The following is a 57,671-nucleotide window of genomic DNA, read 5'->3' as shown; positions in this document are numbered from 1 at the left end:
CGGTCCGGATCATGAAGCAGTGCTGCGAGCGTCTCAGCGCTCAAGCCGGGCCGGTGCATAGCCGCGACGGCAAGGTGGTGCCGCCGACCCGCGGCGAGATGAAGCGCTCCATGGAAGCGCTCATCCATCACTTCAAGCTCTACACCGAAGGCTTCCATGTGCCGGAGGGCGAGGTCTACGCCGCCGTCGAAGCGCCGAAGGGCGAATTCGGCGTCTATCTCGTCTCCGACGGAAGCAACAAACCCTATCGCTGCAAGATTCGCGCGCCGGGGTTTGCGCATCTGCAGGCGATGGATCTCGTCTGCTCCGGACATCTGCTCGCCGACGTGTCGGCGGTGCTCGGTTCGCTCGACATCGTGTTCGGCGAAGTCGACCGCTAACAGGGCAGGGTGTCCGCCCTTTCGTTTCGCGTCGGGCCGCCGGTCCGGCGATGAGTGCAGCAAGTCGTTTCGTGCGCGCAATCCCGCGCACCCGCATTGCGGAGGTTACCGACTAGTCATGGCCGTCCGCCGTCTCGCCGAAGAGCAGCCCGAAAGCTTCGAGTTCACATCAGAGAATCTCGAGTGGGCAAAGAAGACGATCGCGAAATATCCGGACGGCCGGCAGGCCTCCGCGGTGATTCCGCTTCTGTGGCGCGCGCAGGAGCAATATGGCTGGCTCCCGGAACCGGCGATCCGCCTCGTCGCCGAGATGCTCGACATGCCGTATATCCGCGTGTTCGAGGTGGCGACCTTCTACACGATGTTCCTGTTGAAGCCGGTCGGCACCAAAGCGCACATTCAGGTGTGCGGTACCACGCCTTGCCAACTTCGTGGTGCGGAAGATCTGGTGAAGATCTGCAAGCGGCGCATTGCCCAACATGCCTTCGACGTGTCGGAGGATGGCGCCTTTTCGTGGGAAGAGGTGGAATGCCTGGGGGCCTGCGTGAATGCCCCGATGGTGCAGATCGGACCCGATACCTACGAGGATCTGACGCCGGAGAGCTTCGAGGCGCTGATCGATGGGTTTGCCGCCGGCAAGCCGCCGGAGCCGGGGCCGCTGAGTGTGCGCAAGTCGTCGGAGCCGACGACCGGTGCGACCACGCTGACCGATCCCTCATTGTACGACGGCAGCCGCAACCGCGGGACCACGACCGGCGCCGCCGGCGATCCGGCGGCCGATGCCTCGGTGGATCCGGCAACGCCGGCCGCCGCGCGCCAGACAAACGGCAAGCCGCAGACGAGCGATCGCCCGGAAAGCGAGGCGGCGCGCGGCTCCGGCACGACTAGCGGCAAAGACAAGGGTGCGCCGTCGTCGTCGACCGAACATGCCGCCAACACTGGCTCAGCCGACCCGGGGACACCGCCCAAGGTCGAAGCGGGGGCAGACGATGACAGGGCTGCGGCCGACGCGGCCGGTGTTCGGCCGGCGACCCATGCGCCCGGCGAGGGCAAGAAGGACGACCTGCAGCGGGTTTCGGGCATCGGTCCCAAGATCGAGCAGACGCTGAATGAGCTCGGCGTGAGCGAATTCGCGCAGATCGCCGCTTGGACGCCTGAGAACGTCGCCTGGGTGGACACCTACTTGAAGTTCCGCGGTCGCATCGAGCGCGAGAACTGGATCGCGCAGGCCAAGGAGCTCGCTTCCCAAGGCGAGCCGGCTGGCGACACGAGCAAGGAGAGCTGAGCATGCTCGCCGATCAGGATCGCATCTTCACCAATCTCTACGGCTTCCATGACTGGACGCTTGAAGGCGCGAAGAAGCGCGGTCAATGGCATCGCACGAAGGAATTCGTCGACAATGGCCGCGAATGGATCGTCGAACAGGTCAAGGCTTCGGGGTTGCGCGGCCGTGGCGGGGCGGGTTTTCCGACCGGTTTGAAATGGTCGTTCATGCCGAAAGAAGTCGATCCGGCCCGGCCGCACTATGTGGTGGTCAATGCCGACGAGTCGGAGCCGGGCACCTGCAAGGACCGGGAGATCATGCGGCATGATCCGCATCTCCTGGTCGAAGGCTGCCTGATCGCGGGCGTCGGGATGGGTGCCCATCACGCCTACATCTACGTGCGCGGCGAGTTCATTCGCGAGCGCGAACGGCTGCAGGCGGCTGTTGATCAGGCCTACGAGGCGCGCCTGATCGGCAAGGACAACATCCATGGCTGGGACATGGACATTATCGTCCACCACGGTGCCGGCGCCTATATCTGCGGCGAAGAGACCGCGCTCCTGGAAAGCCTGGAAGGCAAAAAGGGCCAGCCGCGTCTGAAGCCACCGTTCCCGGCGAACATGGGCCTCTACGGCAACCCGACCACGGTCAATAACGTGGAATCGATCGCGGTGACGCCGGAAATCCTGCGCCGGGGCCCGTCCTGGTTCTCCGGTCTCGGCCGGCCGAACAATGTCGGCACCAAGCTCTTCTGCATCTCCGGTCACGTCGAAAAACCGTGCACCGTGGAAGAGGAAATGGGCATCCCGTTCCGCGAGCTGGTGGAAAAGCATTGCGGCGGCATCCGCGGCGGCTGGGACAACTTGCTTGCCATCATTCCTGGCGGATCGTCGGTTCCCTGCCTCCCTGCGACGGAGTGCCAGGACTTGCCGATGGACTTCGACACCTTGCGCGACAAGAAGTCCGGCCTCGGCACGGCGGCCGTGATCGTGATGGATCGCTCCACCGATATCATCAAGGCGATCGCTCGGCTGGCGCACTTCTACAAGCACGAATCCTGCGGACAGTGTACGCCGTGCCGCGAGGGCACCGGTTGGATGTGGCGGGTGATGGAGCGCCTGGTCGAGGGGCGGGCCGATCCTGCGGAGATCGACATGCTGCTGGAAGTCACCAAGCAGGTCGAGGGCCATACCATTTGTGCGCTCGGCGATGCGGCGGCTTGGCCGATCCAGGGCCTGATCCGCCATTTCCGGCCCGAAATCGAAGCGCGGATCGCCACGCGCCGGGCTGCGGACATGAGCCGTCCCGCGGTTGCGGCGGAGTAGGGGGCGGTAATGCAGGTCTCAAGCGCGGGCATTGCACTGATCATGCCGGTTTGCGAGCGCCGTTTCCGGCCGCTTGCGTCGACGAACGAAGGATAGTGATCGATGGCCAAACTGATCGTCGACGGATCCGAAGTCGAGGTGGATGACCACCTCACCCTGTTGCAGGCCTGCGAAGAGGCCGGCGCGGAAATTCCGCGCTTTTGCTTCCACGACCGGCTCTCTATCGCGGGCAACTGCCGCATGTGCCTGGTCGAGGTCGTGGGCTCGCCGAAGCCGGTCGCGTCCTGCGCCATGGGCGTGCGGGACCTCCGGCCCGGAAAAGACGGCACGCCGCCTCAGGTCAACACCCGGACGCCCTTCGTGAAGAAGGCGCGGGAAGGGGTGATGGAGTTCCTCCTCATCAACCACCCGCTGGATTGCCCGATCTGCGACCAGGGCGGGGAGTGCGACCTGCAGGACCAGGCGATGGCCTATGGCGTCTCCGGCTCGCGGTTCCACGAAAACAAGCGGGCGGTCGAGGACAAATATATCGGCCCGCTGGTCAAGACGATCATGACCCGGTGCATCCACTGCACCCGTTGCGTGCGCTTCACCACTGAGGTGGCGGGGGTTTCCGACCTTGGCGCCATCGGTCGCGGCGAGGATATGGAGATCACCACCTATCTCGAGCACGCCATGGGCTCGGAGCTTCAGGGCAACGTGATCGACTTGTGCCCGGTGGGCGCGCTGACGTCGCGGCCCTACGCGTTCAAGGCGCGGCCTTGGGAGCTTTCCAAGACGGAATCCGTCGACGTGATGGACGCGGTCGGCTCCGCGATCCGGGTGGATTGCCGCGGCCGCGAGGTGATGCGCGTCATGCCGCGCCTCAACGAGGCGGTGAACGAGGAGTGGATCTCCGATAAGACCCGCTTCATCTGGGACGGGCTCCGGACCCAGCGTCTGGACCGGCCCTATGTGAAGAAGGGCGGTCGCCTGACGCCGGCAAGCTGGAGCGAAGCCTTCGCGGCTATCGCGGAGAAGGCGGCCGCGACGGCACCGGAGAAGACGGCGGCGATCGGCGGCGATCTGGCCTCGACCGAGGAGCTGTTCGCGCTCAAGTCGCTGATGGATGCGATGGGGGTGGTGAGCGTCGATAGCCGCCAGGACGGCACCAAGCTCGATCCGACGCTGGGCCGTGCGAGCTATCTGTTCAATTCGACGATCGAGGGCATCGAGGATTGCGACGCGCTTCTAATCGTCGGGTCCAATCCGCGCTATGAAGCGAGCGTGCTCAACGCGCGCATCCGCAAACGCTGGCGGTTGGCGCCGCTGTCCGTCGGCGTGATCGGCGAGCGCTCGGATTTGACTTACGACTACGCGTATCTGGGCGCCGGTCCCGATACGCTGAGCGAGATCGTAAACGGCAGCCATTCCTTCGCCGAGGTGCTGAAAAGTGCCGAGCGGCCGATGATCCTGATCGGGCAGGGCGCCCTGACCCGGGCCGACGGAGCAGCGGTGCTCTCGCTGGCTGCCAAGGCGGCCAAGGCCGTCGGCGCGGTCAAGGACGGCTGGAACGGCTTTTCGGTTCTGCATACCGCCGCCGGCCGGGTCGGCGGCCTGGACGTCGGCTGCGTGCCGGGCGAGGGCGGTCGCGACGTCGCCGGCATCCTGGAGGGTGCCGAAAGCGGTGCGCTGGACCTGGTGTTCCTGCTCGGCGCCGATGAGATCGACACGCGCCGGCTTGGCGATGCTTTCGTGGTCTATATCGGCACCCATGGCGATATCGGCGCTCACCGGGCGGACGTGATCCTGCCGTCGGCGGCCTATACGGAAAAGCCGGGCACCTGGGTCAACACCGAAGGTCGTCCGCAGCGTACCAACCGGGCGGCCTTTCCGCCCGGCGAGGCGCGTGAGGACTGGGCCGTTCTGCGCGCGCTCTCGCCGCACCTGGGCCATCAGCTTCCCTTCGATTCACTTGCGGCCCTGCGCGCGGCGATGATCGAGGCGCATCCGCATCTGGGCGACGTCAACCATATCGAGCCGGCCGATCCGGCCGCGGTCGATCGCTTGGCGGAACTCGGGGGCGAGACGGACTCGGCGCCATTCGTGTCGGCGGTTCACGATTTCTACCTGACCAACCCGATCGCGCGAGCATCGGCGGTCATGGCGGAGTGCTCCGCGCTTGCACGCGAGCGCACCACGGTCGAGGCGGCGGAGTAGGACCGGATATGACCATCCGCGCCCAGACGAGCATGGTTCCGATCGGCCTCATCGGTGGGATGAGTGCTGCATCGACGGCGCTCTATTATGAGCGGCTGAACGCGCTCGCGCGGACGCGATTCGGTGGTCTGCATTCGGCGGAAATCGTGATGTGGTCTGTGGACTTTGCACCGATCGCGGAGTTGCAGACGGCGGGCGCGTGGGACATCGCCGGCACCCGCCTGGCCGATACCGCACGGCGGCTGGAAGGCGCAGGCGCCGGACTGATCGTGCTTGCTACCAACACGATGCACAAAGTGGCCGCCGACATCGAGGCGGCCGTGTCGGTGCCATTCGTCCATATCGCCGACGCCACCGGTACTGCGGTGCGTCGGGCGGGGTTGCGCCGGCCGGGTCTGATGGCAACGCGCTTCACGATGGAAGAGGACTTCTATATCTCCCGGCTCGCCGAGCGCTTCGGGCTCGAGGTGATCGTGCCCGACGCGGCCGATCGCGCCGAAACCCATCGCATCATCTACGACGAGCTGTGCCGGGGCGATGTGCGCGCGCAGTCCCGTGAGACCTATCGCGAGATCGCGGAGCGGCTGGTCGCGCGCGGTGCCGATTCGCTCATCCTCGGCTGCACCGAGGTGGGGCTTCTGATCGACGGGGCGAGCGCCCCGGTCCCGGTGTTCGATACGACGGCGATCCACGCTGAGCAGGCGTTCGAGATCGCATGCGGAGCAATGGCCACGGCATGATGAACGAGGATACCGACAGGTCATGAGCGATTTCTGGTCGACCTATTTCTTTCCCTTTCTGATCATGCTCGGCCAGAGCCTGCTGCTTCTGGTCGTCCTTTTGGTGATCATCGCCTACATTCTGCTTGCCGACCGTAAGATCTGGGCGGCGGTCCAGATGCGCCGTGGTCCGAACGTGGTGGGCCCGTTCGGCCTGCTGCAGTCGTTCGCCGATCTCGGAAAGTTCGTGCTGAAAGAGCCGGTGATTCCGGCCGGTGCCGACAAGACGGTGTTCCTGCTTGCGCCGCTGGTTTCGGTGATCCTGGCCATGGCGGCGTGGGCCGTGGTTCCGGTGGCCCAGGGTTGGGTGATCGCCGATATCAATGTCGGCGTTCTCTACATCTTCGCGATCTCGTCGCTGGGCGTTTACGGCGTCATCATGGGCGGCTGGGCGTCGAACTCGAAATATCCGTTCCTGGGCGCGTTGCGTTCGGCGGCGCAGATGGTCTCCTACGAAGTCTCCATCGGCTTCGTGATCATCACCGTGCTTCTGTGCGTCGGCTCGCTGAACCTGACCGACATCGTGGCCTCCCAGGAGACAGGGCTCGCCACCATGCTCGGCCTGCCGTGGCTGACGATCCTGAACTGGTACTGGCTGCCGCTGTTCCCGATGTTTGTCGTGTTTTTCATTTCCGCACTTGCGGAAACGAACCGGCCGCCGTTCGATTTGCCGGAAGCCGAATCGGAGCTCGTTGCCGGTTTCATGGTCGAGTACGGCTCGGTTCCGTACATGATGTTCATGCTCGGCGAGTACGTCTCCATCGGCCTGATGTGCGCGCTGATGACCATCCTGTTCATGGGGGGCTGGCTGCCGCCGGTCGATGTGGCGCCGTTCACCTGGATTCCCGGCATCATCTGGTTCGCGCTGAAGTGCCTCTTGGTGTTCTTCATGTTCGCGATGGTGAAGGCGATGGTGCCCCGGTACCGCTACGACCAGCTCATGCGGTTGGGTTGGAAGGTGTTCCTGCCCTTGTCGCTGGTTTCCGTCGTGGTGGTTGCCTTCGTGCTGAAGCTGACGGGTTGGTATGCCTGAGATGGAATTGACGGCGGACCATAAAGGCGGCTGTGCCTGCGGGGCGATCCGGTTTTCCGCCGAAGGCGAGCCGGTCTGGGCGGCTTATTGTCACTGCTCCGACTGTCGGCAGGCAACGGGAGCACCCGTAACGCTTTGGGTCGGGTTCCGCGCCGCAGCGATCGTCTGGACGGGGACGCCTGAATCGCGTTCCGGATCGTCGGGCGACGCAAAGCGCCAATGGTGCGGTCGGTGCGGATCGCCGATCGGCTATCTGGATGCGTCGATTCCCGACAATGAGATCTATCTTGCGATCGGCGCCTTCGATGAGCCGCAGCGGATCGCACCCAAGGGGCACGCCTTCTGGAGTGCGAAGCTTCCGTTCGTGACCTTTGATGACGGCCTGCCGCGCTACGAGACGTTCTCTCGCGCGCGCAAAGCCGCCACGAACTGACAAACCGAGCCCGTCCGGACCGCAATGTGCCGGGTGGGATGGAATTGACGACACCGCGCGCGACCGGCGCCCCTGCCGGAGCGCGCAGAGATTGGACCTACGAGGACACGCGTCATGGCAGCCTTGGATCGTGCAGCCAAATCGATGCTCTTGTCGGAGTTCGTATCGGCTTTTTTCCTGTCGATGCGCTATTTCTTCAAGCCGAAGTCGACCTTGAACTACCCCTTCGAAAAAGGGCCGATTTCACCCCGTTTCCGCGGCGAGCACGCGCTTCGCCGCTATCCCAACGGCCAGGAACGCTGCATCGCCTGCAAGCTCTGCGAGGCGATCTGCCCGGCCCAGGCCATCACGATCGAAGCGGGGCCGCGTCGCAACGACGGTACCCGGCGCACCACCCGCTACGACATCGACATGGTGAAGTGCATCTACTGCGGCTTCTGCCAGGAGGCATGCCCGGTGGAGGCGATCGTCGAGGGTCCGAACTTCGAGTTCGCGACCGAGACGCGCGAGGAGCTCTACTACGACAAGGAGAGGCTGCTTGCGAACGGCGATCGCTGGGAGCGTGAGATCGCGCGCAATATCGCGCAAGACGCGCCGTTCCGGTGAGGCATGTGGACGCTGAATGAGGGCTCGGCTATGAGACGACGCGGGCAGACGACCATTGCGGCCACGGGGCGGGCCTGGCGATGATTGTACAGACGCTATTTTTCTATCTTTTCGCCGCGGTGACGGTGGCGTCGGCCTTCATGGTCATTTCGTCGCGCAACCCGGTCCATTCGGTCCTGTTCTTGATCCTCGCCTTTTTCAATTCCGCCGGGCTGTTTCTGCTGCTGGGCGCGGAGTTCCTGGCGATGATCCTGGTCGTCGTCTATGTCGGCGCGGTGGCCGTTCTGTTCCTGTTCGTGGTGATGATGCTCGATGTCGACTTCGCCGAGCTGCGTCACGGGGCGCTGCAATATCTCCCGGTTGGCGGCCTGATCGGCTTTGTCCTCCTGATCGAGCTTTTGCTGGTGCTGGGGAGCTGGGTGATCGCGCCCGAGGTGGCGGCGGACGCGACGGCGCCGATCCCACCGGTCTCCGAGACGACCAATATTGCGGCGCTCGGAGAGCTGCTCTACACCCGCTACGTATACTTCTTCCAAGCTGCGGGCCTGATCCTGCTCGTTGCCATGGTTGGAGCCATCGTTCTGACGCTGCGCCACAAGGAAGGCGTCAAGCGGCAGGACATCTCCCAGCAGGTTGCACGCACGCCCGAACAGTCGGTCGAGGTTCGAAAGGTTCCCTCTCGCAAGGGAATCTGACTCAACCTCGTTCGACCGAACAGTTCATTTCCAAGAAGAGGCAGAACCGAAAATGGCGGTCGGTCTGGCGCACTATCTCACGGTGGCGGCGATCCTGTTCACCCTCGGGGTGTTCGGCATCTTCCTCAACCGCAGGAACGTCATCGTCATCTTGATGGCGATCGAGCTCATCCTGTTGTCCGTCAACCTGAACTTTGTGGCGTTCTCGGCCTTTCTCGGCGATCTGGTGGGGCAGGTGTTCGCCCTGTTCGTCCTGACCGTCGCGGCCGCCGAAGCGGCGATCGGGCTCGCCATTCTGGTCGTCTTCTTCCGCAACCGCGGCTCGATCGCGGTGCAAGACATCAATTCGATGAAGGGCTGAGGGCGCGATGTACGCTGCAATCGTCTTCCTCCCGCTTCTCGGATTTCTGATCGCCGGCATCTTCGGCCGGTTGATCGGATCCCGGGCGAGCGAGGTGGTGACAACGAGCCTCCTGATGGTGTCCGCGGCGTTGTCGTGGGTCGCCTTCTTCCACGTCGGCTTCTCCGACGTGGAACCCGTCAAGGTGCCGTTGTCGGACTGGATCGTCTCCGGTGCGCTCGAGATCCACTGGGCGCTCAGGATCGACACGCTCACCGTGGTCATGATGATCGTGGTGACTTCGGTGTCGGCGCTCGTCCACCTCTATTCGATCGGGTACATGTCCCACGATCCCGATCGCCCGCGCTTCTTCGCCTATCTGTCGCTGTTCACCTTCGCCATGCTGATGCTGATCACGGCCGACAACATCGTGCAGATGTTCTTCGGCTGGGAAGGCGTCGGCCTCGCCTCCTACCTTCTGATCGGCTTCTGGTACACGCGCCCCTCGGCGGTGGCCGCGGCCATCAAGGCCTTCGTCGTCAACCGCGTCGGCGATTTCGGCTTCATGCTCGGCATCTTCGCGCTGTTCGCGCTGGTGGGGTCGGTCGACCTCGACACGATCTTCAGTGAGGCCGGCTCGCTATCGACCACCACCATGACCTTCCTGGGCTACCAGGTGAACGCGGTGGAGACGATCTGCTTCCTCCTGTTCATCGGAGCAATGGGTAAGTCGGCGCAGATCGGCCTGCACACGTGGCTGCCGGACGCAATGGAAGGCCCGACCCCGGTTTCCGCACTAATCCACGCCGCGACCATGGTGACGGCGGGCGTGTTCATGGTTGCGCGGATGTCGCCGCTGTTCGAATACGCGCCGACGGCGCTGACCTTCGTCACGTTCATCGGTGCCACGACGGCCTTCTTTGCCGCTACGATCGGTTGCGTGCAGAACGACATTAAGAGGGTGATCGCCTATTCGACCTGTTCCCAGCTCGGCTACATGTTCGCCGCGCTAGGGGTGGGTGCCTATTCGGCCGGCATCTTCCATCTGATGACTCACGGCTTCTTCAAGGCGCTCCTGTTCCTCGGTGCCGGCTCCGTCATCCACGCGATGCACGACGAGCAGGACATGCGGAAGATGGGCGGGCTTGCCAAGAAGATCCCGTGGACTTACGCCGCGATGGTGATTGGCGGCCTGGCGCTGACCGGCTTCCCGTTCACCTCGGGCTACTTCTCCAAGGACGCCATCATCGAGGCGACCTTCGCGGCGGAGAATCCGTTCTCCGCCTACGCCTTCTGGCTCACCCTGTTCGCCGCGCTCCTGACGGCTTTCTACACTTGGCGACTGATTTTCATGACGTTCCACGGCAAGACGCGGGCGACGGCCGACGTCTTCAAGCATGCCCACGAAAGCCCGCCGGTGATGCTGATCCCGCTTGCGGCGCTGTCCTTCGGCGCGCTGTTCGCGGGCTTCCTGCTTCACAACGAGTTCATCGGCCACGGCTACGAGCACTTCTGGCGGACGTCGCTCTATCTCGGCGAGGAGAACCATGTGCTTGAGGAAATGCACCACCTGCCGGGATGGGTGCCGATCGCGCCGTCGATCATGATGGTAATCGGTGTGGCCTGGGCCTATTGGTGGTACATGGCAGCGCCGAAGACGCCGGTGACGCTCGCCCGCGAACATCCGGCGCTGTATCAGTTCCTTCTCAACAAGTGGTACTTCGACGAGCTCTACGACACGATCTTCGTGCGCCCGGCGAAGTGGCTTGGCCGCTTCCTCTGGAAGAAGGGTGATGGCTGGCTGATTGACGGGTTCGGTCCCGACGGCGTGTCGCACCGGGTGCTCGATGTCACCCAACGGGTCGTGCGACTTCAGACCGGCTACATCTATCACTATGCGTTCGCGATGCTGATCGGCGTGGCGGCGCTTGTTACCTGGGCAATGCTGTCGGGCGTGGGGGCTCCGTGATGAGCGATTGGCCGCTGATTACGATCGTCACCTTTCTCCCGCTCGTCGGGGTCCTGTTCATCCTGCTCGTCCGGGGGGACGACGAGGCGGCGCTGACGAACATTCGTCGCGTCGGGTTGATCACCACGGTGTTCACCTTCCTCGTCTCGCTCTTGATCATCGTCCAATTCGATCCGACGAACCCGGGCTTCCAGCTCGTGGAACGTTATGAGTGGATCGGCGGGCCCTTCACCTACCATGTCGGTATCGACGGCATCTCGATCCTGTTCGTCATCCTGACGACGCTGCTGATGCCGTTCTGTATCCTGGCCTCCTGGCAAGCGATCAGCTACCGGGTGAAGGAGTACATGATCGCCTTCCTGGTGCTGGAAACCCTGATGATCGGCGTGTTCACCGCGCTCGACATCGTGGTCTTCTACGTCTTCTTCGAAGGCGGTCTGATCCCGATGTTCCTGATCATCGGCATCTGGGGGCACGACCGGCGCGTCTACGCGAGCTTCAAGTTCTTCCTCTACACACTGCTCGGCTCGCTGTTCATGCTCCTGTCGATCATGGCGATCTACTGGGAGACCGGGACCACCAGCGTGCCGGAGCTCTTGCAACACGATTTCCCGACGTCGATGGAGTACTGGCTGTTCCTGGGCTTCTTCGCTTCGTTCGCGGTGAAGATGCCGATGTGGCCGGTGCACACCTGGCTTCCCGATGCCCACGTGGAGGCGCCGACTGCGGCCTCCAGCGTGCTGGCCGGCATCCTGTTGAAGATGGGTGGCTTCGGCGTGCTGCGCTACTCGCTGCCGATGTTCCCGGTCGCGTCCGACTTCTTCGCCCCGCTGGTGTTCGCGCTGTCCGTGATCGCGATCATCTACGCCTCACTGGTGGCGTTGATGCAGGACAACGTGAAGAAGCTGATCGCCTATTCGTCGGTCGCCCATATGGGCTTCGTGACCATGGGCATGTTCACGGCGACCACCCAGGGCATCGAAGGCGCGATCTTCCTGATGCTGTCCCACGGCATCGTGTCGGCCGCGCTGTTCCTGTGTGTTGGCGTGATCTACGACCGGACCCATTCGCTGGCGATCGCCTCCTATGGCGGTCTCGCAAGCCGGATGCCGTGGTATGCCATGGTGTTCATGGTGTTCACGATGGCCAATGTCGGCCTGCCGGGCACCTCGGGCTTCGTCGGCGAGTTCCTGACCATGGTCGGTGCGTTCCAGGTCAACACATGGGTGGCCTTCCTGGCGGCGACGGGCATCATTCTTTCTGCTGGCTACGCGCTTTGGCTCTATCGCCGGGTCGTGTTCGGGCCCTTGGAGAAGGAGAGCTTGAAGTCGATGACGGACCTGAACCTGCGCGAGAAGTTCGTGCTGGTGCCGTTGATCGTCATCACGATCTTCTTCGGTATCTGGCCGACGCCGGTTCTGCACATGACCTCCGCATCGGTCGACGCGCTGCTGCAGCAGTATCATTCGGCGCTGGAAGTGGCGCACCAGTCGGCGCAGGTGCTGCATTGATGACGATCGTGAAATCACCGTTCCCCGCGAGGCTTAAGGGATGACGACGTTGCCCGACCTCATGCCCCTTCTTCCCGAGCTCGTCCTTGCGGTCGGCGCGTTGGCGCTGCTCATGATCGGCGTGTTCGGGGGCGAGCAGTCCACGGGGACGGTAACGATCGGTGCGATCGTTCTCGTCGCCGTCGCGGGCCTCCTTCTGCTCTTCGCTCCCTCCTACGGCACCGAGTTTCAGGGTGCCTTCGTGCTGGATGCGTACGGGCGGTTCTTCAAGATCCTCAGCCTGATCGGTTCCGGCTTCGCGATCGTCATGACGACGGCCTATGCGAAGGCTGCCAAGTTCGAGCGCTTCGAGTATCCCGTGCTCGTCGTGCTGGCGACGCTCGGGATGATGGTCATGATTTCCGCCGGCGACATGCTGGCGCTTTATCTCGGTCTCGAGCTGCAGTCGCTGGCGCTCTATGTGGTCGCCTCGATCAACCGGGATTCGGTGCGTTCCACCGAGGCGGGTCTGAAATATTTCGTTCTCGGCGCGCTCTCGTCCGGCATGCTGCTTTACGGCGTCTCGCTGACCTACGGCTTCGCGGGTTCGATCAACTTCGACACCATCTCGTCCGTGATCAGCCAGGATGGCGCGAGCCTCGGGATCATCTTCGGCATCGTGTTCGTGATCGCGGGCCTCGCCTTCAAGATCTCCGCCGTGCCGTTCCATATGTGGACGCCGGACGTCTACGAAGGAGCGCCGACACCGGTGACGGCCTTCTTCGCGGCGGCGCCCAAGGTGGCAGCGATGGCGCTCCTGGTGCGGATCGTGATCGAGGCATTCGGTCCCGCGGCGTTCGAATGGCAGCAGATCGTCGTTTTCGTCTCGATCCTGTCGATGGCGCTTGGCTCGTTCGCGGCAATCGGACAGCGCAACATCAAGCGGCTGATGGCCTATTCTTCGATTGGTCATATGGGCTACGCGCTGGTCGGTCTGGCACCGGGCACAGCGCAGGGCGTCCAGGGCGTGATCCTCTATATGACGATCTACGTCGCCATGACGCTCGGCGTCTTCGCCTGCATCCTCGCCATGCGGCGCAAGGACGGTATGACCTACGATATCGATCAGCTCGCCGGTCTCGCCCGGTCGCGGCCGGTGATGGCGTTCATCCTGTCGATGCTGATGTTCTCGCTTGCGGGCATCCCACCGCTCGCCGGGTTCTTTGGCAAGTTCTACGTCTTCCTGGCGGCGATCGAAGGCGGGCTCTACACGCTGGCGGTCATCGGCGTGCTGACCTCGGTCGTGGGCGCGTTCTACTATCTCCGGATCGTCAAGCTGATGTATTTCGACGAGCCGGCGGAACAGTTCGAGCCGATGCCGGGTGAACTGCGGGTCGTGCTCGGGCTCTCCGGTATCTTCGTTCTGTTCTTCGTGTTCGTCGCCGCACCGCTACAGGCGGCAGCGACGACGGCGGCCCAGAGCCTGTTCTAACCCGGACCGCCGGTGTTCCAGGCGCCGGTCCGACCGTCCGATCCCGTCTTGGTGGCGCGAACTGGGTGATGGATTTTCAGCTCGCTTCCGATGCGGTTTCGGTTGGCTACCGTCTGGAGAGTTTCGCCGAGATCGGATCGACCAACGCGGAGGCTCTGGCGCGCGCGGAAGCCGGCGACAAGGGTCCGCTCTGGCTGGTCACGCGGAACCAGACCGCCGGGCGCGGTCGCCGCGGCCGCAGCTGGGCGTCGACGGACGGCAATCTTGCAGCCACGCTGCTTCTCAGCGTTCCCGTGCGTGCGGACGTGGCAGCGACGCTAGGCTTTGCCGCAGGGCTCGCCGCGTTGGATGCGTTGGAGGCGAGCGTCGGTGTTCGCGAAGGCGGGCCAGGCTCGGAAAGGACAAGCTTCGCCCTCAAATGGCCCAACGACGTCTTATGGTCCGGCGCGAAGATCGCGGGGATCCTCTTGGAGGCCCGGCCTGGGATGGACGCAACCGTGGTTGCGATCGGGATCGGGATCAACGTAACTGCGGCTCCTGCCGGTACCGCCTATCAGGTCGCCTCTCTCGCCGAGATCCGTCCAGCCGCGAAAGCTGCGGATCTGTTCAAAGCGCTTTCGAGAGCATGGGTGGCACGCTTTTCGGCCTGGCAGGCGGGTGGTCCCGGCTTCGTCGGACTTCGCTCTGCCTGGATGGCGCGCGCAGCGGGCCTTGGCGGATCGATAGCGGTCGACCGGGGCGACGGCACGCTCGTCCGGGGGATTTACGAGACCGTCGATCCTAGCGGCCATCTTGTGGTGCGCTCGGACGACGGATCGATGGAAACGATCGCGGCCGGCGACGTCCATTTCGGGGCGGCCGCGACAGTCAGGAGTTGAGAATGGCCGCTCGCGACGAGCTCGTTTTTCTGCCGCTCGGGGGCGTCGGCGAAATCGGAATGAATCTCGGCCTGTACGGCCTCGGTCCGGCTCATGATCGGACCTGGTTGATGGTGGACCTCGGCGTCACCTTTGGTGACCAGACCACGCCGGGCGTGGATCTGATCTATCCGGACATCCGCTTCATCGAAGAGGAATGCGACAACCTTGCCGGGATCGTGATCACCCACGCCCACGAGGACCACTATGGCGCGGTCCTGGACCTCTGGCCGCGCTTGCGGGTGCCGATCTATGCGACCGCCTTCACCGCGGGGTTGTTAGAGGCGAAGGCGATCGAGAATCGCGGCTCGGAACCGGTTCCGGTCACGCCGATAGAGCAGGGCGGACGGGTGCAGATCGGGCCGTTCGACGTCGAGCTGGTCCCCATGAGCCATTCGATCCCGGAGCCGAATGCGCTGGTGATCCGCACGGCGCACGGAACGATCGTTCATTCCGGCGACTGGAAGATCGATATGACGCCGGGGATCGGGCTTCCGATCGACGTGGCGCGGCTTCAGGCAGTTGGCGAGGAGGGCGTGCGGGCGCTGATCTGCGATTCGACCAATGCGGTCCGCGAGGGGCGGTCTCCGTCGGAGGCCGATGTCGCGGCGCGGTTGGCCGAGATCGTCAAGCAGGCGCCGAACCGGGTCGCCGTGACCACCTTCGCGTCCAATGTCGCGCGCCTTCGGGCGGTCGCTTTGGCGGCCCAGGCCGCGGGCCGCGACGTGGTGGTGATCGGGCGAGCCATGAAGCGGGTGATCGAGGTCGCCCGCGAACTCGGCTATCTTGACGGCTTGCCGAAATTCCTCGACGAGGAGGCCTATGGCTACCTGCCGCGCGAGAAGGTCGTGGCGCTTCTGACCGGGAGCCAGGGGGAACCGCGTGCCGCCCTTGCGCGAATTGCGGCGGACGATCATCCGCGTGTGGCGCTGTCGCCGGGCGATCTCGTGATCTTCTCTTCCCGCACGATCCCGGGCAATGAGTCTTCTGTCATCTCGGTCGTGAACGCGCTTGCCGAGCGTGGCATCGAGATCCTGACCGACCGGGACGATCTGGTGCACGTCTCCGGCCATCCGCGCCGTGACGAGCTTGCCGACCTCTATCGCTGGCTGAAGCCGCAGGTGCTCGTGCCAGTGCACGGCGAGCCCTACCATCTCGCCCAGCATGCGCGTTTCGCGAAGGCGCAAGGCATTCCGGAGGTGGTGAAGGGACGCAACGGCGACGTTTTCCGTCTTGCGCCAGGGCCGGCCGAGATCATCGACGAGGCGCCCGTCGGCGTTCTCTACAAGGACGGCAACCTGATCACCGAGCCGGCGATGAGCGGAACCCAGGAGCGCCGTAAGCTGTCTTTTGCCGGCTGCGTCGTGGGACATGTCGTGCTGGACGATCGCGGCGATCTCGCGGTCGATCCGACGGTGACCCTGTTCGGACTGCCGACGGTTGATGCCGAGGGCGACACGTTCGTGGAGCTTCTCCAGGACGCCGCGATTGAGGCGCTTGACGGAATTCCGCGGCCGCGGCGGCGCGACCGGGAGCTTGTCGCAAAGGCGGTCCGTCGGGCGTTACGCTCGCTCACGGCGCAACGGTGGGGCAAGAAGCCCCTTTGCCGGGTGGACGTCACAGTCCTATGAATAGGGCGCCGGGCGAAAATGGCGGCTTCGCTTTTTCGCAACAATCGGCGGGACCAGGACGAAAGCCGAGAGCACTTTCAGGATAAAGGCGCCTTCCCGCGCATTTCGGTCAAATGGGGAGGCGCAAGCCGGCGCGGGAGGATTGCGATGCTTGGACGGTTGAACCACGTGGCGATTGCGGTGCCGGATATCGAGGTGGCAAGTGCGGTCTACCGCGACACGCTTGGTGCCGTTGTCTCCGATCCGCTGCCTCAGCCGGATCACGGCGTGACGACCGTGTTCATCGAACTCCCCAACACCAAGATCGAGCTCCTGGAGCCGCTTGGCGAGGACTCGCCGATCGCCGGCTTTCTGGCGAAGAACCCGACCGGCGGCATGCACCATGTCTGTTACGAGGTGACCGACATCATGGAGGCGCGCGACAAGCTGGTCGCGGCCGGCGCGCGAGTGCTGGGAACCGGCGAACCGAAGATCGGCGCACACGGCAAGCGGGTCCTGTTCCTGCATCCGAAGGACTTTTGCGGCACGCTCACCGAGCTGGAAGAAGCATAGGTAGTCCGCGACCATGTCGACGACCGGCCTCGTCGCCATTTATTTCATCGTTTGGTGGCTCGTCTTTTTCGTGATCCTGCCATGGGGCAACCGCTCTCAGGCGGACCAGGAGGCGGAAATCACGCCAGGAACGATGCCGAGTGCGCCCGCGCGCCCGCGGCTTTTGATCAAGGCGGCGATTACGTCGGTTCTTGCGGGCGTGGTGCTCGCGGGCATCTATGCGGTTATGACCTCCAATCTGACCCTCGACGATATTCCGCTGCCGAACCCGCTCGAGCACACGGTCGAGACGGACGGATAGCGGCTCCAGGGTATGCGGTCCGGTGCCCGGAGCCAGCTAAAAACTGAAGAAAATTGGGGCCCGACCCATCGTCCGAGCCTTGCCCCACAAAGGAGCGCAACCATGTGCACCCGCGTTTTCTACGAGACTGGCCGAGGAAGCTACATCACCGGCCGCTCCATGGACTGGAGCGACGTGGAGATGGCGACCGATCTATGGGCCTTTCCGCGCGGGATGGAACGCAACGGCGGCACGGGCGAGGGGACGGTCCGCTGGACGTCGGCCTACGGGTCGGTCGTGCTGGCGATCTATAGCCTTGCCACCTCCGACGGTCTGAACGAGGCCGGGCTCGCCGGAAACCTGCTCTATCTGGCCGAATCGGATTTCGGAGATCCGCAGGCACGCGCCAAGCCGACGATCTCGGTCGGTGCATGGCTGCAGTTCCTGCTCGACACCTGCGCGAACGTGGCCGAAGTGGTCGCCACGATGCGCGACGATCCCATGACAATCATCACGGCCGAAGCCCCGAACGGCAAGCCGGCCACCGTTCATCTGGCATTTTCCGACGCGAGCGGCGATTCGGCGATCCTGGAGTTCGTTGGCGGTGAGTTGAAGATCCATCACGGCCGCGACTATCGGGTGATGACCAATTCCCCGGTCTATGACCAGCAGCTCGCCATCAACGCCTATTGGGATTTGATCGGCGGACAACATTTCCTGCCGGGAACGATCAATGCGGCCGACCGATTTGCTCGCGCGAGCTACAATCTCAAATCCACGCCGAAATTTGCCGATCGCCGCGCCGCTCTCGCGGCGGTGTTCTCCCAGATGCGGGCGATCAGCACACCGCTTGGCATGAACGATCCGGAAAAGCCGAACATCTCGTCGACGCTCTGGCGCACCGTGATCGAGCATGACGCGAAACGCTATTATTTCGACTCCGTCATCAATCCGGCGGTGCTTTGGGTCGATCTGGAGAGCCTCGACCTCAGCCCTACAGGCGCGCCTTTGAAGCTGCACCTGAATGATCCCTCGGATCAGGGCGGTGAGGTCAGCGGCCGGATGGCCCCGAGCGAGCCGTTCGAATTCCTGGTGCCGTAGAGCGTTTTCAGGCGAAGCGCGGGATTCGGTTCGCCATGCCGAAACACGTCGAAACAATGATTTCGACGCGCTCTGGAATTTCGAGCAAAGCGGAACGGCTCCGGAGCATCTCCGGGTGAAAGTCCGTAGCGATTAATCGGCTGAGATGAACCGGTAGCCGACGCCTCCGGCGTGCTCAGGGGCGACCACGATAGCCCCTTCCCACGTCTCGAAAGGGACGCCGCTCGCCGTCAAGGTTGACGCCGCCGTCTCAAGCGAATCGACTTCGATCGTCATTGCAGCAAACCGGGCCAGCACCTTGTCGGAAAAGGCATTCGAGCCGAATCGGCGTTCGAAGGTCGCGGCATCTACAATGTCGAGAGTGCTTCCATCGGGAAGCGTGATCTCGACCCTGCCGGCGGTTTTTGATGGCGCAATCCCCGTAATCGAGGCGAAAATCTCGGCCGTTCGCTCGATATGAGGCGACACCAGGGTGATACCCCGCATGGCGCGGGCGGTGTTCGGATGGGCCTGATAGGCGGCGTGCCAGAAATTCTCCGGCGGATGGCGGTGGACGAGGGCAAACACGCCCGCGCGCACCAATTCCGGATGGGTTGCGAACACCAGCGTGAATGCCACCGGCAACTCGCGTCCTTCGGGAGACAGCGCCGTGCGTTCGAAGGAGAAGGTTGGTCCTCGGGTGAGGCCGTCCGCCGCCAGCCGCTCCCTGAGCGCTTCGGGATCGTCGGTCTTGAGGGCAACGAGCGACAGGCCGGCCCCTTCGCCGATCAGGAAATCGCGATTGAAGCTCGGAAACGAGAACCGGTCCGGAGTCTCTTCCGGAAACAGGCTTTCGTCCAAAATCGCCAGGAACTCCAGATAGCCGCCCTGGAGTTGAACCAGCACGTTGGCGGTCCCGAACGGATGCGCTGCCGGCGGCGTGGTCCTGAACCCGAGGCGGTGCGCCGTCAGCGTCGCCTCTTCCAGACTTTCCGCCATGACCACTGTGTGGTCGATCCCCCCGATCGTGCCCATAGCTGGCCCTTTCGCGTCAGACGAGACGGCTTTGCTCCATCGCCGCGTGGATGAAGGAGGCAAACAGCGGGTGCGGATCGAACGGGCGCGATTTCAGCTCGGGATGATACTGCACGCCGATGAACCAGGGATGGTCGACGAGCTCCATCGTCTCCGGTAGCAGCCCGTCCGGCGACATACCGGCAAAGCGCATGCCCTTGTCCGCCAGCCGGTCGATATAGGCGCGGTTGACCTCGTAACGGTGGCGGTGGCGCTCGGAGATGTCGGTCGAGCCATAGATCGCCGCAATCTGGCTGCCTTCGGCCAGATGCGCGGGATAGGCACCCAGCCGCATGGTGCCGCCAAGATCGCCTTCCGCGAAGCGGCGCTCCAGCTCGTTGCCGCGCATCCATTCCGTCAGAAGGCCGACGACCGGCTCCGGCGTGGGGCCGAACTCCGTGGATCCCGCCTCGCTGATGCTCGCCAGGTTCCGGGCAGCCTCGATCACGGCCATCTGCATGCCGAAGCAAATGCCGAAATAAGGTACCTGATGGCGCCGCGCGAAGCTGGCTGCCTGGATTTTGCCTTCCGCACCGCGCTCGCCGAACCCGCCCGGCACCAGGATCCCGTTCACATTTTCCAGCCAGGGGGCGGGATCTTCCTTTTCGAAGATCTCCGATTCGATCCACTCGATGTCGACATGGACGTTATTGGCGATGCCGCCGTGGACCAGCGCCTCGATCAGCGACTTGTAGGCATCCTTCAGGCCCGTGTACTTGCCCACGATCGCGATCTTGACCGTGCCCTCGGGCGAGGAGACGCGGCGCGAAATCTCGCTCCAGCGGGTCAGGTCCGGCGGTGGCGCCCCGGTAATTCCGAAGGCTTCCAGCACCTCCAGATCGAGCCCTTGCTCGTGATAGGCGATCGGCACGTCGTAAATCGACGCGACGTCGAGGGCCGGAATCACCGCCTGTTCGCGCACGTTGCAGAACAGCGACAGCTTGCGGCGTTCGCCCGGCGGGATCTCGCGGTCGCAGCGTACCAGGAGAATGTCGGGCTGGATGCCGATCGAGCGCAGCTCCTTCACCGAGTGCTGGGTCGGCTTGGTCTTCAGTTCGCCCGCCGATGGAATAAACGGCATCAAGGTGAGGTGGATGAAGATCGCGTCGTTGCGCGGCAGGTCGTTGGCGAGCTGCCGAATCGCCTCGAAGAAGGGCAGGCCTTCGATGTCGCCGACGGTGCCGCCGATTTCAACCAGCACGAAGTCGAAGTCCTCGTTGCCGGTCAGCACGAACTCCTTGATGGCATCCGTGACGTGCGGGATCACCTGAACGGTGGCACCGAGATAGTCGCCCCGGCGCTCCTTGGCGATGATGTCCTGATAGATCCGGCCGGTGGTGATGTTGTCCATCTGGTTGCATGGCCGACCGGTAAAGCGCTCGTAGTGGCCGAGATCCAGATCCGTCTCCGCCCCGTCGTCGGTCACGAAGACCTCGCCGTGCTGGTAGGGCGACATGGTGCCGGGGTCGACGTTCAAATACGGGTCCAGCTTGCGGAGCCGGACCCGGTAGCCGCGCGCTTGCAGGAGCGCGCCAAGGGCTGCGGAGGCCAGTCCCTTGCCGAGCGAAGAGACCACGCCGCCGGTTATGAAGACGTAGCGAGCCATCGGGCCGTTATCCTAACAATTCCTCGACGTGACGAGGCCATCTGTTCGGAGACAACCTGAGTTGTCCCCGGCTTTTAGACGCGCGAGGGGCGGGGCCGCCCCCGGATCACTCGGACGTCGGAACCTGCGGTCCGCCCGGGGCTGCCGGTGCACTGGGCGCGGCGGGCTGCTGCGTGGCCGGCTGGCTCGTCGGTGCCGTCGGAGCGCTTGCGCCGTTCGACGACTGGTCGCCCCCGGTGCCGAGCCCCTTCAGCGTGTCCAGAATGCCTTCGCCGGAGCCACGCGTGGCCGCATCGCGCGGCACGCCCTGCTGCTGTTCGCCGCCGGGTTGGTTCAGATCGTCCAGGATGGAAGACGGCGTCTCCTGCTGGCGGGCAAGGATGGTGAGTCCGATCGAGGTCGCGAAGAAGACGAACGCGAACACCGCCGTCGCCTTGGTCAACGCGTTGCCGGTGCCGCGCGCGGACATGAAGCCGCCGCCGCCGCCGATCCCGAGCGCGCCGCCCTCGGAGCGCTGCAGGAGAATGACCGCGACCAGCGCGATGACCACCATGAGGTGAATGACGATGAGAACGGTTTCCATCGCGTCCTTCGATGTCTTGTTGCAAAGGTCGGCGGCTCCGCCGTTCCATGGACGGCGTCGACGAACCGTCGACCGGGTCCGCATCGCATGCGGACCGAAAACGGGAAAAAGGCGCCACCTCGGATCAGAAGGGCGCCCCGCGTTGCCATATCAGCACGCGACCGCGCGGTCATACACGATCGAATGCCGATCCGCCAAGTCTCGCGTCGGCGTTGCGAGAGCCATGACCTTCGGATTTTATGAGTCCCGGCTCTCATGCTGAAGTGGGCGATCGCGCTTGCCTTGACAAGACACGGCCCGCGTGTCCTGTCTCGCCGCGCTTCTTGAAACAAGACAGAAGGGGCCGCGCGCACGCGCTCGAGACCCCGATCCCTAAGACATCGAGGCGAGTTGATGCACCGGTACCGAAGCCACACCTGCGGCGCGCTGACTGAGGGCGACGTCGGAACCTCCGTCCGCCTTTCGGGCTGGGTCCATCGGGTGCGCGATCACGGCGGCCTGCTGTTCATCGACCTGCGCGACCACTATGGCATCACCCAGGTGGTGGCGGACCCGGATTCGCCGGCCTTCAAAGCCGCCGAGACCGTGCGCGCCGAATGGGTGATTCGCATCGATGGCGAAGTGAAGGCGAGGACGCCGGAGACCATCAACGATCGGCTGCCGACCGGCCGCATCGAGGTTTTCGCACGCGAGATCGAGGTGTTGTCCACCGCGGGCGAGCTGCCTCTGCCGGTGTTCGGCGAGCCGGACTATCCGGAAGACACGCGGCTGAAATACCGTTTCCTGGATCTCCGCCGCGAGACCATGCACGCCAACATCATCAAGCGGTCCCAGATCATCGCCTCGATCCGCCGGCGGATGACGGACGCCGGCTTCATGGAATTCCAGACGCCGATCCTGACGGCCTCCTCGCCGGAGGGTGCGCGCGACTTCCTCGTCCCCTCCCGCCTGCACCCGGGCAAGTTCTACGCGCTGCCCCAGGCGCCGCAGCAGTTCAAGCAGCTGATCATGGTGGCGGGCTTCGACCGCTACTTCCAGATCGCGCCCTGCTTCCGCGACGAGGACGCCCGCGCCGACCGCTCGCCCGGCGAGTTCTACCAGCTCGATATCGAAATGAGTTTCGTGGAGCAGGAGGACGTGTTCTCGGCTGTCGAGCCGGTGCTGCGCGACCTGTTCGTCGAGTTCGGTGGCGACCGGCCGGTGACCGAAAAATTCCCCATGATCCCCTATGCCGACGCCATGCGGCTTTACGGCTCCGACAAGCCGGACCTGCGCAACCCGATCCAGATGGCCGACGTGACGGAGCACTTCGCCGGCTCTGGCTTCAAGGTGTTCGCCCGCCAGATCGAGGCTGACGAGCGCGTCCAGGTCTGGGCGATCCCGGCCAGGACTGGAGGCAGCCGCGCTTTTTGCGACCGCATGAACTCCTGGGCCCAAGGCGAAGGCCAGCCGGGGCTCGGCTACATCTTCTTCCGCGAAGGGGAAGAGGAAGGCGCTGGCCCGATCGCCAAGAACATCGGTCCGGAGCGCACCGCCGCCATCCGTGACCAACTCGGGCTCGAGGCCGGCGACGCCGTCTTCTTCGTCTGTGGCGTGCCGAAGACCTTCGTCGACTTCGCTGGCCGCGCCCGCCAGAAGGTCGGCTTCGACCTCGGCCTGGTCGACGAGGAGCGCTACGAGTTCTGCTGGATCGTCGATTTCCCGATGTACGAGTGGGACGAGGAGAACAAGAAGATCGAGTTCTCCCACAACCCGTTCTCCATGCCCCAGGGCGGGCTGGAGGCGCTGGAGACGATGGACCCGCTCGACATCAAGGCGTTCCAGTACGACATCGTCTGCAACGGCGTGGAGCTGTCGTCGGGCGCGATCCGGAACCATAAGCCGGAGATCATGCGCAAGGCGTTCGACATCGCCGGCTACGGCGAGGCGATCCTGCAGGAGAAGTTCGGCGGCATGATCCGGGCTCTGGAGATGGGCGCCCCGCCGCACGGCGGCATCGCGCCGGGCATCGACCGCATTGTCATGCTTCTATGCGAGGCGGAGAACCTTCGCGACGTGACGCTGTTCCCGATGAACCAGCGCGCCGAAGACCTGATGATGGGCGCCCCTTCGGAGGTGACTCCGAAACAGCTCCGCGAACTGCATGTCCGGCTGAACCTGCCGGAGTAGGGTTCTTACCCTGCTCACGCGAGCCTACTCCGTTCGCGGCCGCGCACGCGCGGCTTGCGGCCGATATGCGGTCGCATGCAGGTCGGTGCGATTCGATAGGGATGGCCTCTGAGGACGGTCTCTACCGTCCTTGCTCCCGCCAGCGGCGGACCGTGCCGACATCGATATCGAACAGGTCGAGCACGCGCCCGACGGTGTGGTCGATCATGTCGGTAAGCGAGTCGGGCTTGGCGTAAAAAGCTGGTACCGGAGGGGCCACGATCGCGCCCATCTCCGTAACCGCCGCCATGGTGCGTAGATGTCCCGCATGGAGCGGGGTTTCGCGCACCATCAAAACCAGTCGGCGGCGCTCCTTCAGCACCACGTCGGCGGCGCGGGTGAGCAGCGTCGAGGTGACCCCCGTGGTGATCTCCGACAGGGTCCGCATCGAGCAGGGCGCCACGATCATCCCCCGGGTCTTGAACGAGCCGCTGGAGATCGAGGCCGCTACGTCCTCGATACCGTGGCAGACATCGGCGAGTGCCTTCACCTCGGCGATCTTGTAGCGGGTCTCATGGGCGAGCGTGATCTCGGCTGAGCGTGAGAGGATCAGGTGGGTCTCGATTTCCGTCTCGCGCAGAAGCTCCAGCAGCCGTACGCCGTAAATCACCCCGGACGCCCCCGAAATCCCGACGATCAGGCGATTGGGTGCGGTCGCTGCGAAAGAGGGTGCGAAGTGTGGCACGGTGGCGGTCTCACGTTCCGGTAAGTTTGCTTGTCACGTAGCCGGCGTCGAGATCGGCGGCGATCTGGTCGGGATCGCGCTCGGAGGCTGGACCGTAGCCGCCTCCGCCCGGCACGTCGATGCGCACGCCGTCACCGGCCGGAATCGGCTGTAGACCTTTGGCCTTCAGCGGAGTGCCGGAGAGCGTTTCCACCTTGCCCGGAGCGCCGGGTTCTCCGCCGTTGCGGCCGCGGGCGGAATTGTCGACCCGGTCGAACACCGCGAACAGCTGGAACGCGCTGTCGTCGATGGTGCCGACTTCGATGCGCTGGCCGAGGCCGCCGCGCCATTTGCCGGCGCCTCCGGTGTTTGGCAGCAGCTCCTTGCGGTGGATCACGATCGGGGCGGCCGTTTCGCAGATCTCAACCGGGATCGAACGAATGCCGCTTGGGAAGCTGGTTGCGGACAGCCCGTCTCGGGTCGGCCGGGCGCCGACACCGCCGGCATTGAAGAACAGGATCTCGAACGGCCGCTCTTCCGCCTTGCCGCGCAACTGCAGACCCCAGTTGCAGGCCGCTCCTTCGGCGGGCACCAGGTCCGGCAGCACTTCCGCCAGGCAGCCGAGCACCACTTCGGGCAGAAACTGACCGATGATGTGCCGCGCGCAGACCGGCGCCGTTCGCTCCACGTTGAGGATCGATCCGACCGGAGCCGTCACTTCGATCGGAGCCAGCGAACCGGCATTGTTGGGTACGTCGGTGGCGATTGCTGCACGGGCGCCATAGCTCGCATAGGCGCGCGTGTAATTGAGTACGAGGTTGATGCCGCGATCGCTGGCATCCGAGGTGCCCTCGAAGTCGATCGAAATGGTTTCGCCCTCGATCGTGAGCGCCGCCACTAGGTCGACCGGCTTGTCGTAGCCGTCGATGCGCATGGCGTTGCGATAGGTGCCGTCGGGAAGCGCCGCGATTGCCGCGCGCATGCCGGCTTCGGAGACCGACAGGATCTCGTCGGAGAGCGCGTCGATGTCGGCGAGGCCGAATTCGTCCAGGGTCGCGTTGAGCCGGCGCGCGCTCACCTCGTTGGCCGTCACGTAGCCGAGGATATCGCCCTCCACTTCGTCGGGGGTACGGACGTTGGCACGGATCAGCTTGATCAGGTTGCGATCGATCTCGCCGCGCTTGGCAAGCGGCAGGATCGGAAGCTGCAGACCCTCCTCGAAGATCGAGCGGCCGTCCGGGCCCATGCCGAGGCCGCCGATATCCACCTGGTGGCAGGTGCAGCCGAAAAAGGCCACGACGCGTCCCCCGCGAAACACCGGCGAGAACACCGTCACATCGTGGAGGTGGCCTGAAACCAGCCAGGGATCGTTGGTGATGTAGTGGTCGCCGTCTTCCATCTCGTCGGCGGGATACTCCGCCAGGAAATGGGCGGCGGCGATCGCCATGGCGTTGACGTGGCCGGGTGTGCCGGTGACGGCCTGGGCAACCATTCGCCCGTGTGCGTCGAACAGGCCGGCGGAGAGATCGCCGGCTTCGCGCACCGTCGGCGAGAAGGCCACCTTCATCAGCGTCTTCGCCTGTTCCTCGACGACGGCGATCATTCGGCTCCAGACGATCTGGCGTGTGAGGGGATCGAGCGTAGCGGTCATGCGTCGGCTCCTTTCGCGGCGGAGCGTTCCAGAATGAGATGGCCGGCGCCGATCACCCGGGCGGTGAAGCCGGTCGGCACCAGGATGGTGGTGCCGGTGTCGACCACGAGGAGCGGGCCTTCGGTGGTTTCCTCGGCGCCAAGGGCGGTGCGGTCGAGCACGCGCGCGGTCACAGTCCTCCCGCTCTGCTCCACGATCTCCCAGCTTTGCTCGGAGATGGACGCGTCGGCTTCGGCGGAGGTGGCGGATGATGCGGCTTCGATCGGAAGTTCCGAGCGAACGGTCCAGGCCAGGATTTCAATGTCCTTGCCCGCGATTGTGCGTCCGTAAAGCTCGTCGTAGCTCGCCGCGAAGGTCGTGCGGAGATAGGTCGCCCCTTCGATCCCGAGACGCTCATGGTCGACCGGCACGGTGATTTCGTGTCCCTGGCCGCGATAGCGCATTTGCGCGGAGACACTGACGCGCGGCGCTTCATGCTCTGCTGCGTTTGCAATCTCTGCGGCGGTGTCGGCTGCGAGCACGTCGATCACGGACAAAGCGGATTTGGCGTCGAAGCGGGTGAGGATCTGGTGCTGCGATCGCGCCTTTTCGAAGGCGACCGGCGCGCGCAGAAAGCCCACCGCCGAGCCGACGCCCGCCGACTGCGGCACGACCACCGCCGCCATATCGAGCTTGGCGGCAAGATCGGCGGCGTGCAGCGCGGCCGCTCCGCCGATCGCGATCAGAGTGCGCCCGGCCGTGCCGTGGCCGACCTCGATGGCGTGTTCGCGGGCGGCATTCGCCATGTTCTCGTTGGCGATTTCGATAACACCGACGGCGGCCTTGTCGGTCGCGAGCCCCATCTTGTCGCCGACGCTCGCCGACAGCGCGCGCTCCGCCTTGTCCCGGGTAAGTTTGACGGTGCCGGCGGCGAACCGGTCGGGATCGAGCCGGCCGAGCGCCAGATGGGCATCTGTTACCGTCGCCTCGCTGCCGCCGCGCCCATAGCAGGCCGGGCCGGGGGTGGAGCCGGCGCTCTGAGGCCCGACGGCGAGGCGTCCAAGCCGGTCGATGCGGGCGATAGATCCGCCGCCGGCGCCCATTTCGCAGAGCTCGACCACGGGGAAGCGCAGCGGCAGGCCGCTGCCCGGCTTGAATCGGTCGATGCGGGCGACCTCCATACCGCGCGCGGTCTGCGGCTTGCCGTCGTCGATGAAGCAGAGCTTGGCGGTGGTGCCGCCGATGTCGAGGAGCAGCGCCTTGTCGATTTTGAGCTCGTTCGCGAGCGAGGCGGCGAAGATGGCGCCGCCGGCCGGCCCGCTTTCCAGAAGCCGGACCGGAAAGCGCGAAGCGGTGGCGATGTCGCACAGCCCGCCGTTCGACTGGATGAGATAGATCGGCGCCGCAATGCCGAGATCCCGCAACCCGGTGTCCAGCCGGCCGAGATAGCGGCTCATCAGCGGTTGAACGTAAGCGTTGGCCGTCACCGTGGTGAAGCGTTCGTATTCGCGGATTTCCGGCGAGACGTCGCTGGAGACGCTCACCGGGACCCCCGGCAGCATCTCGCGCAGGATGTCCGCGGCGCGCTCCTCATGGGCATGGTTGGCGAAGGACTGCAGGAAGCCGATCGCGACAGCCTCCACACCTTCGTTGCGAAGGCTTTCGCCGACGGCACGCACGGCAGCTTCGTCGAGCGGCTTCAGCACCCGTCCGTCGACGCCAATGCGTTCGGTGACGGGAAAGCGCAGTTGGCGCGGCACCAGCGGCAGCGGCTTGTCGACGAGCAGGTCGTACTGGTCGTAGCGGTGCTCGTAGGCCATCTCGAGGGTATCGCGGAAGCCTTCGGTGGTGACGAAGCCGACCTTGGCGCCCTTACGCTCGATCACGGCGTTGGTGGCGAGCGTGGTGCCGTGGACGATCGCAGTGACGGACGTTGCCGGCACTTCAGCGATGGCAAGGATCTCCCGCACCCCTTCGATCACGGCGCGCTCCGGCGCGTCGGTGGTGGTCAGGAGTTTCAAGGAAAATTGGCGCGCGCCATCTTCCAAAACGAAGTCGGTGAAGGTGCCGCCGATGTCGACGCCGATACGAACCTGTTTCTGCATGCCATTTCGTCTGAGGTCGGCGGCCGGGACGTGGCCCGACCGGAATAAGGGGGCGATCGGGCGACCGCCGGTGGAGGCTACTGCCTACGTGCGGGTCAGATACTTGGAGAGATCGATGTCGTCCTCGCCCGGCACGCGCTTGCGCGCGAATTCGGCCTCGCGGCCCCAGGGCATGGTCGCGTCGATCGCGAGTCGTCCCCAGTGGTCCTTGTGGGGGTCGCGGTAGAAGCCGGGGATATCGTTCAGGATCATCGCCCGGGTGTCGGCGCGCCCTCGGGTCAGATAGGCCCACATCACGTCGTCGAGATCGTAGATATCAACGTCCTCATCGACCGCGATGACGACCTTGTTGTAGTCGAGATACGAGCCCATCGCGGCTAAAAGCGCGTGCTTGGCGTGGCCCTCATACTGGGTCTTCAGCTTAATGATGGTGATCATCACGTTGGGCTTGCAGGAAACGTCGAGAACGCCAGGCACTTGGCCCGCCACGTGACGATAGATGCGCGCTGCGGTGACCGCCTCTAGCGGCCGCAGGTCCTCCGGCGAGCCGCACAGGAGCCCGTGGAATACCGCGCCGGGGCGCCAGCTCACATGGGTGACCTCGAAGACGTGGTTGTCGCCGACCTCGACATAGTTGCCCATGAACTCGCCGAACGGGCCTTCCGGACGCCGCTCGTTGGGCAGGATCCGGCCTTCCACCACGATGTCGGCGGAGGCGGGGACCGAAAGGTCGATGGTTCGGCAGCGGCGCATCTCCAGCGGCTTGCCGATGATCTGGGACGCCATCGCAAGCTCGCTGGCCTCGGTGGGCAGTGAGGCGCAGGCGGCCATGAAAATCTCAGGGGGTGCCGACAGGATGAGCGCGGCTTCCAAAGCTTCGCCCTTCGCCTCGGCGGCGCGCTGGTATTTGGCGAGGTCGTGGGTGGTGCCGAGCCGGATGCGTAGCTCCTCGTCGTTCACCTGCATGGCGCGGTGGAAGGAGAGGTTCGGCACGCCGGTGTCGGGATCGTTGGCCAGAAAGATCGCCGAGGTGAAATAGGGTCCACCGTCCCGCCCGTGCCAGGTGATCGCCGGCAAGTCGGAGAGGGTGCCCGTGACGTAATCGTCGTCGCCGGTCTCCACGTCGACCAGTACGTTTTCGGCTCGGCTGGCCAGGCAGGCGTCGGTGAGTTCGATCCAGCGTTCGCAGAAGGTGCGGTCTCCGGCGCCGATAAAGCGCTTCAGTCGATCGTTGCTACCGAAGACATTGGAGATCACCGGGAAATCGGTGCCGCGCACGGATTTGAACAGAACTGCCTGCTCGCCCTCGCGCTGGACCGCCTTGGTGACGGCGGCAAGCTCGAAGGTTGGGTCGACCGCGCGCTCGACGACGGCGAGCTCGCCTGCAGCGGCGAGTTCCGCAATCAAGTCTTTCATGGCGTCACCTCGGGATTGGAGGAGGAGGCATCGTCGGTTGCTTGTTCGCGGCGGCGCAGTCCCGGCGGACGTTCGCCGAACAGCCCGCCCGGGCGGGCATGCAGCACGGCAAGCAGCACGATCGCGATCAGGATGATGCGCAGGGCTCCGGCCTTGCTTTGCCAGTCAGCCGGCAGGGTGGACCCCAGAACCGCACCGCTGGCGCTCCACAACACCCAGACGATCACCGAGCCCACGACCGTGCCGAGATTGTTGCCGGTACCGCCGATGATCACCATCGCGTAGATCTGAAAGGTGAGGATTGGCAGGAAATCGTGCGGGCTAATGAAGCCGGCGAAATGGGCGTAAAGCGCACCGGACACGCCACAGAGCGTCGAACCGATCGTGAAGGCCTCGAGCTTGAAGCGACGGACGTCCTTGCCGAGGCCGGCGGATGCCGTCTCGTCCTCGCTGAGCGCGCGCAAGGTTCGACCCCATGGAGTGGCGGTCAGATGCGCCAGCACCCACCAGATCGCGGCCATGACGAGGACGCAGGTCGCGAGCCACGCCAGGTTGCCGGAGAGCAGGGCAGAGCCGTCGCGGAACGGGCGGGGAATGCCGAACAGGCCGTTGGGACCGTTGGTGATGGCGCCAAGATTGGTGACGGCGATCTGGATGGAGACGCCGATGCCGAAGGTGGCGATCGCGAGATGGTCGCCACCGAGCCTCAGCACGGCGGCCCCGACCAGGTAGGCGGCAATGGCCGATGTGACGCCGGCAGCGACGATTCCGATCGGGACCGGCAAGCCGAAGCCGCCGAGAGAACTCGCCCATTCCGGCCCGGTCAGGATCGCGCTGGTATAGGCGCCGATGGCGAAGAATCCGGCAATGCCGACATTGAACAGGCCAGCATAGCCGAACTGCAGGTTCAGCCCGAGAGCGGCGACCGCGAAGATGACGGCGAAGGTCAGCGAGAAGGCCGTATAGGCGATAAGGTCGATCACGACGCGGCCCTCCCCATCAGCCCGTTTGGGCGGATCATCAAGATGAGGATGATCAGGGCGAACGAGATGACTTGGCGCCATTCGGCGAAGCCGTAATGGACGGCCGCGGCCTCGGCGAGGCCGATCAGCATAGCACCGACCAGGGTGCCGTAGATCGAACCGAGACCGCCTAGGATGACGGCGGCGAGTGCCGGCAGCAGGTACTCGTAGCCAGTTTCGGGCCGGATCGGGGCGAGCATGGTGAGAGCTAAACCGGAAAGCCCACAATAGAAGCCAGCCAGCAGCCACGCGCCGAGCCGGATTCGGTCGACGGGAATTGCGGTGACGGCGGCGAGGTCGGGATTCTCCGCGGTGGCGCGCAGACAGCGGCCGAACGTCGTCCGGCTCATGACGAGATGGAGCGCGTAGATCACCACCGCAGTGGCAATCAGGATCCCGATCTCCGTCGGGGTCAGTCGCACTCCGTAGCCGATATTCTCGGCGATCTCGAGCTCGCGCTGGACGTAGAGCTCAGTTGGGCCGAATAGGAAGACGATCAGGTTGCGGATCAAAAGGCCGGTGGCAAATGCCGCGATGATCAGTGCCGGGCCGCCGCCGCGCGCGGCAAGCGGCTGGAACACGATTCGGCCCGAAAGCGCGGCAATCAGCGCCGCGGCCAGGATCGCGACCGCAGCACCAACCAGGATCTGAATCGGCTCGTTCAAGACCGGAGCGGCGGCGGTGAAGCCGACGAACGCACCATAGGCGCCAACGGTCAGGAATTCGGCGTGGGCGAAGTTCGGGAAGCGGAAAATCGCATAAGCCAGCGACAGGCCGAGCGAGGCGAGGCAGAGGATGGCGCCGACCAGAACGGCATCGACCAGGAGGGAGATCATTTTGTGCCTCCGCCGAGAAAGGTCTCCATCACCGCCGGATCGTCCAGAAGCTCCGATGCGGAAGCGGACAGCCGAACGGAGCCGTCGGCCAGGAGCAAGGCGCGATCGGCGATCTTGAGGGCGGCTTTGACGTTTTGTTCCACCAGCAGGATCGGAACATGAAGTCGAAGCTGCCTAAGGCTCTGGAAAACGAGGTCGACATTGCGGGGCGACAGGCCGGCGGAAGGTTCGTCGAGGATCAGAACACTCGGACCGAGCAGCAGGGCGCGCGAGATCGCAACCATTTGGCGCTGCCCGCCGGAGAGGGCGCCTGCGCGCCGTCGCCCCATCTCCTGAAGATCGGGAAAGAGTTCGTAGATCTCGGCCAAGGTCGGCCCGCGCCCGTTGCGCATGGCGATCGCGAGATCGAGATTTTCGCGCACGCTCATCTCGGTGAAAACGTTCTTCACCTGGGGCACGTAGCCGATACCGGCGCGTGCGATGCGATGGGCCGGCTTGCCGGCGAGATCGCTGCCGCCGCAGTGGATCGCTCCGCCGAACACGGGCGCCACACCTGCGATCGCCTTCACCAAGGTCGATTTGCCGGCGCCGTTGGGACCGAATACGGCGAGGATTTCCGCCGGTGCGAGCGAGAGGGACACCTCGCGCACGATTGGCTGGCCTTTGACATAACCTGCGATCAGCCGGTCGACGGTGAGGGAGGCCTCACGCATGGGCTGCTCCCAGGAAGGCATCTAGAACCCGCTCATCGTTGCGCACCACGTCCGGCGTGCCGTCGATCATCACGCGGCCTTGGGCCATGACGACGATGTGGTCGCAGTGGCGCATGACGAAATCCACATTGTGCTCGACCAAGACGACGGTGATCCCGCGCGTGCGCAGGCGCTCCACGGCTTCCGAGAGGCGCTCGATCATGGCCGGTGCGACGCCTGCGCACGGCTCGTCGAGCAGGATCGCCTTCGGATCGGACATCAGCGCGCGGGCAAGTTCCAGAAGCTTGTGTTGGCCACCGGAGAGCCCGCCCGCCATCCGGTTCCGGTGATCGATCAGCCCGAGTTCTTCCAGGATTGCGCGCGCCGTATCATCCGCCGCCGTTTCCTCTTTGCGCACTGTACCTGGGCGAAACAGCGCATTGGCCAGGCGATCGCCGCTTTGGCGTGGCCGAGCGAGTAGCATGTTTTCCAGAACCGTGAGACGGCGAAAGGGCCGCGGGATCTGGAAGGAGCGGACGAGGCCGCGCCCGAAGATCTCGTGCGCCGGCAGCGTGTCGATCCGGTCTCCGGCAAACAGGATCTCGCCGTCGGAAGGCTTCAGTTCGCCGGCGAGCATGGAGAACATGGTGCTCTTTCCGGCGCCGTTGGGACCGATCAGCCCAGCGACTTCGCCCGCCGGAATCTCGAAGCTGACCCGATCCACCGCCGCCAGGCCGCCGAAATGCTTGCTGGCACCGCGCACGTCGATCAGGGGGGCTGAAGCCATGTGAGAAGTCCCGCTGGCTGGCTAGAATGTCAATTTCGTAGCATCATTGCATACAGTATGCAAATCCCGTAAAACTGCGCTGTCGATAAAGTGGGGAACTGAAAAAATGGGTTTGAAAACCACCTTCCAATTTCTCGCCATCGCCGGTGCTGTCGCCGTGGCGGGATCGGCCCAAGCCGCCGATTGTCCGTCCAAAATCGGTCTCGTTCTGCCGATGACCGGGCCGATTGCGCCGATCGCCGAGGGTATGCTGAAATCGGCCAATCTTGCCGTGAGCCAAGTGAACGAAGCGGGCGGTGCCGCCGGCTGCCCGGTCGAGCTCGTCGTGCGCGACAGCCAGGGCCAGCCCTCGCTCGCCGTGGACGCGGCGCGTCAGCTCGTCGATCTGGAGGGAGCGCGCATCATCGTGGGGGAGGCCTTGTCCGGCACCACGCTCGCCGTCCTCAATTCCGTGACCGCGCCGGCCGGAATCCCGCTGATCTCGCCGACGGCCTCGTCGCCGAGCTTTTCGGAGATCGGCAAGAAAACCGGCCTGTTCTTCCGGGCGAACATCTCCGACGCTCTGCAAGGACTGGCAGCGGCCCAGCATGCCATCGATGAAGACGCGGGTAAGATCGACATCCTCGCCGTGAACAACGACTGGGGTCAGAACCTCTCGAAGGTCTTTAAAGAGAGCTATGAGGCGCTCGGCGGCGAAGTCGGCGAAATCGTGCTCTACACCCCGGACCAATCCTCCTATCGCTCGGAAGTTTCCAGCCTGATCGAGGACGAGCCGGACACGCTGTATCTGATCGGCTATGTCACCGAAGGTTCGCGCATTGTCCGCGATTGGCTGAGCCAGGGCGGATCGCCAGAGCTTCTATTCGCGCATAACCTCAACGACGCGGAATTCGTGAAAGCGGTCGGGGCCAAGTTCCTAGGCGAGGCCGCCTGGCTGACACCGGGTGCGTCGGAAACGCCGTCGCTGGAGAATTTCCGTGCGGCTTACACTGCCGCCAATGACGAAGACGCGGAAGGTCCGGGCCGGGCCAACACCTACGATGCCGTGGCGATCGCGGCTCTCGCCATCGATGCGGCCGGAACCTCGACGGACGGCAAGGCGATTACGGAGGGCATCCGCACGGTGACGGACCCGGAGGGCGAGACCGTGTATGCCGGCGTCGATGGCTTCAAGACGGCACTCGCCGCTCTCGCTGACGACAAAGCGGTGGACTATGTCGGAGCCGTCGGCCCGCTCCGGTTCGACGCCAGCGGCGATATCGCCGGCTCGTTCGTCACCTGGAAGCTCGACGATGACGGCAAGCTCTCCGTGGTCGACGAGATGTCCGTGGAGGATGTCGAGACGCTGCGCCAGAAGCTGCAGGCCGAATAGGGCCGAAACTCGCAAGTCGCGTTGGAACCGTTCCACTTTTCGGCGAATCGTGGAACGGTTCAAAATCAGAGTTTGACGCAAATCCGGAAAAGCGGGTGTCGCTTCTCCTGGGTTGCATCGGTTCGAACACGGGTGTCGGAGATGGAACTGGATCGCTTCCTGGTCGGACGCGGAACCTACCTCGCCGACATCGTTCCGGACGGCAGCCTCTACGCCGTCTTCGTTCGTTCGCCACTTGCTCATGCCCGGTTCGACGGAATCGATGTGGAGGCCGCGCGCGGGGCGCCGGGTGTGGTCGCCGTCCTGACCGCCACCGATCTCGGCGATGTCGCGCCGATCGTCTCGCCGCTCAGCTTTACCGGCGAGGGCGATTTTCTCGCCCCGATCGAGAGGCCGATCCTGTGCCAAGACAGGGTACGCCATGTCGGAGATCCCGTGGCCGTGGTGGTCGCCACGTCCGAAGCGGCGGCGATTGATGCGGCCGAACTCGTCGAGATCGACTACGAGCCGCTTGCGGCGGTTACCAGCGTCACCAGTGCGGTGGATGCTCCGCCGGCTGTGGAGATCGATGCCCTGGCGCCGGGCAACGTGGCACTGCGCTGGTCGTCGAAGGGTGGCGAGGCTGCGGCCCGCGCTTTCGAGGCTGCCGCGACGGTGGCGCGCCTGGATCTGGACCTCTCCCGTGTGGCACCGATGCCGATCGAACCGCGCGGGACGATCGCCTCCTATGACGGCGGGAGCGACCGCCTGACGCTGGAAATTCCCGCCCAGGGGGCGGGGCTCCTCGCCGGGCTGCTCGCAGCCTGCCTGAAGCGCGATCCCGCAACTGTCCGGGTTATCACCCGCGATGTGGGTGGTTCGTTCGGTATGAAGACCTATCCCTATCCGGAATATCTCGCGCTGGCGGTTGCGGCCGAGCGGCTCGGCCGTCCGGTGACATGGATCGCGAGCCGGGCGGAGTCGCTCCAGACGGACACCCAAGCCCGCGAATTGCGTGCCCATGGCGAACTCGCGCTCGATGCAGACGGACGCTTCTTGGCAATCCGTGTGCGTCACGAGGTCGACCTTGGCGGCTATATCTCCTTCTTCGAGCCGCACGTGGCGACTTACGGGCTCTCCAGCGTCGCGACCGGGCTTTACGATATCCCGGCCGCCGACATTCAAGTCACCGGGCACCTGACCAACACGCCCTGGACTGACGCCTATCGCGGTGCCGGCAAGCCGGAGGCGATCCTGGTGCTGGAGGCGCTGGTCGACGAAGCCGCGCGGGTAAGCGGCATCGATCCGATCGCGCTTCGCCGCCGCAACCTGATCGCCCCTTCCGCGCTGCCGTTCCGGACCGTGGCCGGAGAGATTTACGACACCGGCGATTTTCCGGGACGGCTCGATGCTGCGGTTGCCTCGGCCGACACCACAGTGACCGCCGAAACACGGCGGCAGACCGCCCGCGCGCGCGGCCAGTTGTTCGGTCGCGGTGTCTCGCTCTGGCTCGACACCACCAGCGCCGGCCCCGTGGACCTGGCGCGGCTCGTGCTCGATGCGGACGGGCGGATGACGGCGACTGTCGGAAGCCAGGACACCGGACAACGCCATAAGGCCGCTTTTTCCGCAATCGTCTCCGACAAGACAACGCTTGCGCTCGACGTACTGCGTCAGGGCGATTCCGTCGACAGTCCGGACGGCGGCGGCACCTATGGCGCCAAGACCATGGCGGTGGCGGGCAGCGCGGTGGCCAATGCCGCCGATGCTTTGATCGAAACGGCGCGGACCCGAGCCGGTAAGCGTTTCGGTGTTTCCCCCGATGACGTGACGTTTGAGCAGGGCGATCTGTTCGTGCCGGGCACCAACCACCGGATCTCGCTCGTCGCCCTGGCGCGAGAGGAGGGCGGCCTGGCGGCGGAAGCGACCGGCGGTGGGGCGACCACCTATCCCAATGGCTGCCATCTCTGCGATGTCGAGATCGATCCGGAAACGGGACGTGTGGAGGTTGTCGGCTACGTCGCCGCCGACGACTATGGCCGTATCCTTGACCAAACGGGGCTCGTCGATCAGCTCGTCGGCGGCGTCGAGCAGGGGCTTGGCCAAGCGATCCTTGAACGCGTCGGTTTCGATCCTGCCGATGGCCAACTTCTAACCGGAAGCCTGATGGACTATGGCTTGCCGCGCGCGGCCGATATGGCCGCAATGCCTCGTGTGGTGCTCACGGAAGAGCATCCATGCACGACGACGCCGCTTGGAACCAAAGGGGTGGGGCAGGCCGGAGCGATCGCCTCCGCCGCGGCGATTTTGAACGCGGTCAACGACGCGCTCGCCCATGCCGGCGCGTGCCCGATCGGTGCGCCGACGACTCCACTAGCGGTGTGGACCGCGCTGCAGGCTGCAGACCGATAGGCCGCCCCGCGAGGGCTACTTTCCCTCCAGTCGGGCGCGGGTGTCTTCTGCCGGTGCCTTCTTGGCGATGCGATCAAACGCCTCGCGCCAGCCGTCCGCGAGCTCCGGCAATTGGGAAAGGTGCTCCGCGGCGTCCCGGTCGATCCGTCGCGTCAGGCGCGCTTCAGTAACGGCCTTGAGCGACCACTCCGGACAGGGACGCTCCTGGAGCGTGATCTCGTCGCCGGCTTGGATATGACCAGGTTCAAGCACGCGATAGTACCAGCCAGTACGTACCGACTTCTGGAACAGAAAGGCCATCCGCTCCTCACCGGTATGGGCGGAAAGTTTCCAGCACGGCTGCCGGCCTTGGCTGATCTGCACCGTTGCCGTGCCGAGCGTGAAGATGTCGCCGATGCAGAGTCGGTCCTCGGTCAGCCCGAACGTGGAAATGTTCTCGCCGAAGCCGCCCGGCCGCAAATCGTCTCGGCCGAGTTCGTTTCGCCAGTCGGCGTAGTGGTCGCTGGCATAGTGATGAACCGCTTTGTCCGGACCGCCATGCACGGTGAGATCGGCCTGGCTGTCGCGGCGAAAGCCGGTCGTGGTGAGCTCGAGTCTGTCGGCGGTCGTGGTTTTACCGATTGCCGACGGTGGCCGTTCCGGCCAGCGAGTTTCAACGCGTCCGATATAGAGCGCTTCGATGGTTGCGCGCAGTGTCATGCCAGCTCCTGCCTCCCGATCGGGATCCGCACGGCTCCCGGTTTTTGATCAGATAGCTGGGCGCTGGTGGCGTTGTCGACGTTGCAGATCGCCGCTGTTCGAGAGCATTTTCAGGCGAAGCCGAAACCGGTTCGCACTCCGGAAGCGTATCAAAACAGGGGCTTCGAGCCGTTCTGCGATCCAGAGAAAGCGGAACGGCTCTGATACTGCGTCCGGGCGGAACGCCCTAAAATTTGAACGAAGCGCCGATGATCGGACCTTGGATGGTCACATCGAACTCGAACGGTCCGTCCTGGTAGTCGACCCCGAGGGCGCGATAGCCGGCGAGGGCGGAAAAGCGGTCGGAGACGTCGTAGCCGACGGCCCCCAGCAGGTCCCACGCAAAGTCCGAGGAGCCACCGCCGCCGAGCGCTGATCCCGTGAGATAGAAGCGGTCGGACAGGTCCACACGGCCCTTGATGCCGCCCATGGCGTCGACCCACGTCGCGGAGTCTTTCGCACCACGGCCGTTGAGCAGGCCGCCGTTAAAGGAAAGCTCGTTCCGGACTGACCAGACGCGCGCACCTCCGACCACATCGAGGCGGACATTTGAAAGATCCAGAACCGAATAACCGGCGAGCGCTGTCGCTTCCATCGTCGTCGAGCCCAGGCTGACATTGTCGACGATGACGCCATGGGCAGAAGTCTCCTTGGTGGAGAGCTTCAGATAAAGAAGATCGGTGCTCAGACTGAAGCGGCCGTGGCGCGCCACGCCCGCCGCCATGACGGAGAAGTCGAGCCCATCCATGATGTCGGAAAAACTCATATCGACGTCGACGCCCGGCGCCCCGAACGAAGCCACGGTGCCCGTCATGCCGGCCGCCCAGAAATAGGGGGCCACACTAACCTGCCAGCCCGGTTCGGCCACGGCATCCGGTGACCAGTCCGGCTCTGTGGCTCCGGTTTCAAGATCTGCCGCCCGCGCTTCGCCGACATGCGCCATCCCGACCGTGAGGGTCCCCATGGCGAAGGCCATGACCAGCGCTTTAAGATCGAATCGAAACGATTTTTCCACGCTGTTTCCTTCCTTTTGAAGCTCCGGCGGCCTCATGTGCTGATCCTCGATCGGCCCTAGTTGATATGCCGTCGTTTTGCTTTGCATTAGGCGTCAACCTGCGGTTAGGCGCTTGCGTGACTGGGGATAAGCGGCGCATTGGCAAGGCGATAGGCCGTCGGCGAGACGCCGGTCCAGCGCTGAAAGGCGCGAGTGAAGCTCGGATGTTCCTGGTAGCCGAGCATTAGAGCGATTTCGACGACCGCCAGATCGGTTTCCCGCAACAGGCGAATCGCGCGGTGGTGTCGTGCGCCGTCAACGATCTCGCGATAGGTGAAGCCTTTCTGCCGAAGCCGGCGCTGCAGGCTCTGAACGCTCAATCCGGTAATCCGTGCGGCCCCTTCGATATCGGTGTCTCCGTCCATGAGGCGGAGGGCCACGACGGCGGAGAGGGAGCGGGCCGGCTCCGGTGCCGCTTTCAGAAGGACGTCCGCCACGACCTCCCGCAGGGTGACGATGCGCTTGTAGGCGGCAGGAAGCAGCTCTCGCCGCGCTGCAAGGTCTTCCTTTCGAAGCGCGATACCGACTCCGTGGCATCCGAAACGGATCGGGATTTGCAACCGCTGTTCGATCAGCGCAGCGTCCGGATCGCGAGCGTAGTTCATCTCGATCCATTCCGGCGTCCAATCGCGTCCGAGATAGTGGCGAACAAATTCCAGCATCGGCGGAAGGATATGGTCGCTGTGCTGGTGGTTGGTCGCCTTCAGAGGCGGCGGCACATACTGCCACAGAACATGGCGCTCGCTTGCGACAAGCTCCATCCGGCAGTCCGATTGATGCGTGCCAATCGTTGCTATGCTTCGTCGCAGCGCGTCACCGAGCGTAGCCGCCAGGATGCTATGCTCGACCCAGAGCCCGAAGCCGCGATGGGTCATCCGCTCTCCGACCTCAAAGCCGAAGGTCCGATCGCCGAGCAGCGAGCCGGCGCGTCCGAAGACCCGCATCACGGCATAGACGGGGAGGAGCGTATGCGGGGTGTCGATCGTCTCGATCGAAAGTCCCTCGCGCTCGAATGTCTTGAAGAGCGCACGTTCGCCGACGCGTTCCCGAAGCAGGTCCGGCAGCGAGCCGAAGCCCGCAGCGCGCGTCAGAGCGACCGAGTTGGAATATCGCATCAACGTCCCCGCGTTTGACGCAAAATATCAAGCACCAACTGCAACTTTTGGGCAATATCCGGCCGAAGACAATCAAAATGGCAAGTGATGGGCACGGACGTGCCTTTGGGTGGGGACGGTCGCCATTTTTAATCCCAAAACGAGCACCTGACACGCGAGCTGTCATGGCCTTGCGCCCCTGAAGCGAGAATTGGGGTGCTGCGCAGCCTGGCCGGCGTTCGATATCGATCAGAAGTTGATTTTATGGAGCTTTCGCGACTTTAGGATTACAATTCGACATCGGACGCCAGCGGGACCGACCGACAGGGCCGCACGCGGTGAATCGAGCGTCGCACGCCCAGGCCACGGCACTCTGCCCGAATGCCCGTCCGAAGTCGCCCCCTAGTTGTGAGGGGTGGCCAAGTCCGGTCGGAGCAAGCCTTCGATCCAACACAAGGAGACGTTTGATGAGGGGACTAGTTGCTGCTGCGGTGGCGGCGATGGTGGTCTCTGGGCCAGCTTGGGCTCAGGATGCCTCGTCCACCGAGACGGCGGATAAGAAACCGAACATTCTCTTGATCGTGTCCGACGATACCGGTTGGGGCGATCTCGGCCCCTATCTCGGGGGCGTGGGCCGCGGCATGCCGACGCCGAACTTCGATGAGCTTGCCTCCGAAGGCATGATCTTCACCAACTTCTATGGCCAGCCGAGCTGTACGCCCGGCCGCGCCGCTATCCAGACCGGCCGTATTCCCAACCGGTCCGGCATGACCACGGTCGCCTTCCAGGGGCAAGGCGGCGGTTTGCCCAAGGCCGAATGGACGCTCGCCTCGGTCCTGAAGGAAGCCGGCTACAAGACCTACTTCACTGGCAAATGGCACCTGGGCGAGGCGGACTATGCGTTGCCGAACGCCCAGGGCTACGACGTGATGAAGTATGCCTTCCTCTACCATCTCAACGCTTACACCTACGCGGACCCGAAGTGGTTCCCGGCGATGAGCGACGACCTTCGCGAGATGTTCCAGAAGGTCACTACCGGCGCTCTCTCGGGCAATGCCGGCGAAGAGGCCAAGGAAGTCTTCAAGGTCAACGGCGAATATGTCGACACCCCAGACAAGGGTGTGGTCGGTATTCCGTTCCTCGACAAGTATGTCGAAGAGGCGGCGGTCGAGTTCTTGGAGGATGCGGCCAAGACGCCCAACACGCCCTTCTACATCAACGTCAACTTCATGAAGAACCACCAGCCGAACATGCCGGCGCCGGAGTTCGAGCATAAGTCGATCTCGAAGTCGGATTATGCCGACGCCGTCGTGGAGCTGGACACCCGCGTCGGCAATGTCCTGAAAAAGCTGGACGATCTCGGCCTCGCCGACAACACGCTGGTGTTCTACACCGTCGACAACGGCGCCTGGCAGGACGTCTATCCGGATGCGGGCTACACGCCGTTCCGAGGCACCAAGGGCACGGTCCGCGAAGGCGGCAACCGGGTTCCAACCATGGTGCGTTGGCCCGGGCACGTGAAGCCGGGAACGCGCAGCGACGATATCCTCGGTGGTCTCGACCTGATGGCGACCTTCGCCTCTGTCGCCGGCGAAAAGCTGCCGGAGAAGGATCGCGCCGGTGAGCCGATCATCTTCGACAGCTACGACATGACTTCTGTCCTCGAGGGAACAGGTCCCTCGGATCGCAACGAGTGGTTCTACTTCACTGAAAACGAGCTGTCGCCCGGCGCGATCCGCTCCGGCAATTTCAAGTTCGTCTTCAACCTTCGTGGCGATGACGGTGCGAGCACGGGCGGTTTGGCGGTGGACACCAACCTTGGCTGGAAAGGGGCCGAAAGCTACGTAGCCACCATCCCGCAGGTGTTCGACCTCCTGGCCGACCCGCAGGAGCGTTACGACATCTTCATGACCACCTTCACCGAAAGCACGTGGGCCACGGTTCCGGCCAACGAAGCATTGGCGAAGCTGATCAAGACCTATGTCCAGTATCCGCCGCGCAAGCTGCAAAGCGAGACCTACACGGGCCCGATCACGCTGACCGAGTACCAGAACTTCAAATGGGTGCGCGAACAGCTCGCCAAGGACGGCGTCAACATCCCGATGCCGACCGGCAACTAACCGGTTTGCCTCGACAAGACCGACCGGCATCTTTGCGGGTGCCGGTCGAGCCGTATGCTCTGTTTGGTTGAATTGAATTTTTCTTGGGACTATCCTTCGTTTCATAGTCGCGCACCAAGAAAAAAGCGACCGCCAACAGCGAATGCAAGGAAGGCCGCACGCGGCCCAATAGAGAAAATCTTGCATCGCGAGGGATCAGAGGGAACGTCGATGAAGCAGTGTCTCGTGGCTGCCGTTGCAGCATTTTCACTTGCCGGGCCGGTGCTGGCGGAAGAAGATAAGCCGAATATTCTCGTCATCTGGGGCGACGATATCGGCCAATCCAACATTTCGGCCTATACGTTCGGTCTAATGGGCTATCGGACGCCCAATATCGATCGGATCGCCCATCAAGGGATGATGTTTACCGACTACTATGGCGAGCAGTCCTGCACGGCGGGCCGGTCGTCTTTCATTACCGGTCAGTCGGTGTTCCGCACGGGTCTTTCGAAAGTCGGGCTACCGGGTGCGGAACTCGGAATGCGCGAAGAAGACCCCACGATCGCCGGCATGCTAAAGGCGCAAGGCTATGCGACTGGCCAATTCGGAAAGAACCATCTCGGCGACCGCGACGAGCATCTGCCGACCAATCACGGTTTCGACGAGTTCTTTGGAAATCTCTATCACCTGAACGCCGAGGAAGAGCCTGAGCATCCCGATTATCCCGGCGATATGATCCTTCCGAATGGCCAAACCTTCCGCGAGCAATTTGGTCCGCGAGGCGTAATCCATTCCAACGCGATTTACGTGGATGGCGCAATCAGGCAGGAGATCGAGGACACGGGCGCGCTCTCGCGCGAACGGATGGAAGTCGTGGACGACGAGACTTCCGACGCTGCCATCGACTTCATCCGCGCGCAGAACCAGGCGGGAAAGCCTTGGTTCGTCTGGTGGAATGGAACCAGAATGCACTTCCGCACCCATGTTTCGCCGGAGATGCAGGCGCGGGCAGACGACATCGCCGGCAAGCCCGTCGACCCCTATACGGCCGGCATGATCGAGCATGACATGGACGTGGGTAAGTTCCTCGATGTGCTCGATGAACTGGGCATCGCGGACAACACGATCGTGTTCTACTCAACCGACAACGGGCCGCACATGAACACTTGGCCCGACGCGGCCATGACGCCGTTCTGGAGCGAAAAGAACACCAACTGGGAGGGCGGCTGGCGCGTGCCGGCAATGGTGCGCTGGCCTGGTCACATCGCGGCCGACACCGTGACCAACGAAGTCGTCCACCACATGGACTGGTTCCCGACTTTTGTTGCCGCTGCCGGCGACCCGGAAGTCAAGCAGGAGCTCCTGGATGGCTTGTCGGTGCCGGAGCTGGGCCGCGAGTACAAAGTGCATCTCGACGGTTACAATATCCTGCCGCTCCTGACCGGCGAGAGCGAGCGGAGCCCGCGCCGCGAGATCTTCTATTTCACCGACGATGGCGACTTGTCGGCGCTTCGCTTCGGCGACTGGAAGATGGTGTTCCTGGAGCAGGAGCGGTGGGCCACTTTCCGTACCTGGATTCAGCCGTTCACCGAACTGCGGGTGCCGCTGATGTTCAACCTGCGGCGCGACCCCTACGAGCGGGCCTATCGAACCTCCAACACCTACTATGACTGGCTGCTCGATCATGCCTTCATGCTGGTTCCGGCCCAGCAATATGTGGCCAGCTTTCTTGCCACGTTCCAGGAGTTCCCGCCGCGGCAGAAAGCAGCGAGCTTCACGCTCGAGCAGGTCATGGACAAGCTGACCGTGCCCAACGTCAACCAGTGATTTGATGGATCGCGGTCGGCTGTCATCTCGGCTGACCATCGCAGCCGAGATGAGACACCTTGGTAAGGAAGGATCAAAGATGTTCCGTCTCGCTCGCCGTTTTCGACCGGCGGTTTTCGCTTTGACCGTCGTCTCTCTCGGCGCCGGGCCCGTGCTGGCGCAATCCGATCCGCTGCCCTCTTGGAACGATGGGGCCACCAAGTCGGCGATCGTGGATTTCGTCAACGCGGTGACCACGGAAGACGGGCCGAATTTCGTCTCGCCGGACGAGCGCATCGCCGTCTTCGACAATGACGGCACGTTGTGGGCGGAACAGCCGGTCTATGTGCAGCTCTTCTTCGCCTTCGACCGGATTAAGGCGCTTGCGCCGGAGCATCCGGAATGGAAGACGCAGGAGCCTTATGCCTCGATCCTGAAGGAGGATTTCAAGACTGCGCTTGCCGGTGGCCACAAGGCGATTGCCGAGATCGTCGCCGCGACCCATGCCGGACAGACGACGGATCAGTTCGCTGAAGAGGTCGCCGCCTGGTTTTCCAGCGCGGAAAACCCGGCCAAGAAGCGGCCGTTCTCCAAGATGAATTACCAGCCGATGGTCGAACTGCTCGCCTATCTGAGGGCGAACGATTTCCTGACCTTCATCGTCTCCGGCGGTGGCATCGACTTCATGCGGGTGTTCTCCGAGGATCTTTACGGCGTGCCGCCGGCCCAGGTCGTTGGCTCGACCGGCAAGCTGACGTTCGAGATCAAGGACGGCGCGCCGGTGTTGGAAAAGTTGCCGGAGGTCGACTTTGTCGACGACGGTCCGGGCAAGCCGGTGGGTATCCAGATGCACATCGGCCAACAGCCGCTCATGGCGTTCGGCAACTCCGACGGAGATCTTGAGATGCTGCAGTATACCTGCCTGGCGCCGGGCTTCAGCTTTTGCGCCTTTGTCCATCACACCGACGCCGAAAGGGAATGGGCCTACGACCGCGACTCCGATGTTGGCAAGCTCGACAAGGGGCTGGACGCCGCATCCCAGAACGGTTGGACCCTGATCGATATGAAGGACGACTGGAAGACGGTGTTTCCTCCCGAAGGCGGAAACTGACGTATCCGACATTTCATCTGCGTCGCCCCGACGGTTGAACAAGCTCTTCGCAGTCCGACAGAGCGTTGGCACGCGACGTGCGCCGCGTCCCGAAGCGGTGTCATCGCATTGTGGGATACGCCTGCTAGCCTTGCCTCTTGCGCGCGGTAGACCTCGCGCAGGAGGGAGCGGGTGCCGCAATGCGAACGACGATTAGCCAGCTAAGGGTTCTGGAGGCGGTGGCTCGAACAGGTAGCTTTTCAGGGGCCGCGCGGGAGCTCGGCATCACCCAGCCGTCGGTTTCGACCCAGCTCAGAGCCGTCGAAGGGCAATGTAAACTTAAGCTGATTGCACGCGATGGCCACAAAATTCGTGTCACGCGATTCGGAGATACGGTTCTTCCGAAGGTGCGGGCGCTCCTGACGATTATGAACGAGATCGAAGATCTGCTCGAAGACGAGCGAAGTTTGAAGACGGGCGCCTTGCGGCTAGGCTATTCGACGGACCAATTCGCGATGCCGGTGATCAGCCGGTACATGGGTGCTTATCCAGGTATCAAACTCGAAACGCGATGCATGGCGTCGCTCGACGTGGTTAGCCACCTTAAGAAAGGCGAGTTCGACGCCGCCTTTATCACGGCGAAGGAGCCGCCGGACGGTCTAACCGTGGAGCGGCTGAGGACCGACCGGATTGTTTTGATGGTCCCCGCGGACCATCCATTCGCCGCGCGCGGCCAAATCGGCTGGGGTGAGCTTGCGCGCTGCGCCATCGTCTGTCGGGAAACCACCTCCGGCACCCGGATTATTTTCGAGACGGCGGCGAAAGACAGCGCGGTTCCGCTGCAGCCGCTGATCGCGCTTGGCTCCTGGCAATCGATGCGGGCAGGGGTGCTTGCGGGAATGGGGGTCGGCGTCGCGCTTGCCGGCGAACTCGACGAAAGCGATCGGATCAAGCCTGTGGAAATCGACGACCCGGGTCTTTGGGCCTCGCACTATCTCGCGTGCCTGCCGGAAATGCGCGAAGCCACGGCTGTGGACCGCTTCTTCGACGTGGCGTCCGGCTTTCGTGACGATGTGATGACGGACCGTAAAACATAGGCAGAGCCTATAAATTTTAAGATTTCATCAAGTTGTTACATGACGTGGGCATCCGCAGGGGACGCGAGCCGAGCGCGGAATGAGGAAAACGGGAGTCGGTATTCCGTCCGCATCCCGCTCTGATGTTCTGAATCGATCGCGTCTTACGATTTCGGGCCATGAAGACCCGAAGTCATCGTGATCTCGGGAGATGCCCCATGACCCGTTCTCTGCGACTAGCCTTATGTTCCAGCGCGTCCCTGCTTTTGATGAGCGCGGCGGCTTCGGCTGCCTGTCCGACAGCGACCGTTGCCGATATGCAGGGCCTTAGCCCGGAATATCCCCAGCAGTTCGAGCTGGCGGAGTTCGAGCAAGCGGCCAACTGCGAGATGGATTTCTCCGAAAACCCACAGATCGCCGCGCTTAACGACAAGATTTTCGGCAACGACGAGCTGCCGGCTTTGGCCGAGCGCCTGCCGGAAGAGCCGCTGGTGGTCGCGCCCTACGACACGGTTGGCCAGTATGGCGGCGTGCTGACGGGTATCTCCAAGGGTACGGAATCCGGCACTTCGGATCTGCTCTCCGTCCGCCACGTCAACTTGGTGCGCTACGCCGACGACCTGAAGACGGTCGTTCCGAATGTCGCCAAGTCGTGGGATTGGAACGACGACTTCACCGCGCTGACGGTGACGCTGCGAAAGGGCCATAAATGGTCCGATGGCGAGCCCTTCACCGCCGAGGACGTGGCGTTCTGGTATAATGACCTGATCCTGAACCAGGACGTCTACGAGAAGACGCCGGACCGTTGGCTCTTTTCCGGCAAGCCGGCGACCGTGGAAGCGGTAGACGATGTCACCGTGAAGTTCACCTTTCCGGTGCCGATGCCGGGCATCCTGAACCGCTTCGCCGTCGACTACGGTCAAGCGTTCCAGCCGAAGCACTTCCTCGCGCGGTTCATGCCGAAGTACAACGAGAACGCCGATGCGCTCGCCCAGGAGCACGGCTTCGAAAACGCGGCTGCGGCGCTGAACTTCTACTATGGCGGTTCCGACTGGAAGGACGTTCCGACCCCGCTTTTGAAGGACGGCGACAAGGCCCGCGACTTCGGCCGTGCGGTGACGCCGACGCTGGAAAGCCACATCGTCGTCGAAGAGAACGCCGAGGGCCGCAAGCTCGTCGCCAATCCGTATTTCCATATGGTCGACACCGCGGGCAATCAGCTCCCGTACATCAACGAGATCGACGAGACCTATATCGGCGACAAGGAAGTCCAGAACCTCAAGATCATGAATGGCGACGTCGTTTGGAAGCAGCAGGCGCTGTTCCTGGAGGACTTCCCGCTGCTCAAGGAGAATGAGGGCAAGGGCAACTACACCATCAAGTTTGCGCCGAGCCTGGGCGAGACGGTGTTCTACGCGTTCAACCAGACCCACAAGGATCCGGTGCTGCGCGAGATTTTCATGAACCCGGACTTCAACAAGGCGATGTCGCTCGCGCTCGACCGTGACGAGATCAACGAGATCGTCTATCTGGGGCAGGGCGTGCCGAGCCAGGTTTTCCCGGCCGAGCCGCGCACCGTCTCCTTCATTTCCGAGGACATGATCAAGGCTGACACGGCCTACGATCCGGACACGGCCCGCGAGTTGCTCGGCTCCGTCGGCCTGACTGACTCCGATCGCGACGGTACGCTGGAGCGTCCCGACGGCAAGCCGCTGGTGATCCGCCTGGTCTATTCGACCCAGGGCACGCCGGCGAAGATCCCGGAGCTGGTGCGCGACTATCTCGGCGCCGTCGGCGTCCGCGTCGACCTCAAGGAGGTCACCTCCGACGAGTATCGCGCAGCTGCCAACAACAACGACCTCGACGTCATGACCTGGAAGAACGACGGCATTGCCGCGCCGGCGATCAGCCAGGACCAGACCTCGATGGTGCCGCCGTTCGGCGACTATTTCAGCCCCGGCAACGGCTTCGCCTGGGCGGCCTGGAAGACGTCGGGCGGATCTGAAGGTATCGAACCGCCGGAAGACATCAAGAAGCTCTGGCCGCTCGCCGACCAGTTCCTTCAGCAGCAGATCGGCTCGGAGGAATCCAACCGGATCGGCCGAGAGATCTCCCAGATCTACCGCGACCACTACATCAAGATCGGCCTGATCGGCGACGTGGTCGGCCCGTACGTCTACCGCAACGACCTTCAGAACGTGAAGGACCTGACGGCGAAGAGCTACGACTACTACTGGGCCTATCCCTACCGGCCGCAGCAGTGGTGGCTGCAGCAGTAGCCCGCGACGAATGAGGTCGGCCGGGGCGCATTGTCCCGGCCACCGCTTCGCCCGGTCGGAGATCCACCATGCTTCGCTTCGCGTTCGATCGCTTCGTCGGCATGATCGTGACGATGCTGCTCGTCTCCATGATGGTGTTCGTCATCATGGAGCTGCCGCCCGGCGACTATGCCGATCGTTACGCCTTCCGGAAGTTCTCCGGCACCGGCGTCAGTGTCACCGAGGCCGACGTCCAGGCGATCCGGCACGATTTCGGCCTCGATAAGCCGATGGCGCTGCGCTACGCCGACTGGATCGGCGGCATCGTCACGCGCGGCGATTTCGGCCAGGCGTTTGCCTTCGAGACTTCGGTCGTGAAGGTCATTGGCGACAAGGTCTGGCTGACGCTTGGGATCCTGGCCGCGACACTCCTGATCACCTATCTGGTCGCCATTCCGATCGGGATCTTTGCTGCGGTCCATCGCGGCTCCACCGCTGATTATGGGCTCACCGCCTTTTCCTATCTGGGTCTTGCGCTGCCGAACTTCCTGCTGGCGCTGATCATGCTCTATTTCGCCAACCGCTGGTTCGGTGCGTCGATCGGCGGGCTGTTCTCGCCGGCCTATGCGGATGCGCCCTGGTCGCTCGCCAAGCTCTGGGACCTGATCAAGCACCTTTGGCTGCCGGCGTTCGTGCTCGCCTGGTCGGCCGTTGCCTATCAGATCCAGACGGTGCGCGCGACGATGTCGGACGAGCTCAATAAGCTCTCGGTGACGGCAGCGCGGGCGCGCGGTGTGCCTGAGCTCAAGCTCCTGATCAAGTATCCGGCGCGGCTGGCGATCAATCCGGTTGCCTCGACCATCGGTTTCGACGTCAACCGGATCTTCTCCGAGCTGCCGATCGTTGCCGCCGTCCTGGGACTGACGGAACTCGGTGAACTGCTGCTGAAGGCCTATCTCGACCTCGACATGTATGTGGCCGGAGCAATCCTGCTGCTCCTGACCTTCATCATCGTGTTCATGAATTTTGTCTCCGACCTGCTGCTTGCGTGGCTCGATCCGCGCATCAAGCTCGGGAGCTAGAGCGATGGCCGTCGTCGAAGGACTCGACCCCTCCTCGTCTCGGGATCTGAAGCGGGCGGAGAAGGAGCGTCAAAAACTCCTGAAATATTATTCGGCGTCGCAGTGGACGCTGATCTGGTGGCGCTTCCGGCGGCATCGCTCGGCGATGGTCGCGGCGACCATTCTCGTGTTGATGGCCGTGCTCGGCCTGTTCGCCGAATTCGTCGCGCCGTATGGCCCGACCGCTCGCGACACGAAATATATCGACGGTCGGCCGCAGATCCCGATGTTCTGCGATGCCCACGGCTGCTCCGCCGTTCCGTTCGTGCATGGTGTGAGAACCGAGCGCGATCCGGTCACGCTTCGGGCGAAGACGGTGCCGGATCCGGATACGCGGGTCTATCTGGAGTTCTTCGCCAAGGGCGAGCCGGTCAAGCTCCTCGGGGTAATCGAGACCGACATCCATCTCTTCGGTCTCGCCGATCCCAAGGCGATGCTGCACCTCTGGGGCACTGACGATCTCGGTCGCGACGTCTTTTCCAGAACCATGTACGCGACCCGGAATTCGCTTTCGATCGGCGTGCTCGGTGTTGTCATTTCGTTCGTGCTGGCGCTCGTGATCGGCGGCATCGCCGGCTACGCGGGTGGTATGACAGACAACGTCATCCAGCGGGTCACCGAGGTGGTGCGCGTGGTCCCGATCATCCCACTCTATATGGGACTCGCCGCGGCGATGCCGAAGGAATGGTCGACGACCCAGGTCTATTTCGCAATGACCCTGATCCTCGGCCTGTTCGGCTGGCCGACGCTGGCCAGGCGCATCCGCTCGCAACTCTTGTCGATCCGCAACGAGGACTATGTGGTCGCCGCGCGGCTCGCCGGTGCAAAAGCTTCGCGCATCATCGGCCAGCACATGCTGCCGAGCTTTACCAGCTTCATCATCGTCGATCTGGTGATCTCGTTTCCCTACATGATCCTGGCCGAAACGGCGCTCTCCTTCGTGGGCCTCGGTCTACGGCCGCCGACGGTGAGTTGGGGCGTGCTTTTGCAGCAGGCCCAGAGCGTCCGGGTCATCGAGCAGACGCCGTGGTTGTTCATTCCGGCCGGCTTCGTGGTGGTGGCCGTGCTTGCCTTCACCGTCATCGGCGACGGCCTGCGCGATGCGGCCGATCCCTATTCCGAAGTCCGATGAGGGGGCGGCGATGAACAAAATGCTGACCGTCGAGGACCTGACCATTTCCTTTCGCACCGACGAGGGCGTGATCACGCCGGTGCAGAAGGTGAGCTTTGAGGTGGAGGCGGGCAAAACGCTGGGCCTCGTCGGCGAGTCGGGTTCGGGCAAGTCGGTGTCGACCAAGGCGCTGATGCGGCTCTTGCCGGGCTCGGCGGTGCTCGATCGTGCCTCGCGCATGCGCTACCGCGCAAAAGACGGCCGCGAGATCGATATCGAAAATGTGCGATCCACACGGGCGCTGCGGCGATTGAGAGGCGGGGAGATCGGCATGATCTTCCAGGAGCCAATGGCCTCGTTCAGCCCGGTCTATTCGATCGGCAACCAGATGATGGAGGCGATCCGGCTTCATCGCGGCTTGCGCGGCCGTGCGGCGCGCGCGCTCGCAATCGAGATGCTCGACAAGGTCGGGATCTCCAATCCGACGGCGCGGATCGACCAGTTTCCGCACGAGATGTCGGGCGGCATGCGCCAGCGCGCCATGATCGCGCTCGCGCTTTCCGCAGGACCCAATCTGCTGATCGCCGACGAGCCGACCACCGCGCTTGACGTAACCATTCAGGCGCAGGTCCTCGACCTGATGCGGTCGCTCCAGGACGAGCTCGGGATGGGGATGATCTTCATCACACACGATTTGGGGGTGATCGCCCAAATCGCCGACGAAATCGCGGTCATGTATCTCGGCACGATCGTGGAAAAGGGACCAACGCGGGAGGTGATCCGCAACCCGATGCATCCCTACACGGTCGGTCTTCTGGAGGCGATTCCGAGCCTCGACCGGCTGGAAGCGCGGCTGAAGCCCGTACCCGGCGACATCCCGAGCCCGAGCGAGCGACCGAGTGGCTGTGCCTTCCATCCCCGCTGCATCCAAGCGGTCTCCGGGCTCTGCGACGTACAAGCCCCGCCGGAGCGCGCCCCACGGGCTGGCCGGGCCGTTAGCTGTTGGCTGCATGCGGAAGAGGGGAGGACTGCGGCATGACGGAGACCCTGATCGAGGTGAAGAACCTCCAAGTCCGCTTCCCCGTCCGGTCCAAGAAGCTGTTTCGTACCGAAACGACGGAGTTGCGTGCCGTCGATGGGGTCTCCTTTGATATCAAGCGGGGCGAGACGGTCGGCCTGGTGGGCGAATCCGGATCCGGCAAGACGACCGTCGGTCGCGCGATCCTGCGCGCGATCGATCCCTCGGCAGGCGAGGTGATCTTCCACACCCGGAATGACGAGGTGGATGTCGCCCACATCGAGGGTGAAGAGCTCCGCAAGTTCCGCCAGCACATGAATCTGGTCTTCAAGGCCGGGCCGGTGCAGCTCTCCTCGCTCTCCGGCGACATGCTGCGCATGTTTCGCCCGCGCATGAGTCTGGTGTTTCAGGATCCGTATTCTTCGCTGAACCCGCGCATGACGGTGCGCGACATCATCGCCGAGCCGCTGGTGGCGTCGGGCATGATGAGTAACCGCGATGAGATCGATGCGCGGGTGCGCGAGATTGCGGCTCGCTGCAAACTGAACCTGGAGCATTTGAGGCGGTTTCCGCACGCCTTTTCCGGCGGCCAGCGCCAGCGCATCTGCATTGCGCGCGCGCTGGTTTCCCGGCCCGACTTCGTCGTCTGTGACGAATCCGTCTCCGCTCTCGACGTCTCGATCCAGGCAGAGATCGTCAATCTCCTGAAGGACCTTCAGGACGAGATGGGCGTCGCCTTCCTGTTCATCGCCCATGACCTTTCGGTGGTCGCCCAGATCTCGCACCGGGTGGCGGTGCTCTATGTCGGCAAGTTCGTGGAATACGCGCCGACGGAGAAGCTCTTCTTCGCGCCGCGTCATCCCTACACCCATGCGCTGCTGTCGGCCGTGCCCCGCGCCGACCCCGACGCCGACTTCGACCCGATCAAGCTCACCGGCGAGATCCCCAATCCGCTCGCCGCCCCGAGCGGGTGCCGTTTTCACACGCGCTGTCCCTATGCCAGACCCCGCTGCTCGGCGGAGGAACCCGACTGGCGGGCGCTCGACGAGGATCATTTCGTTGCTTGTCACTTCGCGGAAGAGTTCGACTTCGCTCGCCCCTCAGGGCACTGACCGCCCCGCCGAGCGCCATTTGCGTCCCGCCATCAGCTATGATCTCGCCGTCGTCGGCGCGGGCATCGTCGGCCTTGCGCATGCGCTCGCCGCCGTACGCAGCGGGAAGCGCGTGGTCGTGATCGAGCGCGATCGGCGTGCCAACGGGGCCTCGATCCGGAATTTCGGCTTCATCACGGTCACCGGCCAAGCCGCCGGCGATTGCTGGCAGATGGCGCGGCGCAGCCGGGATATCTGGATGGAGGTGGCGGAGGCGGCCGGGATCCCGGTGCTGCACAAAGGGCTCGTGGTTGCCGCCCGCCGTAGCGAGGCGGAAGCGGTGATCGAGGCGTTTCTGAAGACCGACATGGGCCACGACTGCCAGCGGCTGACCCCGTTCGAAGCGTTGCAATATGTCCCGACGCTGCGCACCGATACCGTGAAATCGGTACTCTATTCGCCCTACGAGCTGCGGGTGGAATCGAAGGATGCCGTGCCCTTGCTTGCCCGCTGGCTGGAGGAGGTCCACGGCGTGGATTTTCATTGGGGCACCCATGTTCACGCCGTCGATGCGCCGCATCTGGACACCTCCAGCGGACGGATTTCCGCGGAGACTGTGGTCGTTTGTCCCGGCGATGACTTCGCCACGCTCTATTCAGACCGGATCGCGGCCTACCGGCCGACCCGCTGCAAACTGCAAATGTTGCGCGTGCGGCCGTCGGCGCCCGTCACGCTCGGCGCAACCGTCATGTCGGATCTCAGCCTGGCGCGCTATCTCGGCTATGCGGAGCTGCCCGAGGCACAACCGCTCGCAGAGCTTCTCGACTGCGAACAGGGCGAGGAGCGTCGCAGCGGCGTCCATCTGATCGTGGTCCAGTCGGAGGATGGCTCGCTCGTGGTGGGCGATAGCCACGACTACGACGCCACGCCGGATCCGTTCGTGCCGAGCCGGGTGGGCGATCTGATCTTGGGCGAGATGGATGCGGTTCTGGATCTACCGGCGCGATCGGTGGAAGAGCGCTGGATCGGCACCTATGCCAGCGCGCCAGGCCGGTGGCGGTTCACCGATCAGCCGGACGAGGCGACCCGCATCTGCGTGGTGACCGCCGGATGCGGCGCGTCGACGGCCTTTGGAATTGCCGAAGAGACGATCGCGGATCTGTTTGGGTAAGAGCCTTTTTAGGGCATGTAAGGGAGTGAGACATGGGACGGTTCAAGGCTGTCGTGTTCGACTGGGCCGGCACGACCATTGACTGCGGCTCGTTCGCGCCGATGGGCGTGTTCGTGGAGGCGTTTGCCAAGTTCGGCGTGACAGTCACCATCCAGGAGGCGCGCGGCCCCATGGGCATGCCCAAGTGGGATCATATCGACGCAATGCTGAAGGCCCCCCGCATTGCGGCGGCATGGGAGAAAGTGCTTGGTCACGTCCCGACCGGTGCGGATGTAGATGCCGTCTACAAGGTGTTCGTGCCCATGAACGAGGAGGTGGTCGCGAACTATGCGATCCTGATTCCCGGTGCTCGCGAAGCGATCGAGACGCTCCGGCAACGAGGGCTGAAGATAGGTTCCACGACTGGCTACACCCGCTCCATCATGGAGCATGTGCTGCCTGTGGCCGCCCGGCAGGGCTACGAGCCCGACAATCTCGTCTGCGCCGACGATCTGGTGGAGGGACGGCCGGGTCCGCTCGGCATGTACAAGTGTTTCGTCGATCTCGGCGTTTATCCGCCGGACGCGGTGATCAAGGTGGACGATACGGTGCCGGGGATCGCCGAGGGCGTTGCCGCCGGCTGCCTGACCGTCGGCGTCTGCCTGACCGGCAACGAGGCTGGGCTGACGGCCGACGAACTTGCAGCCGCATCGGAGGAGACGAAGGCGGAGATTCGCGATCGGGTCGGGGCGAAGCTGAAGGCGGCCGGTGCTGACTTCGTCGTCGACAGCGTTGCCGATATTCCCGAGCTGGTCGAGCGGCTGGAGGCCGGTCGCGCGGCGGCCGAATGAAGCCGAACATCCTGTTCATCACCGCCGATCAATGGCGCGGGGACAGTCTCGGCGTTGCCGGCCACCCGGTGCTGCGCACGCCGGCGATTGATCGGCTGGCGGCGGAGGGCACTGCATTCCTACGCCATTACGCCAACGCTGCTCCCTGTTCTCCGGCCAGGGCTGTGCTCTATTCCGGTCGCTACCAGATGACGAACCGAGTTTGCCGTAACGGCACGCCACTCGACGACCGGTTCGATACGATTGCCAAAGCCGCTCGGCGCGCCGGCTACGATCCTACATTGTTCGGCTACACCGATACCGGTGCGGACCCCCGTTCGCGTGCGCCGAACGACCCGGCGCTGACGACCTATGAAAGCGTGATGCCCGGCTTCACGGTGCGCCAGGGGCTAGACGAGGCCGAACGGCCTTGGATCTCCTGGCTGAAGCGCCAGGGTGTGGAGGTCTCTGATCCGGATCTGATCCACAGGCCGCGCGATCCGGCCGCACCGGAGGTCTCGTCGGTGCCACCGGCCTATGCGGCCGAGCAGACCCAGACTGCCTTTCTGACGGAAGCCTTTCTCGATTGGCTCGGCGAGCAGGCGCCCGAGCGGCCCTGGTTCGCCCACATCTCCTTCCTCCGGCCGCATCCGCCGTTCGTCGTGCCGGAGCCCTATGCCTCGATGTACAATCCCGACGAGGGACCGGGCTTTGCGGCGTTGGGCTCACCGGACGATGAGGCGGCACTGCATCCGCTGGTCGCATTCCAGATGCAAACGGTCAGCAAGGATCATTTCATCCCGGGTGCTGGGGGGCTGGTGCGCGACTGGAGCGAAGCTGAGCGGCGCGCGATTCGCGCGATCTATTGGGGTATGATCGGCGAGGTCGACGCCCAGCTTGGTCGCATCTTCGACGCGCTGAAGGCGGCCGGGACCTGGGACGAGACGGTGGTGCTGTTCACCTCCGACCATGCCGAGCTGATGGGCGACCATCACTTGTTCGGCAAGGGCGGCTTCTTCGAGGGCTCCTACCACATCCCGTTGGTGGTCCGGATGCCGGGCGGGACGGCGGGGCGCGCTGTGGAGAGCTTCACAGAGGCGGTAGACCTCTTCCCGACACTCTGCGCACTGATGGGGACCGAACCTGCGGAGGCGGTAGACGGGCGTTCGCTTGTGCCGTTTCTGACCGGTGACCAGCCGGTGCGCTGGCGCGACCACGCCTTTATAGAGTTCGATTTCCGCGATGTGGTCGGGCAGATGGCGGAGGCCCGATTCGGGCTCTCGTCACGAGAGTGCAACCTCGCGATCCTCCGCGACCGGGATGTCAAGTACGTCCACTTCGCAGATCTGCCGCCGCTTCTCTTCGATCTCGCGGCCGATCCGGCAGAGACGCGCAACGTTGCCGACGATCCCGCCTATCGCGATCTCAGGCTTCACTGCGCGGAGCGGCTGCTTGCGCACCGCGCAGCACATCTGGACCAGACGTTGGCACTTTCGGCGCTGACGAAAGACGGTGTCGTATGGCGGAGGGAGTGGCCCGAATAGGGAGGGCCACAACTATAGGCAGCTATAAGCTACGGGCAGCGAACCGGGTTGCCGTAGTAGTCGCGGCAGGCTTTCGGGGCCGTCGCGCCGCCAAGAATCGCGCCCGCGGCGCCGCCGATGATGCCGCCGGCCAAGGCCGCGCCCCCGGTTCCGGCCGCAGCGCCTGCGATCACGGCCCCTGTGCCGGCCCCGACCGCACCGCCCACCAGGGCCCGATCACGGGTCGAATTGGCACTGCAGGCGGCAAGGCCAAGCGCAATCGCGGCGACGAGGACGAACTTCATCGGATTCCCTTCTTTTTAAAATGCCGGTGACCAGTGCGGCACCTCTTTCGCTCATAGAGACGTGAATGGTTCTTCCCGGCAAGTGATTTTCGACAATGCTATGCCGCGTAGCTTGCACGAGGCCGACAAAAAAAGCCGGCCGTCCCGAACGACGACCGGCTCCAAAAAGTGAAATTGGCTGTACACCGTTACGGGCAAGCCACCGCACGGCCATAGCGATCGCGGCAGGCTTTCGGCGTGGTCGCCGCGCCGGCGAGGGCCCCGGCACCTGCACCGATCGCGCCACCCGCCAGTGCCGCTCCCGTCGAGCCTCCGGCCGCAGCACCAATCGCGGCGCCCGACGCGCCACCGATCGCACCGCCGGCGAGCGCGCGGTCGCTCGAGGAATAGGGGCTGCAGGCGGCAAGACTACCCGCAACAAAGGCGAGGATGACCAGGACTCTCATGCTTCTCTCCTCCGGTCGAGCGGCGCCGCGAGACTGTCCTACGCGGGCCAATAGCTACGAACATGATGGGTTCCATTCGGAGAACCGCATCCGGCCGGAGAGAGTTCCATAGGCGGAGAACAGATTCGTTGCCGACACGGCCCTGCGAAAGTGCGTACAGACAGAGGAGGACCGGTTCGGGTCCCAAAATGTCTCGCACCAAAAAAAGCCCCGGCACAAGGGCCGGGGCTTCCTCTGGAGTGACGCGGCCCGGTATGAAGCCGGGCTTCGCGCTTTCGCAAGAAGCAACGCGGGAAGACAGACACGCAGGACCGCCGCGACCGCGAAACCTAACCTCCTGCCGGGACCGAGATGTTTCTGTCCCGGCAGAATCTCGGTCTGATTAGACCGAGTAGTACATGTCGAACTCGACCGGATGCGGCATGTGCTCGAACCGGATCACTTCCTCCATCTTGAGCTCGATGTAGGCGTCGATCTGGTCATCGTCCATCACGCCGCCGGCCTTGAGATAATCGCGGTCGGCGTCGAGCGACTCCAGCGCTTCACGCAGGCTGGCGCAGACGGTCGGAATCTCTTTGAGCTCCTCCGGCGGCAGGTCGTAGAGGTTCTTGTCCATCGCGTCGCCGGGATGGATCTTGTTCTTGATGCCGTCGAGGCCGGCCATCAGCATGGAGGTGTAGGCCAGATAGGGGTTCGCCGACGGATCCGGGAAGCGGACTTCGACGCGCTTGGCCTTCGGCGAGGAGCCGAACGGGATGCGGCAGGACGCCGACCGGTTGCGCGCGGAATAGGCGAGCAACACCGGCGCCTCATAGCCTGGGACCAGACGCTTGTAGGAGTTGGTCGACGGGTTGGTGAAGGCGTTGATCGACTTGGCGTGCTTCAGGATGCCGCCGATGTAGAACAGGCACTCTTCCGACAGGTCGGCGTAGAGGTTGCCGGCGAACACCGGCTTGCCTTCCTTCCAGATCGACTGATGGCAGTGCATGCCCGTGCCGTTGTCTCCGAAC

The 57,671-nt window shown here is 63.9% G+C and carries 50 protein-coding genes (2 of these 50 running past the window's edge); 33 read left to right on the top strand and 17 right to left on the bottom strand.

All coding sequences use genetic code 11. The features are described from left to right. The 18 genes from HNS03_RS11860 to HNS03_RS11775 all read left to right on the top strand — a co-directional run. Positions 1-380: the 3' end of an NADH-quinone oxidoreductase subunit D gene (locus tag HNS03_RS11860; RefSeq protein ID WP_367195522.1), read on the top strand. Its footprint begins 805 nt before the window's first position; 380 of the gene's 1,185 nt are visible here — the last part of the coding sequence; the start codon falls outside the window, past its left edge; its stop codon occupies positions 378-380. Positions 381-498: 118 nt separating this feature from the next. Continuing rightward, positions 499-1,665, top strand: coding sequence for an NADH-quinone oxidoreductase subunit NuoE (gene nuoE, locus HNS03_RS11855; RefSeq protein ID WP_367195521.1), 1,167 nt, complete (start codon positions 499-501; stop codon positions 1,663-1,665). A 2-nt stretch (positions 1,666-1,667) separates the two neighbouring features. Next, positions 1,668-2,969, top strand: coding sequence for an NADH-quinone oxidoreductase subunit NuoF (gene nuoF / locus HNS03_RS11850; protein WP_367195519.1), 1,302 nt, complete (start codon positions 1,668-1,670; stop codon positions 2,967-2,969). A 102-nt stretch (positions 2,970-3,071) separates the two neighbouring features. Continuing rightward, entirely contained in the window at positions 3,072-5,168 is a 2,097-nt protein-coding gene (gene nuoG, locus HNS03_RS11845; RefSeq protein WP_367195518.1) for an NADH-quinone oxidoreductase subunit NuoG, read from the top strand. Positions 5,169-5,200: 32 nt separating this feature from the next. Beyond that, a complete protein-coding gene (locus HNS03_RS11840) occupies positions 5,201-5,908 on the top strand; it encodes an aspartate/glutamate racemase family protein (protein ID WP_367195536.1) in 708 nt (235 codons plus the stop codon). Positions 5,909-5,930: 22 nt separating this feature from the next. Then, entirely contained in the window at positions 5,931-6,980 is a 1,050-nt protein-coding gene (gene nuoH, locus HNS03_RS11835; protein ID WP_367195516.1) for an NADH-quinone oxidoreductase subunit NuoH, read from the top strand. Between the two features lies 1 nt (position 6,981). Next, positions 6,982-7,413 carry a GFA family protein gene (locus tag HNS03_RS11830; protein WP_367195515.1) on the top strand — a complete coding sequence of 144 codons (432 nt, stop codon included), beginning with the start codon at positions 6,982-6,984 and terminating at the stop codon, positions 7,411-7,413. Between the two features lie 114 nt (positions 7,414-7,527). Then, positions 7,528-8,019 carry an NADH-quinone oxidoreductase subunit NuoI gene (gene nuoI, locus HNS03_RS11825; RefSeq protein ID WP_367195513.1) on the top strand — a complete coding sequence of 164 codons (492 nt, stop codon included), beginning with the start codon at positions 7,528-7,530 and terminating at the stop codon, positions 8,017-8,019. Between the two features lie 80 nt (positions 8,020-8,099). Continuing rightward, a complete protein-coding gene (locus HNS03_RS11820; protein WP_367195512.1) occupies positions 8,100-8,714 on the top strand; it encodes an NADH-quinone oxidoreductase subunit J in 615 nt (204 codons plus the stop codon). A 52-nt stretch (positions 8,715-8,766) separates the two neighbouring features. Continuing rightward, on the top strand, positions 8,767-9,075 hold the full coding sequence (gene nuoK / locus HNS03_RS11815) for an NADH-quinone oxidoreductase subunit NuoK (RefSeq protein ID WP_367195510.1): 309 nt from the start codon (positions 8,767-8,769) through the stop codon (positions 9,073-9,075). A 7-nt stretch (positions 9,076-9,082) separates the two neighbouring features. Next, entirely contained in the window at positions 9,083-11,023 is a 1,941-nt protein-coding gene (gene nuoL / locus HNS03_RS11810; RefSeq protein ID WP_367195509.1) for an NADH-quinone oxidoreductase subunit L, read from the top strand. Beyond that, on the top strand, positions 11,023-12,534 hold the full coding sequence (locus HNS03_RS11805) for an NADH-quinone oxidoreductase subunit M (protein WP_367195507.1): 1,512 nt from the start codon (positions 11,023-11,025) through the stop codon (positions 12,532-12,534). Before nuoL ends, HNS03_RS11805 begins: the two co-directional genes overlap by 1 nt. A gap of 40 nt (positions 12,535-12,574) precedes the next feature. After that, complete coding sequence (nuoN, locus tag HNS03_RS11800) at positions 12,575-14,005, top strand: NADH-quinone oxidoreductase subunit NuoN (protein WP_367195506.1); 1,431 nt, start codon at positions 12,575-12,577, stop codon at positions 14,003-14,005. 68 nt (positions 14,006-14,073) lie between these two features. After that, on the top strand, positions 14,074-14,883 hold the full coding sequence (locus HNS03_RS11795) for a biotin--[acetyl-CoA-carboxylase] ligase (protein WP_367195505.1): 810 nt from the start codon (positions 14,074-14,076) through the stop codon (positions 14,881-14,883). Positions 14,884-14,885: 2 nt separating this feature from the next. Then, the gene (locus HNS03_RS11790) at positions 14,886-16,553 is read left to right on the top strand and encodes a ribonuclease J (protein ID WP_367195503.1); all 1,668 of its coding nucleotides are present in this window, start codon (positions 14,886-14,888) and stop codon (positions 16,551-16,553) included. Between the two features lie 147 nt (positions 16,554-16,700). Next, entirely contained in the window at positions 16,701-17,105 is a 405-nt protein-coding gene (gene mce, locus HNS03_RS11785; RefSeq protein WP_367195502.1) for a methylmalonyl-CoA epimerase, read from the top strand. Positions 17,106-17,118: 13 nt separating this feature from the next. Further along, complete coding sequence (locus tag HNS03_RS11780) at positions 17,119-17,406, top strand: DUF1467 family protein (RefSeq protein ID WP_367195500.1); 288 nt, start codon at positions 17,119-17,121, stop codon at positions 17,404-17,406. Between the two features lie 102 nt (positions 17,407-17,508). Continuing rightward, positions 17,509-18,486, top strand: a complete 978-nt coding sequence (locus HNS03_RS11775) for a linear amide C-N hydrolase (protein WP_367195499.1) — start codon at positions 17,509-17,511, stop codon at positions 18,484-18,486. 132 nt (positions 18,487-18,618) lie between these two features. Here the strand turns inward: HNS03_RS11775 and HNS03_RS11770 are convergent, their stop codons facing one another. From HNS03_RS11770 to secG, 3 genes are all read right to left on the bottom strand, one after another. Beyond that, the gene (locus HNS03_RS11770; protein ID WP_367195497.1) at positions 18,619-19,500 is read right to left on the bottom strand and encodes a VOC family protein; all 882 of its coding nucleotides are present in this window, start codon (positions 19,498-19,500) and stop codon (positions 18,619-18,621) included. 16 nt (positions 19,501-19,516) lie between these two features. Next, the gene (locus tag HNS03_RS11765; protein WP_367195496.1) at positions 19,517-21,145 is read right to left on the bottom strand and encodes a CTP synthase; all 1,629 of its coding nucleotides are present in this window, start codon (positions 21,143-21,145) and stop codon (positions 19,517-19,519) included. 106 nt (positions 21,146-21,251) lie between these two features. Further along, positions 21,252-21,728: a preprotein translocase subunit SecG gene (gene secG, locus HNS03_RS11760; protein WP_367195495.1), complete on the bottom strand. Its 477-nt coding sequence runs from the start codon at positions 21,726-21,728 to the stop codon at positions 21,252-21,254. A gap of 393 nt (positions 21,729-22,121) precedes the next feature. Here secG and aspS point away from each other — a divergent pair, with 393 nt between their 5' ends. After that, the gene (aspS, locus tag HNS03_RS11755) at positions 22,122-23,897 is read left to right on the top strand and encodes an aspartate--tRNA ligase (protein WP_367195493.1); all 1,776 of its coding nucleotides are present in this window, start codon (positions 22,122-22,124) and stop codon (positions 23,895-23,897) included. A gap of 121 nt (positions 23,898-24,018) precedes the next feature. On the opposite strand, the gene HNS03_RS11750 is transcribed toward aspS, so the two are convergent. The 8 genes from HNS03_RS11750 to HNS03_RS11715 form a co-directional block, all read right to left on the bottom strand. Further along, a complete protein-coding gene (locus HNS03_RS11750; RefSeq protein ID WP_367195492.1) occupies positions 24,019-24,621 on the bottom strand; it encodes a UbiX family flavin prenyltransferase in 603 nt (200 codons plus the stop codon). A 10-nt stretch (positions 24,622-24,631) separates the two neighbouring features. Then, positions 24,632-26,251 carry a hydantoinase B/oxoprolinase family protein gene (locus tag HNS03_RS11745; RefSeq protein WP_367195491.1) on the bottom strand — a complete coding sequence of 540 codons (1,620 nt, stop codon included), beginning with the start codon at positions 26,249-26,251 and terminating at the stop codon, positions 24,632-24,634. Further along, positions 26,248-28,335, bottom strand: coding sequence for a hydantoinase/oxoprolinase family protein (locus HNS03_RS11740; protein ID WP_367195490.1), 2,088 nt, complete (start codon positions 28,333-28,335; stop codon positions 26,248-26,250). The genes HNS03_RS11745 and HNS03_RS11740 overlap by 4 nt, the downstream gene beginning before the upstream one ends. An 84-nt stretch (positions 28,336-28,419) precedes the next feature. Continuing rightward, on the bottom strand, positions 28,420-29,751 hold the full coding sequence (locus HNS03_RS11735) for a UbiD family decarboxylase (protein WP_367195488.1): 1,332 nt from the start codon (positions 29,749-29,751) through the stop codon (positions 28,420-28,422). Then, on the bottom strand, positions 29,748-30,734 hold the full coding sequence (locus HNS03_RS11730; RefSeq protein ID WP_367195486.1) for a branched-chain amino acid ABC transporter permease: 987 nt from the start codon (positions 30,732-30,734) through the stop codon (positions 29,748-29,750). The genes HNS03_RS11735 and HNS03_RS11730 overlap by 4 nt, the downstream gene beginning before the upstream one ends. After that, positions 30,731-31,609: a branched-chain amino acid ABC transporter permease gene (locus HNS03_RS11725; RefSeq protein WP_367195485.1), complete on the bottom strand. Its 879-nt coding sequence runs from the start codon at positions 31,607-31,609 to the stop codon at positions 30,731-30,733. Before HNS03_RS11725 ends, HNS03_RS11730 begins: the two co-directional genes overlap by 4 nt. Then, entirely contained in the window at positions 31,606-32,322 is a 717-nt protein-coding gene (locus HNS03_RS11720; protein WP_367195483.1) for an ABC transporter ATP-binding protein, read from the bottom strand. Before HNS03_RS11720 ends, HNS03_RS11725 begins: the two co-directional genes overlap by 4 nt. Continuing rightward, a complete protein-coding gene (locus tag HNS03_RS11715; RefSeq protein WP_367195482.1) occupies positions 32,315-33,088 on the bottom strand; it encodes an ABC transporter ATP-binding protein in 774 nt (257 codons plus the stop codon). Before HNS03_RS11715 ends, HNS03_RS11720 begins: the two co-directional genes overlap by 8 nt. Positions 33,089-33,194: 106 nt before the next feature. On the opposite strand from HNS03_RS11715, the gene HNS03_RS11710 reads away from it, so the two are divergent. Both HNS03_RS11710 and HNS03_RS11705 read left to right on the top strand, forming a co-directional pair. Further along, positions 33,195-34,460 (top strand): ABC transporter substrate-binding protein, encoded by a 1,266-nt coding sequence (locus tag HNS03_RS11710; RefSeq protein WP_367195480.1) that lies wholly within the window; start codon positions 33,195-33,197, stop codon positions 34,458-34,460. Between the two features lie 141 nt (positions 34,461-34,601). Further along, positions 34,602-36,851 (top strand): xanthine dehydrogenase family protein molybdopterin-binding subunit, encoded by a 2,250-nt coding sequence (locus HNS03_RS11705; protein ID WP_367195479.1) that lies wholly within the window; start codon positions 34,602-34,604, stop codon positions 36,849-36,851. A 15-nt stretch (positions 36,852-36,866) separates the two neighbouring features. Here HNS03_RS11705 and HNS03_RS11700 read toward each other — a convergent pair whose 3' ends face one another. The 3 genes from HNS03_RS11700 to HNS03_RS11690 form a co-directional block, all read right to left on the bottom strand. Further along, entirely contained in the window at positions 36,867-37,550 is a 684-nt protein-coding gene (locus tag HNS03_RS11700; RefSeq protein ID WP_367195477.1) for an MOSC domain-containing protein, read from the bottom strand. 226 nt (positions 37,551-37,776) lie between these two features. Then, complete coding sequence (locus HNS03_RS11695) at positions 37,777-38,604, bottom strand: hypothetical protein (protein ID WP_367195476.1); 828 nt, start codon at positions 38,602-38,604, stop codon at positions 37,777-37,779. A 104-nt stretch (positions 38,605-38,708) separates the two neighbouring features. After that, the gene (locus HNS03_RS11690) at positions 38,709-39,758 is read right to left on the bottom strand and encodes an AraC family transcriptional regulator ligand-binding domain-containing protein (protein WP_367195474.1); all 1,050 of its coding nucleotides are present in this window, start codon (positions 39,756-39,758) and stop codon (positions 38,709-38,711) included. Positions 39,759-40,237: 479 nt separating this feature from the next. On the opposite strand from HNS03_RS11690, the gene HNS03_RS11685 reads away from it, so the two are divergent. The 12 genes from HNS03_RS11685 to HNS03_RS11630 all read left to right on the top strand — a co-directional run bounded on the left by HNS03_RS11685 (position 40,238) and on the right by HNS03_RS11630 (position 55,931). Further along, a complete protein-coding gene (locus HNS03_RS11685; protein WP_367195535.1) occupies positions 40,238-41,857 on the top strand; it encodes an arylsulfatase in 1,620 nt (539 codons plus the stop codon). Positions 41,858-42,067: 210 nt separating this feature from the next. Further along, on the top strand, positions 42,068-43,663 hold the full coding sequence (locus HNS03_RS11680) for an arylsulfatase (RefSeq protein WP_367195473.1): 1,596 nt from the start codon (positions 42,068-42,070) through the stop codon (positions 43,661-43,663). A 79-nt stretch (positions 43,664-43,742) separates the two neighbouring features. Continuing rightward, positions 43,743-44,753, top strand: coding sequence for an HAD family hydrolase (locus HNS03_RS11675; protein ID WP_367195471.1), 1,011 nt, complete (start codon positions 43,743-43,745; stop codon positions 44,751-44,753). A gap of 137 nt (positions 44,754-44,890) precedes the next feature. Next, positions 44,891-45,829: a LysR family transcriptional regulator gene (locus HNS03_RS11670; protein ID WP_367195470.1), complete on the top strand. Its 939-nt coding sequence runs from the start codon at positions 44,891-44,893 to the stop codon at positions 45,827-45,829. Between the two features lie 197 nt (positions 45,830-46,026). Further along, positions 46,027-48,087, top strand: a complete 2,061-nt coding sequence (locus HNS03_RS11665) for an ABC transporter substrate-binding protein (protein WP_367195469.1) — start codon at positions 46,027-46,029, stop codon at positions 48,085-48,087. A gap of 68 nt (positions 48,088-48,155) precedes the next feature. Beyond that, positions 48,156-49,148: an ABC transporter permease gene (locus HNS03_RS11660; RefSeq protein ID WP_367195468.1), complete on the top strand. Its 993-nt coding sequence runs from the start codon at positions 48,156-48,158 to the stop codon at positions 49,146-49,148. Positions 49,149-49,152: 4 nt separating this feature from the next. Next, positions 49,153-50,319 (top strand): ABC transporter permease, encoded by a 1,167-nt coding sequence (locus tag HNS03_RS11655; RefSeq protein ID WP_367195467.1) that lies wholly within the window; start codon positions 49,153-49,155, stop codon positions 50,317-50,319. A gap of 10 nt (positions 50,320-50,329) precedes the next feature. Further along, entirely contained in the window at positions 50,330-51,337 is a 1,008-nt protein-coding gene (locus tag HNS03_RS11650) for an ABC transporter ATP-binding protein (protein WP_367195465.1), read from the top strand. Then, positions 51,334-52,428, top strand: a complete 1,095-nt coding sequence (locus tag HNS03_RS11645) for an ABC transporter ATP-binding protein (RefSeq protein WP_367195464.1) — start codon at positions 51,334-51,336, stop codon at positions 52,426-52,428. The genes HNS03_RS11650 and HNS03_RS11645 overlap by 4 nt, the downstream gene beginning before the upstream one ends. A 19-nt stretch (positions 52,429-52,447) precedes the next feature. Next, complete coding sequence (locus HNS03_RS11640) at positions 52,448-53,578, top strand: TIGR03364 family FAD-dependent oxidoreductase (protein ID WP_367195534.1); 1,131 nt, start codon at positions 52,448-52,450, stop codon at positions 53,576-53,578. Positions 53,579-53,610: 32 nt separating this feature from the next. After that, on the top strand, positions 53,611-54,408 hold the full coding sequence (phnX, locus tag HNS03_RS11635) for a phosphonoacetaldehyde hydrolase (RefSeq protein ID WP_367195462.1): 798 nt from the start codon (positions 53,611-53,613) through the stop codon (positions 54,406-54,408). After that, the gene (locus HNS03_RS11630) at positions 54,405-55,931 is read left to right on the top strand and encodes an alkaline phosphatase family protein (RefSeq protein ID WP_367195461.1); all 1,527 of its coding nucleotides are present in this window, start codon (positions 54,405-54,407) and stop codon (positions 55,929-55,931) included. Before phnX ends, HNS03_RS11630 begins: the two co-directional genes overlap by 4 nt. Before the next feature lie 29 nt (positions 55,932-55,960). Here HNS03_RS11630 and HNS03_RS11625 read toward each other — a convergent pair whose 3' ends face one another. The 3 genes from HNS03_RS11625 to glnA all read right to left on the bottom strand — a co-directional run. Continuing rightward, a complete protein-coding gene (locus tag HNS03_RS11625) occupies positions 55,961-56,215 on the bottom strand; it encodes a bacteriocin (RefSeq protein WP_367195459.1) in 255 nt (84 codons plus the stop codon). Positions 56,216-56,403: 188 nt separating this feature from the next. Next, positions 56,404-56,661, bottom strand: coding sequence for a bacteriocin (locus HNS03_RS11620; RefSeq protein ID WP_367195457.1), 258 nt, complete (start codon positions 56,659-56,661; stop codon positions 56,404-56,406). Positions 56,662-57,043: 382 nt separating this feature from the next. Then, positions 57,044-57,671: the 3' end of a type I glutamate--ammonia ligase gene (glnA, locus tag HNS03_RS11615; RefSeq protein WP_367195456.1), read on the bottom strand. Its footprint extends 782 nt past the window's final position; only the last 628 of its 1,410 coding nucleotides appear in the window; its start codon lies off the right edge, out of view — the gene reads right to left on this strand; its stop codon occupies positions 57,044-57,046.

The organism is Amorphus sp. 3PC139-8 (assembly GCF_040750475.1).
Taxonomy (GTDB): domain Bacteria; phylum Pseudomonadota; class Alphaproteobacteria; order Rhizobiales; family Amorphaceae; genus Amorphus.
Note: the sequence above shows the minus strand (reverse complement) of the source record. Positions and strands in the feature narration are given on the sequence as shown.

What these genes read in the sequence shown, in the direction of transcription:
- nuoL (WP_367195509.1), top strand. Translation starts at nt 9,083, where the DNA reads ATGTACGCTGCAATCGTCTTCCTCCCGCTTCTCGGATTTCTGATCGCC.
- HNS03_RS11720 (WP_367195483.1), bottom strand. Translation starts at nt 32,322, where the DNA reads ATGCGTGAGGCCTCCCTCACCGTCGACCGGCTGATCGCAGGTTATGTC.
- HNS03_RS11830 (WP_367195515.1), top strand. Translation starts at nt 6,982, where the DNA reads ATGGAATTGACGGCGGACCATAAAGGCGGCTGTGCCTGCGGGGCGATC.
- HNS03_RS11790 (WP_367195503.1), top strand. Translation starts at nt 14,886, where the DNA reads ATGGCCGCTCGCGACGAGCTCGTTTTTCTGCCGCTCGGGGGCGTCGGC.
- nuoK (WP_367195510.1), top strand. Translation starts at nt 8,767, where the DNA reads ATGGCGGTCGGTCTGGCGCACTATCTCACGGTGGCGGCGATCCTGTTC.
- HNS03_RS11630 (WP_367195461.1), top strand. Translation starts at nt 54,405, where the DNA reads ATGAAGCCGAACATCCTGTTCATCACCGCCGATCAATGGCGCGGGGAC.
- HNS03_RS11700 (WP_367195477.1), bottom strand. Translation starts at nt 37,550, where the DNA reads ATGACACTGCGCGCAACCATCGAAGCGCTCTATATCGGACGCGTTGAA.
- HNS03_RS11745 (WP_367195491.1), bottom strand. Translation starts at nt 26,251, where the DNA reads ATGACCGCTACGCTCGATCCCCTCACACGCCAGATCGTCTGGAGCCGA.
- HNS03_RS11715 (WP_367195482.1), bottom strand. Translation starts at nt 33,088, where the DNA reads ATGGCTTCAGCCCCCCTGATCGACGTGCGCGGTGCCAGCAAGCATTTC.
- HNS03_RS11735 (WP_367195488.1), bottom strand. Translation starts at nt 29,751, where the DNA reads ATGAAAGACTTGATTGCGGAACTCGCCGCTGCAGGCGAGCTCGCCGTC.
- secG (WP_367195495.1), bottom strand. Translation starts at nt 21,728, where the DNA reads ATGGAAACCGTTCTCATCGTCATTCACCTCATGGTGGTCATCGCGCTG.
- nuoN (WP_367195506.1), top strand. Translation starts at nt 12,575, where the DNA reads ATGACGACGTTGCCCGACCTCATGCCCCTTCTTCCCGAGCTCGTCCTT.
- HNS03_RS11775 (WP_367195499.1), top strand. Translation starts at nt 17,509, where the DNA reads ATGTGCACCCGCGTTTTCTACGAGACTGGCCGAGGAAGCTACATCACC.
- HNS03_RS11725 (WP_367195485.1), bottom strand. Translation starts at nt 31,609, where the DNA reads ATGATCTCCCTCCTGGTCGATGCCGTTCTGGTCGGCGCCATCCTCTGC.
- mce (WP_367195502.1), top strand. Translation starts at nt 16,701, where the DNA reads ATGCTTGGACGGTTGAACCACGTGGCGATTGCGGTGCCGGATATCGAG.
- HNS03_RS11765 (WP_367195496.1), bottom strand. Translation starts at nt 21,145, where the DNA reads ATGGCTCGCTACGTCTTCATAACCGGCGGCGTGGTCTCTTCGCTCGGC.
- HNS03_RS11780 (WP_367195500.1), top strand. Translation starts at nt 17,119, where the DNA reads ATGTCGACGACCGGCCTCGTCGCCATTTATTTCATCGTTTGGTGGCTC.
- HNS03_RS11660 (WP_367195468.1), top strand. Translation starts at nt 48,156, where the DNA reads ATGCTTCGCTTCGCGTTCGATCGCTTCGTCGGCATGATCGTGACGATG.
- HNS03_RS11655 (WP_367195467.1), top strand. Translation starts at nt 49,153, where the DNA reads ATGGCCGTCGTCGAAGGACTCGACCCCTCCTCGTCTCGGGATCTGAAG.
- nuoE (WP_367195521.1), top strand. Translation starts at nt 499, where the DNA reads ATGGCCGTCCGCCGTCTCGCCGAAGAGCAGCCCGAAAGCTTCGAGTTC.
- HNS03_RS11710 (WP_367195480.1), top strand. Translation starts at nt 33,195, where the DNA reads ATGGGTTTGAAAACCACCTTCCAATTTCTCGCCATCGCCGGTGCTGTC.
- HNS03_RS11685 (WP_367195535.1), top strand. Translation starts at nt 40,238, where the DNA reads ATGGTGGTCTCTGGGCCAGCTTGGGCTCAGGATGCCTCGTCCACCGAG.
- HNS03_RS11770 (WP_367195497.1), bottom strand. Translation starts at nt 19,500, where the DNA reads ATGGGCACGATCGGGGGGATCGACCACACAGTGGTCATGGCGGAAAGT.
- HNS03_RS11680 (WP_367195473.1), top strand. Translation starts at nt 42,068, where the DNA reads ATGAAGCAGTGTCTCGTGGCTGCCGTTGCAGCATTTTCACTTGCCGGG.
- HNS03_RS11620 (WP_367195457.1), bottom strand. Translation starts at nt 56,661, where the DNA reads ATGAGAGTCCTGGTCATCCTCGCCTTTGTTGCGGGTAGTCTTGCCGCC.
- nuoH (WP_367195516.1), top strand. Translation starts at nt 5,931, where the DNA reads ATGAGCGATTTCTGGTCGACCTATTTCTTTCCCTTTCTGATCATGCTC.
- HNS03_RS11675 (WP_367195471.1), top strand. Translation starts at nt 43,743, where the DNA reads ATGTTCCGTCTCGCTCGCCGTTTTCGACCGGCGGTTTTCGCTTTGACC.
- HNS03_RS11820 (WP_367195512.1), top strand. Translation starts at nt 8,100, where the DNA reads ATGATTGTACAGACGCTATTTTTCTATCTTTTCGCCGCGGTGACGGTG.
- HNS03_RS11625 (WP_367195459.1), bottom strand. Translation starts at nt 56,215, where the DNA reads ATGAAGTTCGTCCTCGTCGCCGCGATTGCGCTTGGCCTTGCCGCCTGC.
- HNS03_RS11740 (WP_367195490.1), bottom strand. Translation starts at nt 28,335, where the DNA reads ATGCAGAAACAGGTTCGTATCGGCGTCGACATCGGCGGCACCTTCACC.
- HNS03_RS11665 (WP_367195469.1), top strand. Translation starts at nt 46,027, where the DNA reads ATGACCCGTTCTCTGCGACTAGCCTTATGTTCCAGCGCGTCCCTGCTT.
- HNS03_RS11690 (WP_367195474.1), bottom strand. Translation starts at nt 39,758, where the DNA reads ATGCGATATTCCAACTCGGTCGCTCTGACGCGCGCTGCGGGCTTCGGC.
- nuoG (WP_367195518.1), top strand. Translation starts at nt 3,072, where the DNA reads ATGGCCAAACTGATCGTCGACGGATCCGAAGTCGAGGTGGATGACCAC.
- HNS03_RS11650 (WP_367195465.1), top strand. Translation starts at nt 50,330, where the DNA reads ATGAACAAAATGCTGACCGTCGAGGACCTGACCATTTCCTTTCGCACC.
- HNS03_RS11840 (WP_367195536.1), top strand. Translation starts at nt 5,201, where the DNA reads ATGGTTCCGATCGGCCTCATCGGTGGGATGAGTGCTGCATCGACGGCG.
- aspS (WP_367195493.1), top strand. Translation starts at nt 22,122, where the DNA reads ATGCACCGGTACCGAAGCCACACCTGCGGCGCGCTGACTGAGGGCGAC.
- nuoF (WP_367195519.1), top strand. Translation starts at nt 1,668, where the DNA reads ATGCTCGCCGATCAGGATCGCATCTTCACCAATCTCTACGGCTTCCAT.
- HNS03_RS11805 (WP_367195507.1), top strand. Translation starts at nt 11,023, where the DNA reads ATGAGCGATTGGCCGCTGATTACGATCGTCACCTTTCTCCCGCTCGTC.
- phnX (WP_367195462.1), top strand. Translation starts at nt 53,611, where the DNA reads ATGGGACGGTTCAAGGCTGTCGTGTTCGACTGGGCCGGCACGACCATT.
- HNS03_RS11645 (WP_367195464.1), top strand. Translation starts at nt 51,334, where the DNA reads ATGACGGAGACCCTGATCGAGGTGAAGAACCTCCAAGTCCGCTTCCCC.
- HNS03_RS11705 (WP_367195479.1), top strand. Translation starts at nt 34,602, where the DNA reads ATGGAACTGGATCGCTTCCTGGTCGGACGCGGAACCTACCTCGCCGAC.
- nuoI (WP_367195513.1), top strand. Translation starts at nt 7,528, where the DNA reads ATGGCAGCCTTGGATCGTGCAGCCAAATCGATGCTCTTGTCGGAGTTC.
- HNS03_RS11795 (WP_367195505.1), top strand. Translation starts at nt 14,074, where the DNA reads ATGGATTTTCAGCTCGCTTCCGATGCGGTTTCGGTTGGCTACCGTCTG.